Genomic DNA, 57671 nt, shown 5'->3' with positions numbered 1-57671 from the left:
GTTTCAGCGCGACAGCATTGTGAAAGTGGTGATGTCCAAATATAACCAGGCTTTGTATTTTAGCCGTGCCACGATTCCTTATGACCGTGATGGTGCCAAACAAGAAATTCAGCAATTACATCAACAGGCATACCGTCATTTAGGGCTGTATGCTTACCGTGTGAATTTGCTGCAAGAATATGTGTCTTGGGATATGGGTGTGCTGGAAAAACTGGAAAGTCTGGAACAATTGCGTGTACTGGAAAATGGTCACCGTATTGCGATTGCGGTTGCAGAAGCCAACTTGCCACCGGGTGTAGATACCCAGGCAGATCTGGACCGTTTGAATCAGATGGATGTTTCCTGCTTCGAATAAGGTGAATACCTTCATGCAAGATAATGTTGTGGCACAAGTTTACCCATGGCAGCAAACGGTTTGGGAGACCTTGACCGGACGCTTTCCCAAGCTGGGGCATGGCCTGCTTTTTTACGGCAAAAAAGGCTGTGGCAAGGAAGCTTTTGCCCAATATTTTTTGGCTTGGGTGTTATGTGCCAATCGTCATGAAAACAATGCCCCTTGTGGTGAATGCGGCAGCTGTTTGTGGTTAAAGTCTGATACCCATCCCAACTATGTCCATATCAGCACGGATGAAGACAATAAAAAGCAGAATGCCAAAATCAAGATTGAAAAAATCCGTGATTTATTGCCCTTTGTGCAGCAAACCGTCGATGGCTGGCGCGTGATCGTGATTGAACCGGCAGAAGCCTTAAATATCGCTTCTGCCAATGCCTTGCTGAAGACTTTGGAAGAGCCGGGTGAGCGGGTGGTCATCATCCTGCTGGCCGATCATTATCTAAAGCTTCCTGCGACCATTCGTAGCCGTTTGCAGCATTTTGCGCTAGACCGTATTTCTGTGACTCAAGCGGATGCATATTTAACCGAACATTTACCGGATTTAGGTCAAACCCAGAAACAACTGTTGATGAATTTATCTAATCAGATGCCATTACAGGCCATGCAGCTGGCTGAAACGGAATGGTTAAATAAGCGGCAGGAATTTTTAACGGACTGGCAAAAACTGGTCACGCAAAAAAATATGCCGATGGCGATTGCGACCAAATGGAATAAGGCGCTGAGTTTTAGTGAATTTTCACAAATGTTTGAATACTTGTTGTCCGATTTAATTTGTGTCAAGCTCAGTCAGCAGATTAAAAATTCCGATCTGGATTTGAGTGCATTATCCGAACACTATACCTTGGAATTTTTATTTACGGTTTATTCGGATTTGCAGCAAGCCAAACAATATATTGAGCAGAATGTACAAAGCAATTTAGTGCTTGATCAATTGTGTATAAAACTAATGAACATTTAAATATTTTTAAGGGGAATAACAATGCAACCACGTATGGGCGGTATTATTCATGCCAATATTTCAGATGTAGATACCTTGTATGCCAGTTATATGCCTTATGTTGTTGGTGGGGGATTGTTTATTCCGACCAAACAGCCGGTTAAGCTCGGTGAAGAAGTTTTTGTGCTGGCAACTTTACCTGAACAATCACAGAAAATTCCTTTAACAGGCAAGGTCATCTGGGTCTCTCAGAAACAAAATGGCATCAAATTACAAGGTTTTGGTATGCAATTGACCGGAGAAAAAGGCGTTTATTACAAATCAGAAGCTGAAAAGTTGCTTGCAGGTCTTAAGTCTGAAGGTCGAACTAGTTACACTATGTAGCTGTTTAAACGATTTAGGATATCGCCGTGTTTGTAGATACTCACTGCCATTTAACCATGCTGGATCTGACGCCTTATGATGGCAATCTGGATCTGGCATTAGCGCAGGCGCGTGAAGCGGGAGTGTCCAGATTTATGACGATCTCGGTTGATCTGGACGATCATATCGAGCTGGCTAAAATTGCCTCACGCCATGCTGATGTAGGTTACAGTGTGGGTGTGCATCCTTGTGAAGATCCTGCGGTCATGGCACGCGCCACGACAGATTATCTGATTGAACTGGCACAGCCTGAAAAAGTCTGGGCGATTGGTGAAACTGGCCTGGACTATTTCCATAGCACCGACTTTATTGCCGAACAAAAACAATGTTTTGCCCGTCATATCCATGCCTCTCAGGCGGTGAAAAAACCGGTGGTGGTGCATACCCGCGCTGCCAAACACGATACTGTGGATATCATCCGGGCTGAAAAATCCACGCATGGTATTTTGCACTGTTTTACTGAAGACTGGGAAACCGCTAAAGCTGTACTGGATTGTGGTTACTATGTATCATTTTCCGGAATCGTTTCTTTTAAAAATGCACAAGATTTACGCGATGTGGCCAAGCAGGTTCCGCTGGATCGGGTGCTGATTGAAACTGACAGCCCTTATCTGGCACCGATGCCATATAGAGGAAAATCTAATGAACCAAAATACGTGCCTTATGTAGCCAAAGCCCTAAGTGATGTATATGATAAGTCCGTTGAGGAAATTGCTTTCATTACAATGCAGAACTTTGAAAACCTCCTTAATTTAAAGTAAATAAATTAAATTGATATAAGCGCAGAAGAGAATTACAGAGTGAAGATGGATCGTCAGGCTCAGTTTCGAGCAAGAGAAGCGTTAATTTTTCAGGTTGCAGAGCAGCTGCTGTTAGAAAATGGCGAATCAGGGATGACACTGGATGCGTTGGCAGCAGAACTCGATTTGGCGAAGGGAACTCTCTATAAACATTTCCAGAGTAAGGATGAGCTTTACATGCTACTCATTATTCGTAATGAGAACATGTTGCTCGAGATGATTAAGGATACCGAAAAAGCCTTTCCGGAGCATCTGGCCTTCTTTATGCTGCATCATTTACATCATCCTGAGCGCACAGTACTGTTCCATCAAATTGAAGAACGTCTTTCTACCACCGGTATAGGGATCAATCTTTTATTTAGCGAACTGTATCAGGTCAGAAAACAGCGGTTGCGCATTATTATCCGTATGACTGAAAGCTATCTGGAAAGTATTCAAAGTGGCATGTCTACACGCGATTATCTGGCATCTATTTGGGCCCTAACGCATGGCGCTGCAGCTATTCTGAATTCCAGTTTTTACCAGCGCTATTTAGGTTCACGTGACACATTACGCGTAGCTTATATTGATCAGGCCTTGGCAATGCCCAAGCAGGTCAGTTCTGCGGAACAGTTTGCTTAAAGGTATGCCATGAAGCCAATCCAGCCATTATCAATTCGTGGTTTTACCCTGATCGAGTTGATGGTGGTCATTGTGATTATGGCAATCATGGCTTCTTTAATTCTGACCAATATTAACGGGGTAGACCAGCGTAAAGCCATGCAGGCACGGGAAGTGTTTATGATGGATTTACGCAGGATTAACCGTGAAGCCAATGATCAGGCCCGCATTTTTGCCCTGGATGTACACAGTGCCACTGATGTATCGCCGTTCCGTTATGGAGTGGTTGAATACATCGTTCCTTCCATTCAAGCCGTAGCTCCGCAAATTGTTGAAGAAAACAAAAAATGGCAAGAGTATACGGAATTTACTCCAAGGGCTTTGCCTGAGCATGTTTCTTTTAGCATTACTTCACTCGATCATGCTTATGAAAATGCCAATAATGAAGATTTGCTGAATTCGAATGCCCCACAGCTGCTGTGGCTGGGTAATGGCGAAGCCAAACCGGTACGGATTCAGTTTTATTTTGAGCAGCGTCCGATTGGTGAGGAAATCGAGATTGATCATCTGGGTAAAATCAATGCAAGCTAGATACTCCGAACATGGTTCGTCATCTTGCGCTCGGACGAAACGTTGTTTGCCTCATCGCTGCTCCTCAAGCATAGCTTTCGGACTTGCGGCACGATCGAGTAGTACTCGACTTAATCGTGCCTCAGGCTTTACGCTATTGGAAGTGATGGTGGCCCTGGCAATTTTCGCCACTGCTGCAATTGCCTTTACCAAAGTGGCGATGCAATACACTCAGGCAACATCCAATGCCATTTTAAGGACCAAGGCGCAATTCGTGGCCTTAAATGAAGTGGCGCTGATGGAAGTGAATCAGGAATGGCTGCAGGGAACCCAGTCCAAACAGGTCACCCAGCAAGGAGAAACCTGGCAAATTGACAAATCTGCGCAATCGACCATCAGTCCCAATGTACAACGCATAGAAGTACAGGTCAGTTTGTTTAATGCGGAAACTGGCAAGGTTGAATCAGGGGTGACCCATGTGGTTTTCTTTAACCCGAAGGCCAAAGCATGAAAAAGCAGACTGCAAAAAATAAAAAAGGTTTCACTTTGGTTGAACTTTTGGTGGCGATTGCCATCTTTAGCGTGCTTTCGGCATTAGGCTGGAAAGTCTTTGATTATATGATCAAGGTCAAGGACCGTAATGCTGAACACGAAATGCAATTGGGTCAGTTGCAGGAAGCCTATCAGCAGATTCTGCGTGATACCGTTCAGGCTGTGCCACTGAATGCCAATATCAATAACGATATTCAGCCTGCTCTGGTTTTGCAAAATGGCCGATTTAATTTTAGCAAAACCGGTGTGACTGATCCTTTGCAGCAGGGGATTTCGCCGGATGAGCGCGTGGAATATCAATATCGTGCCGATGAAAAGAAACTGTATCGGCTGAAATATCGCAATTTAAACAGTACAGGGCGGGATCAGCCTGAGTCCAGTGTGCTGTTAAATGATGTCGACCAGTTTGAAATTGTGGTATTAAATCCGAATGAGCTTAATGCGTGGCCAGAGGGGCAGGCGGATTTAAACGATGTCATACAAAAACAGGTCTTGCCGAAGGGCATTAAAATTAAACTGACCGTCAAAGATGTGGCCTATGAGTGGATTTTCAGTTTATTAAACACCGATTATTTAAAACAGCAGAATAGTACTTTGAATAACAATGCAAATAGCAATACAAATAAATCTACATCTTAAGGTGTGACTCAATTGAACATAAAGCCGCAACAGGGTGTTGCCTTAATTACGATTCTGGTCATGGTGGCATTGGCCACCATCCTGGCTGCGACCATTGCCAAAAGACAGGCCAATACAGCTGAAAACACGGCATATTTGATGCGTCAAAACCAGTCACTGTTGTATGCTAAAAGTGCTGAAGCCTTTTTTTCAGAGCTTTTGGTCGATGATGCGGAAAATGCCGGTAATATTGATTATTTGCAAGAAAACTGGGCCAAACCGATGCCGGCTTTTCCTGTAGAGGATGGTTTTATTGCGGGAACTTTAGAAGATCAATCAGGCAAATTTAATTTAAACAGCCTGGTAAATACGGATGGTACGCCCAATCCTCAGGCAAAAGCCTGGTTTGAGAAACTGCTGCTGCGTGTGGGATTGCCGGAAAAGTTAAGTGAAGCGGTCATTGACTGGCAAGATGCCGATAACGAAACCATAGGCTCGATGGGTGCAGAAGCCAGTTATTATCAGGGATTGCCACAGGGCTATTTACCGGCAAACAGCAAATTTCATCGTGTAGAAGAACTGAAACTGGTACGTGGCTTTGAAGGAAAAAAATATCTGCAAATTGCCGATTATGTGAGTGCTGCTCCAAATGCGGATACCAAGGTGAATATCAATACTGCTCCGGCAATGCTGCTGGCCAGTCTCGATCCCAAACTGGATATCAACACGGTGCAACAGCTGTTGCAACAACGCCAAGCCAATTTAGAGTATTTTTCCAGTGTGAATGAGCTTTGGGAGATTGAACCGTTTAGACAGCTTGGTGCAGAGGTGAGAAGTGAGGCTGGCAATCTGTTAGATGTAAAATCTGCGTATTTTAAAGCCAGAATTGAAGTGCAGCTCGGTGAACGTAAACGCCAGTTCAGTAGTGATCTGGTGCGAAAGGATAAGGCGGTGTATGTGGCATCTCGCAGCATGGCACCATTCTAATCAGATTCCGAGAAACGATGAAAAATGAGAAACACCTCTATTTAACTTAATGTATTTCTCCAATGCTCTTGAACAGTAAAATTAATGTTCAGAATTTCACTTTTGCTTTATAACTTTCACTTTTGCTTTATAATCAAATTTAATTCACAGATTTTTGATTGCATCAGGGCACATGTTAATTCGTAAGTTATTTAAGTTTGAAAATGCTCATATTGTGCGAAATTGCACATCGGACCGCTGTAAGCGTTCAATTCATGGTCATAGCTATAAAGTTGAATTGTTGCTCAAGGCGTCCAGGTTCGATCATGGTCAAATGGTATATGACTTCGGATTATTAAAAGGGGTGATCAAGGATATTTTTGACAGTTTTGATCATGCAATCTGCTTCTGGCAGCATGATGATGCTGAATATATTGAGGCGTGCAAAAAATTTAGTGCACGCTGGGTATCTTTACCTGTTTCACCCTCTGCAGAACAGTTCTCACGTATTTTTTTCTATCTGGCCCAGCAAGTGCTGGCTTCGACCATTACCCAAAATGGGGAAGGCGACGTGGAGGTTTATTCGGTGATTGTGCATGAAACCGATACCGGTTATGCACAAAGCTTTATCGAAGATATTGAAAATACGCAAATGGGTGTGCTCAGTCTTGACCAGATTGTGTTTTCTGAACAGGTTCAAGTGGAGTGGGCAGATCCTAAAATGTATGAAAAATTACAACAAGGCATGAAATTCCAAAATCCAACCGTAGATCTTCAAGTACACATTTGAAGACAATAAGAAAGTTTGGTCTGGTCGAAAAAATTAGGAAGCAGGTATGTCTTTAACGGAACAACAGCAAGCTAAACTCGATAAAATCCAGTTGGATGCAAGTTGGAAAAATGCATTAAGCGATTTTTTGCTGAGTGCGAAAATGGATGATTTAAAACAGTTTTTGCTGACTGAAAAACATGCAGATAAAATTATATATCCTCCTAATTCACTTATTTTTAATGCCTTAAATACAACACCTTTCAACCGTGTTAAAGTCGTTATTCTGGGGCAGGATCCATATCATGGGCCTAATCAGGCACATGGATTAAGTTTTTCTGTGCAAAGAGGGGTTGCATTACCGCCATCTTTACGTAATATTTTTCATGAATTAAACACCGACTTGGGGATTCCTGTTCCCAAGCATGGCGATTTAACCCGTTGGGCTGAACAAGGTGTGTTATTGCTCAATGCGGTATTGACTGTTGAGGCTGGACAGCCGACATCACATCAAAAACGTGGATGGGAGGACTTTACCGATCATGTGATTGATGCTTTAAATGAGCAGTGTGAGCATATTGTATTTATCCTTTGGGGAGCCTATGCACAACGTAAAGGACAACGTATCGATCAAAATAAACACCTGGTATTAAAAGCTGCACATCCTTCTCCTCTGTCAGCAAATCGTGGTGGTTTTTTTGGTTGTAAAGTATTTTCAAAAGCAAATAATTATCTGAAACAAAATGGCATTGAGCCGATCAATTGGCAGCTGGACGCATGACACAATCTCCTGAATTAAAAAATTATCATCCTGATCTCATTGTAGAAGAAGCCATCAATGGCTGGCGCATTGTTCGCCTGAACCGGCCGAAATCTCTACATGCCCTGGATGAATCTATCGTTACCGCACTTTTGGAAGTGTTCCAAGATTTTCACCATGATGATGCGGTAAAAGCGATCTGGCTGGATTCAACCACCCCGAAGGCTTTCTGTGCGGGTGGTGATGTGCGTAAACTTCGTCAGCTGGTGATTAATGATGAAGTTGCAACGGCAAATAAATTCTTTGAGCAGGAATATGCATTGGATTTATTGCTGCATAACTATGCCAAGCCGGTACTGGTGTGGGGTGAAGGTTATGTGATGGGTGGAGGTCTGGGCCTGTTTATGGCTGCACCATTCCGTCTGGTGACGCCTTATTCACGTTTGGCAATGCCTGAAATCAATATCGGCCTGTATCCGGATGTCGGTGCGACACGCTTCCTGGCAGACCGGGGTGCGATTGGCCTGTTTACCGGTTTGACCGGTTCAATTATGACCTCTGCCGGTGCCTATGGAATTGGCTGGGCAACCCATATTTGCGATGCACAGCGTGACAATGTGCTAGATAAAGTGCTGAATATTGATTGGGGACATTATCCTGCTGGGGATTTTCGTGCCATTGATGACACTTTAAACAGTATGCACCGTCCGGTGGGTCCGGGTCCCTTACAAAATTCACTCGATGTCATTCATAGTGTTTGCCGTGGGGTGAACTTTGAACATGACTATGAATCTATTATTGGCCTTAGTGATGCACGCAGTGACTGGCTCCGTCAAGCTAGTGAAAACCTGCAAAAAGGCTCGCCTACTACAGCGGCATTAACCTGGCTGCTCTGGCAGTGGGGCAAGCGCGTTCATTCCTGGAATGAAGTTTTTGAACTTGAAACGCAGATATCCAACTGGAAGATTCGCCATCCTGATTTCGTTGAGGGTGTGCGGGCGCGTCTGGTCGATAAAGACCTCTCTCCGGAATGGGTGAAAGGCAGTGATTTCTCTTTAAAAACCATCTTGTCGGATTGTCCGCCAGTGACCAATATTCAAAGCTGGAATGAGCTGTTGAAGCATTACGGGATCATCAGTTAACCCTATGACTGATGTTACACAACTGACTGATGAATACTGGATGCAGTTTGCTTATGAGCAGGCTGCAATTGCCGCTTCAAAACAGGAGATTCCTGTGGGCGCGGTGATCGTCAGTCAAAACCGGATTATTGGTGCAGGACATAATGCACCCATTTCTTTAAATGATCCGACCGCCCATGCTGAAGTTCAGGCTTTGCGCCAGGCCTGTACAAATCTGAATAACTATCGATTACCTGAAGATGCGGTGCTTTATGTGACGTTGGAGCCTTGTACCATGTGTGTTGGGGCTTTGATTCATGCACGGGTTTCCAAGGTCGTGTTCGGCGCAACTGAACCGAAAGCAGGTTCCTTAATGAGCGTGCGTCGATTATTTGAAACAGGGTATTACAATCATGTTTTCGAATATGAAGCAGGTTGTATGCAGGAACAATGTTCCCAGCAGCTCAGCAATTTTTTCAAGAAGCGCCGTGAGCAAAAGCGATTGCAGAAATTACAAGAAAAATCTCTAAATGATCAAAATCATTAATTCAAATCATGTAAACTATAATGACAATGAGTATTGTCAATAAAAATCAGGATAAGTCATGAATTCTATTCAAGTAAAAAAAGAATTTAACGCACCCGTCGATCAGGTTTTTGATCTGTTATCCAAGCATGCGACCTACAATGTGGCCTTTGCACCGATTCAGGTCGAACGGGTTAAAGATTCCAGTGATCCTGAGCGTCCGGATGGGGTGGGCTCGATACGCCGTATGGGTTTTGGTCCCATCAAGCCTTTACGGGAACAGATTACCCTGCTGGAACCGAACCAGCGTATCGAATACCAGATTGTGAAGAATCCTTTGGTGAAACACCATTTGGGCATTATCGAGTTCGAAGCCAAAGCTGCCGATAAGACCCTGGTCACCTATACCATTGAATTGCAGGCACGTGCTCCTTTTATCAGTAAATTAATCCTTGCACAGCTTAAATCTGCGATTAAACTAGGTTTTTCAAAATTAGCTAAAACTGTATAGCGTAAAGTGGAAAATTAATGACAGTTCAAATTATTACCATAGATGGGCCGAGTGGTTCTGGAAAAGGCACACTTGCGGCTAAACTGGCAGCACATTATCAATTTCATTTGCTTGATTCAGGTGCTCTGTATCGTCTGCTCGGGCTGTCATTACATCAACAGGATTTACTTGATTGCCTGGATTCCGAACTGGAGCAGTGCGTTAAAATTGCAACAAATTTAGACATAAAATTTGTGACAACTGAATCGGGTACCCGAGTCGAACTTGATGGTGAAGATGTGACTCAAACCATCCGTACAGAACGGGTGGGAGAGTTTGCTTCAAAAGTTGCGATAGTTCCAGAACTTAGAGCAGCGCTATTGGAGCGTCAGCGTGCATTTGCACAAGCTCCAGGACTGGTTGCAGATGGCAGGGATATGGCAACCGCCATTTTTCCGGAAGCTCAAGCCAAGATTTACCTGACGGCATCGGCTGAATCCCGAGCGGAGCGACGAGTAAAGCAGTTGCAGGCTATGGGGCTAGATGTTAAAATAAACGACATTTTAGCTAATATACAAGCTCGAGACAAACGTGATATGGAGCGCACCGTCGCACCACTCAAGCCAGCAGCAGATGCTTATATTATCGATAGTTCTACATTGGGCATTGATGAAGTATTCAAGTTGATGACCACCTTTGTTGACCAGCAATTAGCCAATTAAAGAATTTTCAGCTAAAGCATAGCTTGATCAGTTTATTACGGACTATGTGGAAGCTTAATTAAACCGGCCTTGTCTGATCCAAGACCGCTGACTTTATCAGGTATATCATGACCGAATCTTTTGCAGCCCTCTTTGAAGAAAGCGAATTAAACCTCAACGTTGAAAAGGGTGCAGTCATCCAAGGCGTTGTAGTAAACATCGACTCTGACTGGGTAACAGTTGACACTGGCCTTAAATCAGAAGGTATCGTTGACCGCGCTGAATTCTTAAACGACCAACGTGAACTTGAAGTTCAAGTTGGCGATACTGTTGACGTTGTTGTTGAAGCTCTTGACAACGGTATGGGTCAAACAGTTTTATCACGTGAAAAAGCTAAACGTGCTGAAACTTGGACTAAACTTGAAAAAATCTTTGAAGACGGCGAAATCGTTACTGGTGTTATCTCTGGTAAAGTTAAAGGCGGTTTCACTGTTGACATCGGTCCAGTTCGTGCGTTCTTGCCAGGTTCATTGGTAGACACTCGTCCTATCCGTGACACAACTCACCTTGAAGGCAAAGAGTTAGAATTCAAAGTAATCAAACTTGATGCTAAACGTAACAACGTTGTTGTATCTCGTCGTGCTGTTATGGAAGCTGAATCTTCAGCTGACCGTGAAGCTCTTCTTGCTCAGCTTGAAGAAGGTCAAACAGTCACAGGTACAATCAAGAACCTTACTGATTACGGCGCATTCGTTGACCTTGGCGGTATTGACGGTCTTCTTCATATCACTGACATGGCTTGGAAACGCATCAAGCACCCTTCAGAAGTTGTTGAAGTTGGACAAGAAGTTACTGTTAAAGTACTTAAATTCGACCGCGAACGTAACCGCGTATCTTTAGGCCTTAAACAATTAGGCGAAGATCCATGGTTAGCGATCATGAACCGTTACCCTAAAGGTTCAATCGTTAAAGCGCGCGTAACTAACCTGACTGACTACGGTTGCTTCGCTGAAATCGCTGAAGGCGTTGAAGGTTTAGTACACGTTTCAGAAATGGACCACACTAACAAAAACATCCACCCATCTAAAGTTGTTCAGATTGGTGACGAAGTTGATGTTATGGTTCTTGAAGTGGACGAAGAACGTCGTCGTATTTCTTTGGGTATCAAACAAACTCGTGCTAACCCATGGGAAGAGTTTGCTAAAGACCACGACAAAGGCGAAAAAGTTTCAGGTACAATCAAGTCAATCACTGACTTCGGTATCTTCATCGGTTTACCAGGTGGTATCGACGGTCTAGTTCACTTGTCTGACATCTCTTGGAACGAACAAGGCGAAGAAGCGATCCGTCGTTACAAGAAAGGTGACACTGTTGAAGCGGTTATCCTGTCTGTAGATGCTGAAGGCAACCGTATCAGCCTTGGTATCAAACAAATGAACAGTGATCCGTTCAACGATTTCTTGGCTGCTAACGAACGCGGTGCGCTTGTTAAAGGTACTGTAACTGCAGTTGACGCTCGTGGCGCGACTGTTAAGTTAGCTGACGAAGTTGAAGCGACTCTTAAAGCATCTGAAATCAACCGCGACCGCGTTGAAGATGCAACTAAGTTCCTTGAAGTTGGTCAAGAAGTTGAAGCTAAAATCATCAATGTAGACCGTAAATCTCGCTCTATCAACTTGTCTATCAAAGCGAAAGACGAAGCTGAAGAGAAAGAAGCGGTTGCTAACTTGAAAACAGCTGCAGCTGGTCAAGACAATGGTCCTAAGACTATTGGTGATTTGATCAAAGCTCAAATGGGCAACTAAGTAGAGCTGTAAATGTATTGTTAATGTAAATTAACTAATACTTTTTACACAAATACTGTAAACGGTAGCGTAGTATTAACTTATTACGCTACCGTTTTGTATTTAAACAGGTTATTATCGTTTCATCTACAAAGTAGCTTGATAATTAAAGAGGTCGCAGATGACTACGGAAGCACTGAATAAGTCTGACTTAATAGAGCGAATTTCACTAAAAAATCCACACTTAGCAGAGCCTTTGGTTGAAGAAGCTGTTAAGATTATGATTGATCAAATGATAGCTGCATTATCGTCTGATAATCGTATTGAAATTCGTGGTTTTGGCAGTTTCGCTTTGCATCACCGTGATCCACGTGTGGGGCGTAATCCTAAAACAGGTCGATCTGTTGAAGTAGCTGCAAAAGCGGTTCCGCATTTTAAACCTGGTAAAGCATTGCGTGATGCAGTAAACGAATCTGCACAGTAATAAAAAATTTATGGGGTGTTTATGCGTTACGTTTTAGTCGCATTACTCATTGTACTTTTTGGCTATTCATTAGCACTTGTACTACAAAACGGTACTGAACTTTCGGTAGACCTGCTGTTTACGCAGGTACCTGCAATGCGTTTAGGTTTATTGCTGTTATTAACCTTGGCATTAGGTTTGGTATTGGGTTTGTTGTTAGGGGTTCAAATTTTCCGGGTATTTCAAAATCATTGGGAAATTAAGCGTCTACGTAAGGACATTGAGCATCTTCGAAAAGAACAAATACAGGCTGCACAGTTGGCGGCAGCTGAGGCAGCAGCCCATAGCAGACATGAAAAAACAGTTTTAGACATTCATCCGAATGATCGTTCGTCTAATCCCTTGTAATTCTGTATGTTGGCGATAATTTTTAGGTTTTAGCCAGTCAGCTTGAAACCGAAAGATTGAATCAATTTTAAAACACCCTAAGGTAAATGCTTCAGGGTGTTTTTTTATCTATATACGTTAATCTCATCATGAAAATTCAAAGCAATAATTTCGATTAACTAATTTTTTATCACTTTGTTAAAGCTTAGAATACCTTTTATAATAGGCTTTCTTTTTTGTCTGAGCGAAGGTAAGTCTCTTGAGTATCATTGTTGCACTGGATGCTAAAAGCCAATATGACGCATTAACGATTGCAGAGCAGTTAGACCCTGCATTATGTCGGGTGAAAGTTGGTAAAGAGTTATTTACGCATGAAGGCCCAAGTGTAGTGAAAGCATTGCATGACAAGGGTTTTGAAGTTTTCTTGGACTTGAAGTTTCATGATATTCCCAATACTACAGCTCAGGCGGTATGTGCTGCAGCAGACTTGGGCGTTTGGATGGTGAATGTACATGCATCTGGTGGTCGCAAGATGATGGAAACCTGTGTAGAGCGCTTGCAAGCGGGTAATTATAATACCCAGTTGATTGCAGTGACTGTGCTGACTTCAATGGAGCGTGAAGATTTAAAAGATATTGGTTTAGATGTTGAGCCATTTGAGCAAGTAAAACGTCTTGCAAAACTCACTCAGGAAAGTGGCCTGGATGGCGTGGTCTGTTCTGCTCAGGAAGCCAAAATGCTGCGTGAAACTTTGGGACAGCAATTTGCTTTAGTGACCCCGGGAATTCGTCCAGAAGGTTCTGAGGCAGATGACCAAAAACGTATCGTAACACCGAAACAGGCTATGCTGGATGGTTCTACGCACTTAGTGATTGGCCGTCCAATTACCAAGTCGGAAAATCCGCGTCAAATGCTGAAAGATATTTTGGCAACTTTGTAAATTTTACACCCTCTCCCTTGCGGAGCAGTGCTCCTCATCTCCCAATGGGAGAGAGAACGTCCCACTATTATAAAAATGGACAAGCCTTCTCCTCTTGCGAAAGGACTTAGATGAGTAATGCCAGTCAGTTAAGAAATTGACTGGCTTTTTCTTTTTAAATTCATGACTGTATTTGATATGCGGAAAAGTCATCCGCAACTGTTTGAGGTGGGGCTACATAAAAATGATTGTTTCTGCGATAAATTTGCGAGTTGATAGTGGCTGATGAGTTTTGCGGTGAGGAGCATTGCTCCGCAAGATGCCTTTGGTCTTACGAAGCAATGCTTCTCAGGGCGAAACCAAAGTAAAAAATGAGCTGCAAGGAATTGATTTAAAACGGTAAGACTCCGCCATGAATTACTAAAAAATTAAAGAGTTTATTTCTCAACTCCTTAACTGATTAGCATTACTTAGATGAGGGATAAATATGAAAAATTAAATCGCCGCCAATATACTCACCACTACAGGTGCCAAGACTGACAAAATAAAGCCGCTGACCATGGCGTGTGGAATAAAATCATTGCCACAGGCCTGTTTGACCATGGGCAAGGTGACATCCATTGCTGTCGCACCTGCAGAAGAAATTGCAGAACGTGGATAACGCCAACCAATCATATACATCAACACAATCGCCAGAATTTCTCGGAACAGGTCATTCATCAGTGCAATACTGCCAAGATGGGTATTTTTGAGTTCAGTGACCACAATGCCGGTCATGGAATAAAAGCCATAACCTTGGGACAGCATGATGAGATCTTTTAAGCTGATGTTGGGAATCAGTGTGGCTGTAACGCAAGCCCCAAGTAGTGAACCGACTATACAGCCCAGCGGTACCAGTAAAATTTTCCAGCTCAACCAGGAGTGGTCTAAGGGGGAATAGGCGAGATCCAGGCCAATCAAGAACATGAATACCAGCAATAAATTCCAGGTACTGATCTGTAAGGTGTAGCCCATGCTGGTTACAGATTCAGACAGTGCATAACCGAAGCCCAGGGCAATAAAAGCATAGCTGATATTGATGAGGGATTTGCTGACCAGGTTTATGGATACTTTGCCGTGACTGGGTTGATACCCTAAGAGCTTGAATAGTACATAACAGCAGAGGAATGCGCCGATGCTGGTAAGTAGGGCTAAAACAGCAGCATAATTTAGAATTTGCCAAGGCTGAGCAATCGTATGCAATGTTTGCGTAAACTCAATGGCAATCGCAATCAACAGAATATAAGTAAAATAGGACAGCGTCTTAAAGGCAAGATGTTCTAGCCACGAAGGTAAATGTTTTGCCAAAACAAATCCGAGTGCTAAACAAATGAGTAACTGGAAAATCAACCAAAAGGATTGCATAAAGAATTAAGCAGCTAATAAATACCTGCTTATTATGATCTTTAAATATTCAGGCTGCACGACTTCCAGCCGTTTTATTTAGCAGACGGTAATCTGCAGGATTAAGTTTTTTGGTCTGTAGCCAATATTTCCATGTGTAGGTAGGCCATAGGGCAAAGTTTTTCCCGCCATCTTGCTGGTACCAGCTCACACAACCAGATTGCCAGACTGTACCATCCAGCAGTTTTTGTACACGCTGGTTGAACTGGTCCTGTGCCTGATCTTTGACCACAATGGCATGACTCTGCGTGTTTTTGAGCAGTTCAATCATTTGCAGAATATAATTGACCTGAGATTCAATCATAAAGATCACGGAGTTGTGTGCCAAAACAGTATTGGGTCCCAGCAACTGAAATAAATTCGGAAAGCCTTTGGTGCTGATGCCATAGTAACTTTCTGCACCGTCTTTCCAGGTATCTTTAAGTTCCTGCCCATGTTCGCCAGTACAACGAAAGGATTTTAAATAAATCCGTGGATCGGTAATAAAGCCGGTTCCATAAATTAAGCAATCAATCTCGCGCGCTTTGCCATCCTTGGTAATGATGCTGCTTTCGGTTAATTCCTGAATAGCCTCGGTCACCAGTTCAACATTGCCTCGGTTAAAAGCGGGGTAGTACTTGTTGGATACTAAAATACGTTTGCATCCCATAATGTAATCGGGTGTCAGTTTTTGAACCAGATTTTTGTCTTTGACCTGAAACTTGATAAATGCTTCTGCCAGTTTTTGGGTGTATTTCATCACTGCAGGTTGAACTATGGGAACCACACGAGATTCGTTTGACCAATATAGGCGTGCCCGATGCAGCTTTCTGAACCAGTCTAGTTTTTTGAATAATTTCTTTTCAATATTGAAATAGCGGCGTTCATCTCTGGGAATGACCCAAGCCGCAGTACGCTGCAACACATAAAGTTGCTTAACTTGAGCTGCAATTTCTGGAATGTATTGAATTGCACTGCCACCTGTGCCAATGGAAGCAACATTTTTGCCTGTCAAGTCGTATTGATGATCCCATTGTGAGGAATGAAAAACTTTACCCTGAAACTTTTCAATGCCCTTGATATGAGGAATATGGGGTACATGTAAAGGGCCGGATGCAAAAACCACGAATTGAGCAATCAAAGTCTGCTCATTATTCAGGCTAAGTTTCCAGTCGCAACTTTGTTCATTGTATTGAGCAGCCAAAACTTCACAATTGAACTGGCAGTACTTTTCTAAATCATAATCGGTCATTAAATCTTGTATATATTTAAAGATTTCAGGTGCTTCAGCATAACGTTTTGACCAGTCGCTTTTGGGTGCAAAAGAAAGGGAATACATATGGGACTGGACGTCGCAGGCAGCACCGGGATATTGGTTTTCGCGCCAGGTTCCGCCTGCATCAACAGCTTTTTCCAGGATCACAAAATCATGCATATTGCTTTGTAGCAGACGTATAGCCATTGCCAAACCGCCAAAACCTGCACCAATAATGGCAATCTTTGTTTGTACTGGCATAGGCTGGGGCTGGGCTTGAGCATACATATTTTTATTGGCCTTATGATTTCTATTTTTTTATAGGTTATAGCAAGGCTGAGATCACTGACATGATAGCCATGACAAAAAAATTGATAGTTTCGGCAATTTGCAAGCATGAAAAATTATAGTAAAAATTGAGAGGTTATTTTGATGTGATCCTGCTATGAAACGTTCAATTCTCGGCTTGATGTATTTAATTCAAGGCATGCGTAAAGCTGGGATTGATGTTGATCCGAAACTTCAAAGTATTGGATTGCGCGCGGATGCATTGGATCCGAGCTCAATTATTCATCCAGGTCTGGAATGGGATGTGCTGAAAGTCATTGGGCAGGATGTGGCACCAGAAAAAGGTTTGTTCATTGGCCAGCATTATGCACTTGCCGGCTATGGTCCTTTACTGATGTTGCTGGTTAGCAGTGAAAATATCCGTACTGCTTTAAAGCAGGGGATTCGCTATCAGGCATTAACCCATTTAACAGGCGTATTAAGCCTAAAATATAAAGCACAAAAGGTGGCTTTGTGTTACGCACCTGAGGATTTAAACAGTAAACTTGGACTGTTGCGAGCACAATGTGAAATTTCAGGAACTTATAAATTTATTCAGGATCTGTACAAAATGATGGGCTTAAGTATTCCCCGAATGCATATAGAGCTGCCATTTGCACAGCCTGAAAATCAGCAGGCTTTAGATATTTATCAGGAGTACTATGGTGCTGAATTGCAGTTTGCTGCCGAGTCTGCGGAATTCTGGTTTGATGATGCCGTGTTAGATGTGGAGATCCCTTCAGCAGACAAAATGACCTTTAATCTTTATGAAAGCAAATGTATTGCTGAGTTGGAGCGGTTGAAGGGAGATGAGTCCGTACCTGCTCTGGTGCAGCGTGTACAGGATTATCTGGAACTACAAGAAGGGGGAATGCCTAGCATGGCGGAAACAGCACAAGCCCTGCAAATTCCGGAGCGCACATTGCGGCATCAATTGCAACAGGTGCAAAGCAGTTATAAACAGATACGTGAACAATTGATTAAAGACAAGGCATTAAGATTAATGGAATATAAAGAATATTCCATTGAAATGATTGCAGAATTACTGGGTTATTCGGAGCCTGCAGCTTTCAATCATGCCTTTAAGCGCTGGTTTGGACACAGTCCACGGCAGTACTTTAAGTAGTTTAGTAAATAGCCTAAGTGTGTTAATGCCAAAGTGTTATATATTCCATCTCAATCTTCGCTATACTTTCAATAGCCTAAAATAGTATTCAATCATATGTCAGATTTAAATTCTAAGCACAGTACAGCCTTTATCCCTTTGTCACCTGCGGAGCGCTATGCACAGGCCATCGCATCTGGCCAGTTCATGCCGGATGATGCACAGGCGCAGGCTGTACATGAATTGGATCGTGTTTGGCAAGAATTGATTCAGCGTTTTAAAGCTTCAAAAAAAGCGTTTCGCCGTTTCCGTCGCCAAACTTCACCAAAAGGCGTATACATGTGGGGTGGAGTTGGGCGAGGTAAAACCTGGTTAATGGACCAGTTTTTTGAATCGATTCCGTTTCGCCGTAAAATGCGCATGCATTTTCATCATTTCATGCAGCATGTGCATCGTGAGCTGAATAAGTTGTCAGGGCAACGTAATCCGCTGGATCAGGTTGCAGACCAGATTTACCAGCAAGCGGTAGTGATCTGTTTTGATGAATTTTTTGTCTCTAATGTCACGGATGCCATGATTCTGAGTGAGTTATTCCAGAAACTGTTTAGCCGTGGCATTACTTTGGTAGCGACCTCAAATATTGCGCCAGATGGTTTATATAAGAATGGAATCCATCGTGACCGCTTTATCCCGACCATCGAAATGGTGAAAAAACATTGCGTGGTTCTTAATGTTGATGCTGGCGTTGATTATCGTTTGCGTGTGCTCAAGCAGGCACAATTGTTTAAACATCCATTAACGCATGATCACAAGCTCTGGATTGCCCAGCGTTTTAGCGCTTTAACCCAGACCCAGACTCAGTCACAAGAACCGATTATCATTAATAACCGTATTGTGGAAACCATTGGTCATACGGAAGATGTGTTGTGGTGTGAATATTCGGAGCTGTGTTTAAAACCGCGTAGCCCGGCTGACTTCATTGAAATCGCCAATATTTATAATACGGTACTGGTCAGTAATGTGCCGCATTTGACCGATTACCTGTCGGAAGGCACACGCCGTTTTATTTATCTGGTAGATGAGTTTTACGATCGTGGCGTCAAACTCCTGCTGACCTCGGAAGACAGTATTATTGATATTTACCAGGGCGAGAAACTTGCTTTTGAAATTGAACGCACGCGTTCACGTTTACTGGAAATGCAGTCCGATGAATATCTGAATTCTGAACATCGACAAATACAGGGGTCGGCCTCGGAAGCCAGCTAAAGATCAAGCGCCTAAACAGGCGCTTTTTTTACATAAATTGTTTGAGTATTTTATCGACATTTTGTTCTATTCATGGCTTAATCTTTGCTCGACAGCGATGAGAAATACAGCTTTTGGGTGGTTTTAAAGCAAAATTCTGCACTTAAGTCTAATTTCGACATTTTTAAAACTTTATAAACTATAAAAAGGTATTCAGGCAAATAATAATGTTGCATTGGTGATCTTCATTTTTTTGAATGATGTATATATTCATTTACTAGAAAATGATCATTATTTAGGAATGTGATAGTACTATTCAGCTAGGTATAAATCGGTATACTAGAATCTCTTGTTATAAAAAGTAGCAATATCAGGAAAGACAATGACTGCACGTATTCAAAAAGGCAAGTTAGCGATTGCTAAAGAACTTTACGATTTCATCGAAAATGAAGCACTACCAGGTTCTGGTTTGGACAGTGAAACATACTGGAAAAACTTTGAACAAGTCGTTGTCGATCTTAGCCCAAAGAACAAAGCACTATTGGCTAAGCGTGACGACCTTCAAGCTAAAATTGATGAATGGCACCGCAACAACAAATTTGAACTCGAAGCTTACAAAGCTTTCCTTACAGAAATTGGCTACTTATTACCAGAAGTAGAAGATTTCCAAATCAGCACAGAAAATGTAGATGAAGAAATCGCATTATTGGCTGGTGCGCAATTGGTGGTTCCTGTGCGTAATGCACGTTACTGCTTGAATGCTGCGAACGCTCGTTGGGGCTCTTTATACGATGCGCTTTACGGTTTCGACGTGATCTCTGAAGAAGGTGGCGCGGAAAAAGGTAAGGGCTATAACCCGGTTCGTGGTGCAAAAGTTATTGCATTTGCTAAAAACTTCTTAAATGAAACCTTCCCATTGGCAAATGGCTCACATGCCGATGCAACCAAATATGCGGTTGAAGGTAAAAAATTGGTTGTGACGCTAAAAGATGGCTCAACCACTACCTTAGCGAAAGAAGCTCAATTTGTAGGTTTCAATGGTGATGAAGCTGCACCAACTGAAATCGTACTTTTAAACAATGGCTTGCACGTTATTGTTGAAATTGATGCAACCAGCCCGATTGGTCAGACTGACGCTGCTGGCGTAAAAGACCTCGTGCTTGAAGCTGCTGTAACAACCATTCAGGATTTGGAAGACTCTATTGCAGCGGTAGACGCTGAAGAGAAAGTTGAAGGCTACCGTAACTGGTTAGGCTTAATGAAAGGTACACTGTCTGAATCAATCGAGAAAAATGGTAAAACCGTGAATCGTACATTGAACCAGGACCGTACCCACAAAAACCTGATTGGTGGTGAAACGACGCTTCACGGCCGTTCACTCATGCTGCTTCGTAACGTGGGTCATTTAATGACAAACCCTGCGATCCTGGTAGATGGTCAAGAGATCTACGAAGGCATCATGGATGCGTTAATCACTCCATTGCTGACTTTTGCAGACATCAAAGGTGAAAACACGATCAAGAACTCGCGTAAAGGTTCGATGTATATCGTGAAGCCAAAAATGCACGGCCCAGAAGAAGTTGCATTTGCAGTTGAGCTATTTGAACGTGCTGAACAGGCGCTTGGCTTACCAGCTAAAACGTTAAAAATTGGGATCATGGATGAAGAACGCCGTACATCTGTGAACCTGAAAAACTGTATCGCTCAGGCGAAAGACCGCACCATTTTCATTAACACGGGCTTCATGGACCGTACAGGCGATGAAATCCATACCTTCATGGAAGCTGGTCCATTCGTTCGTAAAGGTGAAGTGAAGTCACAAATCTGGTTCCCGGCATATGAAAACCGTAACGTGATGATCGGTCTTCAAGCGGGTCTACGTGGTAAAGCACAGATTGGTAAAGGCATGTGGCCTAAACCAGATATGCTTGCCGACATGTACAAAACCAAGATTGAGCATCCGGAAGCGGGCGCAAGCTGTGCATGGGTACCGTCTCCATCTGGTGCGGTGATTCACGCGATCCATTACCATCAATGCAACGTGTCTGAGCGTCAAAAAGAATTGTTGAACACTCAGCCGTTATCATTAGATGACTTGTTAACACCGCCTTTGGCAACAGATACCAACTGGTCTGAAGAAGAGAAAACCAAAGAACTTGAAAATAACCTTCAAGGTATCTTGGGTTATGTGGTTCGTTGGGTTGACTTGGGTGTGGGTTGTTCTAAAGTTCCCGATATCAACGATGTGGGCTTGATGGAAGACCGTGCAACATTACGTATTTCTTCTCAACACGTTGCAAACTGGTTACGTCACGGTATCGTAACCAAAGAGCAAGTTGAAGAAGTATTCAAGCGTATGGCGAAAATTGTGGACGAGCAAAATGCAAACGATCCGCTTTATACGCCAATGGCTCCAGCATTCAATGGCTATGCTTACCAGGCAGCTTATGACCTGGTATTCAAAGGTGGTGAACAGCCTTCTGGTTATACCGAACCGCTACTTCATGCAGCACGTTTGAAGTTAAAAGGTTATACAGGTGACTAATCCTGTGTAGTAAAAAAGCCTCTTCGGAGGCTTTTTTATTGTCTAAAAGTTACGAAATTCTTTTTACACTGGCACTTTGGGGTATTAGGTTTTACATTAAATATAAAACCAGAATGATAAAAAGGATGAGGTATGCAAGCTTATCAATTTTCCGATCAGCAATTTATTGCTGGTCATTGGCTGAAAGGAACTTCAACGCATACGCTGAATAATATCAATCCTTATACTCAAGCACTTATTTTGAAATTGCAGGCTGCAAGCCTTGTCGATGTGGATAGTGCTTATTCAGCAGCGGAAGGGAGTTTTACTACATGGTCGCAAACGTCAGCGTCCGAGCGTAAAAGCTTCATCCTCCGGGTTCTGGATATAATCAAAAATAGACGTGAAGAAATCATCCACTGGCTCATTCAGGAATCCGGCAGTACACGTTTCAAAGCCAATATTGAAGTAGATGCAGCATTGGGCATTATCAATGAAGCCATGACATTTCCTGAAAGAATGAACACCCAGGAATTGCAATCGACCGATCCTGATCGCAAAAGTTATGTAATCCGGAAACCTTTGGGTGTCATTGCGGTAATTAGTCCCTGGAACTTTCCCTTTCACCTCAGTATGCGTTCTGTGATTACAGCTATTGCGATAGGAAATTGCGTGGTGTTAAAGCCCGCAAGTGATACGCCTATTACAGGGGGATTGTTGCTGGCCAAGATTTTTGAAGAAGCAGGTCTCCCTCAAGGTGTATTCAGCATAGTTGCGGGTTTAGGCAGTGAAATAGGGGATTACTTTGTTGAGCACGATACACCGAAACTGATTTCATTTACAGGTTCAACTTTGGTAGGAAAACGCGTCGGGCAACTGGCTATTGCTGGCAATCATCTCAAACGTATTGCGCTGGAATTGGGCGGTAATGCACCTTTAGTGGTGCTTGATGATGCTGATCTGGATCTGGCGGTGGAGCTGGCTGTGATAGGGCGTTTTTTGCATCAGGGACAAATTTGCATGAGTACCAATCGGGTGATTGTCGATGCTAAAATTTATGATGCTTTTGTTGAAAAACTAGTGATTCGGGCTAAGAATATTGCCTATGGTGATCCCCAGCAAGAGGATACCCTGATTGGCCCAATGATTAATGTCGCGCAAGTTGAAAAAATCAAACAGATTATTGCTCAGGCACTACAAGAGGGAACCAAACTCATTGTGCGGGGAGAAATTCAAGGCAATATTATTCCACCTCATATTTTTATTGATGTAAATCCAGAGGCTTGCTTAGCCCAAGAAGAAAGTTTTGGTCCCGTCTTGCCGATCATTAAGGCTCAAGATGAAGCTGAGGCTTTGCGTTTGGTCAATGACACGGTTTATGGGTTATCTAGCGCAGTATGTACTTCTGCTTTAGAACGCGGAACCCGTTTTGCAATGCAGATTGATGCAGGGATGACGCATATCAATGCCATTACCGTGGCAGATCAACCAAATGCACCCTTTGGCGGGGAGAAAAATTCAGGCGTGGGGCGCTTTAATGGACAGTGGATATTGGAGGAGTTTAGCCGTACACATTGGTTAACGCTACCGCATAGTACAGCAAAGTAAAAATTATCTAATACAAGCTATAATAGAGTAAGTTTCAATTTATATCTGGTTTTATGTGCGCTAATTTTAAACCGCTTAATTTAAAGCAGCTGCGCGATTTGAATCTTCCTGATATTCCATTTGACTATCCGGATGAGGTCTATCCAAATTATGAGTTGCCCTTGCTGTTTAAATCAGCCCAAGGTTTGGAGTGGCGTAAGGTTAGGTTTGGTATGATACCCAAATGGGCTGAAGACAAAAGCATTGCCCTGAAAACATATAATGCTCGAAATGAAACATTGCTCCAAAAACCGACTTTTATCAATGCTGCTTCAAAATGCAAATTTGGCGTGATTCCAGTGAGTGAATTTTATGAGTCGAAATATATTGAGAACAAGCCGCAACGCTGGGGAGTACGGCGAAAGGATGGACAGGCTTTTTATATTGCAGCGCTCTATGAGATTTGCCGAATCGGAGAGGAAATTATTCGTTCAGCAACCATGATTACGATGGATGCGATTGATCACCCCATGATGAAAGATTTTCATGAACCTGGAAATGTGAAACGCTCGGTGATTATTATTCCTCATGAGCGTTTAGATGAATGGCTAAGCTGGAACTCCCCAGATATTCGTTGTTTTGTAGAAGGGTTTCCAGAGGTTGAGTTTGAATGCTCACATGTTCCAAAAGCAAAAATTGAAAAAATGAGCCCCCAGCTGAATTTTTTCGATTAAGCCTCGATTATTACGATAGATTTTTAAAAATCTGTTTAAGGGTTTCCATCATTTTTTCAATTTGTAAAGGAGTTAGACCCTCGTAGGATTGTTCCAGAATAATATTACTCAGATCCTTAATTTTCAGGGTCATTTGTTGTCCTTTATCTGTTAAGACTACTCGGGTAATACGGGCATCATTTTCACATGAATACGTTTCAACCAGCCCTTCATCTTTTAGGCGATAGACGATTTTGGTGGTGGTCGACATTTTGGACACCACCATTTCGGAGAGATCTGATACGCTGGCATGCGGCTTGGATTTTAGAGACAGTAAAATACGGCGACGCGAATTGTCCAGGCCATATTTTTTCAGGGCATGGTCTAGTTTTTTTACACCTTGCGCATGAACTTGAGTAATCCAGTAGTAGGGAAATTCTTCTAAATCAAAATTTTCACTGGATAAAAGTAAAAATTTACTATATTTCTTGGTCATTTTCTTATTTTCCCCGTTGTTTTAAATTCAACTTTTAATTTATTAACGTAATATTTTCGTTAAAAAATAGAATAAAATGTATTAATTTTGTATTTTTTCGAAGTCTACAATAGAAAAAGTCAGTATTTAACTGAAATTTAAAATTAAACTATCGTGATAAATTTTTAAAAATATGTTGCAGACTTTCCATCATTTTTTCAATTTGTAAAGGAGTTAAACCGTCAAAGGACTGTTCCAGAACCACATTGGTCAGGTCATTAATTTTCTGCGTCATTTGATCACCTTTATCGGTTAACACTACGCGGGTTATGCGTGCATCATCTTCACAAGAATAAGTATCAACTAAACCTTCATCTTTTAAACGATAGACGATTTTGGTGGTAGTCGACATTTTGGACACCACCATTTCGGAGAGATCTGACACGCTGGCATGCGGTCTAAATTTTAAAGCGAGTAAAATACGACGACGTGAATTGTCCAGACCATATTTTTTTAGTGCATGATCGACATTTTGTACGTATTGAGCATGGACTTGGCTTACCCAGTAATAAGGGAAATTTTCCAAATCGAAATTATCTGCAGATGGTAAAAATTTACTGTATTTTTTTGTCATCTGTATTTTCTCCCCAGAAATTGTTGTAATTGTATTTTATTATTGTAACTTATTTTTAATGAATTTAAAGAGAAAACAATATATTTTACAATATTGTAAAGTAAAACTAAAAAATAATTTTGTTGATTTGTGAATTCAACCCAACTTAATGGGCTAAATTTCTAAAAATATATTTTAAACTTTCCATCATCTTTTCAATTTGCAGGGGAGTGAGGCCTTCAAAAGATTGTTCCAAAACCACATTGGTCAGGTCATTAATCTTATTGGTCATTTGTTGCCCTTTATCCGTTAAAACCACTCGGGTAATACGGGCGTCATCTTCACATGAATACGTATCCACCAGTCCTTCATCTTTTAAGCGATAGACGATTTTGGTGGTGGTCGACATTTTGGAAATGACCATTTCTGAGAGGTCTGACACGCTGGCATGCGGTTTGGATTTTAGCGACAGTAAAATACGGCGACGTGAATTGTCCAGACCATATTTTTTCAAAGCGTGATCTACATTTTGTATGTATTGAGCATGCACTTGAGTGACCCAATAATAAGGAAAATTTTCCAAAGAGAAATCTTCAGCAATGGAAGGTAGGAATTTGCTGTACTTTTTAGTCATGGAGAAAAGCCTCCCTAAGATTGTTGTAATTTTAATTTGTTGAAAAGCGTCTTATTTAAATCGAATTTTGCCAAACAACACACATTTTTTATTGATATTAATATATATCAAGTTTTTTATATTGCAATAAGCAAACTTATTAATATAAGTTTCCTTACAAAAAATAAAATTAAGCCGGATCATTGAGTCCGGATATGCTGCAGGAAGCTTTGTCTGGATGAAATCCGGCAATACCCTGTAATATACTGAGTTGAGCAAAATTTACACTTCTACCCCAACCTGAGGATTTGGATAAGTGCTGAAAATAGCCTTGCTGTAAGGATGCCGTATTGGAAGTGAGCAGTCAGGACATTTCAAACTTTTGGCAATTACGAACGCTCATCAACCGCACCTGACATGAATTGAATAAGAAATCTAAATTAAGCTACCCAACGTCATTACTGGTATGAGGGCACATTTTGAAAATTCTCTATACGGTCAATATGTTTCATTGGTTAGAGTAACTCGTGCTGTAAATGTGTTGCCTGGAGTGGAAGCCTGTTGGGTTAAATTTAGCTCTCATTGATTCAATTCAATCATCCTGGTGCTCTTTTATTCGGGTGAAAAAAGCTTCCGAGGCTGCTCTTGCTAATAAGAGAAACTGATATTTTCTCAATTCAAAAATCAGATAAAGAGATGAAGTAAAAGCGTCAAAATAGGCTGAATTGTATATCTGGCTAAGATTAAAGCGCTAACCATACAAAAATTTAATTACAAATTTAACAGATTGTGCATAATAAATTTATCTATTGTTGAAAAGGTCACTTATATGGATCCCTCGCCGTGCCGGTTTAAATTTGTTTTTAACCCAATTCGTGAAAACGGAGATATGAACTAATGGAGTTTTTGTTAGATCCGGGAATTTGGGTGGGTTTATTAACCCTTATTATTTTAGAAATTGTTTTAGGTATTGATAACCTTGTATTTATTGCCATTTTGGCAGAAAAACTTCCTCCTGAACAACGTGATAAAGCACGTATTATTGGCCTTTCTCTCGCATTAATTATGCGTTTGGGGCTTCTGTCCGTTATTTCTTGGCTAGTGACACTCACAAAACCCATTATTGAAATTGCAGGTCTGTCCTTCTCGGGTCGGGATTTGATTTTACTCTTTGGTGGATTATTCTTGGTCTATAAAGCCGTGACCGAACTGCATGAAAAAATGGAAGGCAAGATTGAAGTTCAATCGACATCTTCGGTTGTTTATGCCGGTTTTTGGGCGGTAGTAGCGCAAATTATAGTCTTGGATGCGGTCTTCTCCCTGGATTCTGTCATTACCGCAGTGGGGATGGTGGATAATATTTACGTGATGATGGCCGCTGTGACCATTGCCGTGATTGTCATGTTGATTGCCTCTAAGCCATTGACTGCATTCGTCAACCGCCATCCGACTGTCGTCATCCTGTGTTTAAGCTTCCTGTTACTGATCGGGATCAGCCTGATTGCCGAAGGTTTTGGTTTCCACATTCCTAAAGGTTATATCTATTCAGGTATTGGCGTGGCTATTCTTATTGAAGCCTTTAACCAGTTTTCAAGACGCAATGCTACAAAGCATGAATCAAAAATTCCATTACGGCATCGTACCGCAGATTCCATCCTGAAATTGATGGGTGGTAAAGTGGAAACCATGGCTGATAGTGCACAACACTTTGAAGCACAAGAAACCTTTGCTGATGAAGAGCGTTACATGATTGGGGGAGTATTAACCCTAGCAGAAAGATCAGTTGCCTCGATTATGACACCTCGAAGCCAGATTTCCTGGGTGAATCTGGATGACAGCGCTGAACAGATTCGTGAACAGGTACTTGCTGTACCGCATAGCCTGTTTCCAGTATGCCGGGGCAACCTGGATAAGGTTCTGAGCGTGGTTCGGGCTAAAGAGCTCCTTGACGTACTGGAAGATCCAGAACAGCTCAAGGCTTTAATCAAACGCCATCGTCCAATTTATATTTTTGAAAAAATGAAAGTCATCGATGCCATTAATACCTTGCGTAGCTCGAAAGGTTCATTGGTATTGGTGAGTGACGAATTTGGTAATGTGCAAGGCCTGATTTCTCCTCTGGATGTATTTGAGGCGATTGCTGGCGAGTTTCCGGATGCCGATGAGCAGCTTGATCTGGTGAAAATTGATGACCATACCTGGAAAGCTTCTGGCATGCTTGATGTGTATCAGCTGGAACTGGAGCTGGGTATGCTGGATTTGGTTGAAGAAGAGGCAGGTTATATCAGCCTTGCCGGTCTGATTCTGGAAAAAACTCACGGTAAAGTCAGTCTGGGAGCTAAACTGGAATATCGTGGCATTTACTTTGAAGTGACTGAACTGGAAGAGAACCGGATTAAGTCCGTGCTTATTAGCTATCCTTAGATAGTATGAGTAAATCGCGTTGAATAAAGTGGATGATTTAAGATTTAAACCAGAGATTGATATCTTTTAATCCACTCTTTTGACCTATCGGAAAAGCCTGACAGACTCGATCTGTTGGGCTTTTTTATTGTGCTTTACTGTTATATCTAAGGAGGGTGCAGTCATGCGGCAACCGAGTGAAAAAATGGATGAATTGGGTTTAAATCACCATTTCTAGTGATATTTAAGTCAGCTGAAATCAGTAATAATTCATAAATATCAAAAAATTGGATCAATTTGATGGGTATTACAGAAACGATTGTCGATTTTGCAAAACTTGCATCTGAAGAAAAGCATCGTTTTTTTAAAGTGATCTGTGAATTTGATCGGCAAATTTTTCCGGATTCGTGCGAGGAAGAAATTTACAATTTTGTCTATGATCAGGATGCCGTTTCTGTTCTGGTGGTTCATTATTATCATAAAGATACACGGGTGGGGCAAAATATTATTCCTGTGCTTAAGCTTTCTCTGGAGGGACAGCCTATCTTTGTGGTGAGTTACCGGGCGAGTATTTTACCGGCTTATCGTAAAGGCAATATAACCCTTAAAACAGCAATCCGGGTTGCAATCAATCACCGGATTCGACATCCCGCCATTCCATTATGGTTTGTGCCGACCATCATACAGCCTAAAATTTATACTTATTTTGCCTCCCGCTCACAACATTTCTTTCCGCGTACAGGCAAAGAAACTCCTCAACAATATTTAACAGTTCTGCAAAAGATTCAGCAGCGTAAATCTGAAGTGCAAAAACGTCGAGAAGATATTTTTGTCTATCCTCATGTCATGCCCCAAACGACACCCGAACATATTCAACGTCTCAGAAATAAGGCCACCCCGCATAGCAATTTTTTTATGCAGCATGTCCCTGACTATTTTGATGGCATGGGTTTGCTCTGTATCTGCAAATTGGATTTGCAAACGATTTTGGAAACTCTATTTAATTTATTTATAGACCGGAAAGTCTATTAAATTTCCGTCATCATTCACATTTTATACCGATATTGCATGGATATAAGCTTAGACTCGGTCATTACAATCTGAGCCAGGTCAACCTTAGTAACAGGAACGAAGACTCAACTTAAAGTGCAAGAATTTTAAGATCCGCATATTGCCGGATGAAGTCCGGATTTAAACTGTGGATGTGATCCATAAAGGCCACATTAAAATGTCCGATCGTTTGAGCTTGATCGAATGCCAATTTTCCGGCAATGGCAAAATGGGTATGGGCTGCAATCGTCGCAATCATTGGAGAAGTGACAGCGCAATAAGCCGCAATTAAAGCACCCAGGGCACAACCTGTCGCGGTGACTTTGGGCTGCAAATAAGAACCGCCATTGACCTGAATTACGGCATTTAACTCTTTAGTCAAAATAAAATCAGATTCACCTGAAATGGCAATACAGTCCGCATGTGCTAATAACACTTTGGCCTGATGATAGACATCGGCACTGTCTAAAGTGCTATCCACACCTTTGGATTCTACCTGGTTGCCTGCAAGAGTACTGATTTCGGAAGCATTGCCGCGAATGACCGTGGGATGGTATTGCAGTAATTCATCCACCATGTCCGAGCGCCATTTTAGAATGGGTCCATAACCGACTGGGTCGAGCACCCACGGAGTATGGGTACGTTGCGCCGTTTGTGCAGAAATTTGCATGGCCTGCATCTGTTCCTGAGTTGGGGTGCCCAAATTAATGCTCAGTGCAGCGGCAATTGTGGTAAAGCTTTCGGCTTCGAACGGATTGTCAATCATGGCTGGCGAGGCACCTGCAGCCAGCAATACATTGGCTGCATAATTCGCTGCAACACTGTTGGTCATGCATTGCACCAAAGGCTGCTGGCTTTGCAGTTGTGTCCAGGCTTCAACAATCTGCTCGACCAATGTTGAAGTTTGATCCATGGGATTATTCCTTAAATTGTACAGGGTGGAGTCGGAAAAACTGGACATATCGTTCACCATCTAGTGGGTGAAATTCTATTGGGTAAAATAGTGGTCTTGATGCTTACAGGTTCGACAGCAGAGTGTTACATAATTTTCAGCATCATAATCCACGCTAAGTTCATTAGAACCACAATACATACAGCGTTTTTGTGAATAAAAACTTAATCGCGGTTCAATTTTTTTCCATAACTTCCAGATGGGCTGGAAAAAAATACTTTCATCATAGCCCAGAAAGCGGAACAACAGGATTTCGCTCATCTTGCTGAAAGGAATATTGTGTGGACGAGGCAGGGTGGAGGTTTCCCATTTTTCAGTCACGGAACGTTCACGATATTGCTGTAAGGTTTTTTTTAACAGATTGGTGTTAATAAAGTTTTCATTGCGTGGCTGCAAGGCTTTTTGCTGATGCAAATATTCTAAAGCGGTTTGTACCAGATAGTAGATTTGACCCACCGCCAGAGAATCCATCAGGCGATAGCAGAACGTTTGAAAGCTATTATTTCCAGCAATCTGGATGCCCCAGGTACGACAGTAAAACTGGGCGAACTGAATAATTTCCTGATACAGCAGCAGATAGAGCGCATTTTTGACTTCATCGGCATTCTTGAAGGGTACGCCCAAGCTTAGATTTTCATAAAACCAGTTTCTGAGTTGCTGGGTAATGCTAAACAGACTCGGTTCTGAATACCCGTCCAAACGCACATTGACATAGTACTGACTGGCTTCGGAGGCGAAATCTTTGGCAATCAGGATCTGTTCTTTCACCAGTTGCTTGATCAAATAATTCTGGAACAGGTAATTCGGTGTAAGGGAATGATATTTAATGTTTTCCCAGTCTATATATTCATGATGTGCAGTATATTCCTGAACCTGATTATCCAGAATACTGAGCAAAAACAATTTATTTAAAAAACTGATTTGATCCAGACGGTATTCAACAGCATTTTTTTCTTTGGACTTCAGCTTACGCTGTTCTTGCAGCCGTGTTTCGGCCAGCATTTTTTTACGCTTGGCCAGACAGGTGTCGCAGTGGCAGTTGCCGCGACCGTCCTGAAACAGGCGATGATGACAGTGGCTGCATTCATGAAAATTCATTGCCTGATCGTACTGCTCAGCTTCTATCCAGAACATGGATGCCTGACATACAGGGCATGATGTACTTTCATCGAGCTGTTTTTGCAGAATTTGAAGAAGCATGGAAGGAATCGATCACAAGTCGGGTTAATCATTGCACCGATTATACACCTGTCTTTTGCCGTGACGTGATGGAATAGTGCTGAATGGAAAATAATTCGCTAGGCACGGTGAGCCACACAGTATGGAGCTGAAAAAATAGCCTAAGTTTTACAATGCATTGAGAAATGTGGAGATGAAGACCAGATCTTTCATCTCCACCATGACACAATAAAGATAGGGTTGAGTCAGAAGGATGGGGGTTGAATCAGTAGGTCATTTTCCGGTTAATAAGAGGCGGGACAAGGCAGTGACTCATCCTCCTCTCCTAGCTGCTTTGCATTGATCAAGGCCTGAACTTTTTTGGACGGAATTTTTCTGCTTCCTAGGGCATCGTAATTGTTTAAAATTGCGCAAATGTCCGCCGATTGCATCGGAATACCTTCACAGCTCAGAAACATGGCAATTACTTTGTGATCAATTCCGGCAGCATCAAGGTTTTGCATGGTTTTGATATTTTCGACGCGAACAATATGGTCTTTTAAATACATAATACACCTCTTCTGGTTTTGCTTTAATTTTATAGTGCGCTTTACACAGATGAATACAAGCAAAAAACGTGCTCAAAATGTAGTCATCTTGAAAATGAGTGTCAATTTGGGTTAAGTCTTTTTATCTAATCTGAAAAAGTTAAAGTTATACAAATATATATGCAAAAAGCACTATCTCGACCTTCGAAGGTATAGCTGGAAAGTAAGGGCATACACAATGTTGATGTGTAGCATGTGCTTCATTTATGCACCTTAAGTCATCAATAAGGACATTAATCGTACCAATGTGCGCAATTTGAATTGAAAACTGAAAGGAACATGCCCATATATGACTTAAATCAATGGCACAGACAGATTGCGAAAGTTGTCGTATGATCGAAGCATTTCACAACAACAAAGTCTTGGCTTAAGAACGACAGGATTAGGACATTATATGAATATCGCGGCAAACCCGGTGGTTGAAGCAGACCAAACAGTTTATTTAAAAGACTATCAAAAACCTTCTTTTTTGGTGGATTCAATCAATCTGGATATTCAGGTATATAGCGATCATACCCAGGTCAATGCAAACCTGGTGATGCAGCGCCAGACTGCCGGAGATTTGGTGTTGCTGGGCCGTGATCTGGAATTAAAATCCATTAGCTTAAACGGCAAGCTGCTGACTGCAGCGGATTACAGCCTCGATTCAGAACAACTGGTGATTGCCAATGCACCAGATCAAGTCATTCTGGAAACGGAAGTCGTTATTCACCCGGAAAGCAATACCCAGCTGGAAGGTCTGTATCAGGCAGGTGACGACTTGTTTGTAACGCAAAACGAGCCTGAAGGCTTCCGTAAAATTACCTTCTATCCAGACCGTCCGGATGTGCTGTCTGTATTTACCACACGTGTCGAAGCTGATAAAAAATTTCCGGTACTGTTAGCCAACGGTAACCTGATGGAAGCGGGCGAGGCTGGTGAAGGCCGCCACTATACCATCTGGCAGGATCCGACCAAAAAACCAAGCTATCTGTTTGCCTGCGTGATTGGTGATTTGGCGGTACTGAAAGATTCCTATGTGACCTCTGAAGGCCGCAATGTTTCGCTGGAAATTTATGCCGAAGAAAAAGACATTCCAAAATGTCACATTGCTATGGAAGCACTGAAACATTCCATGCAATGGGATGAGGAACATTATGGTCGTCCCTATGACCTGGACAATTACATGATTGTGGCAACCAGTGCATTTAACATGGGTGCCATGGAAAATAAAGGTCTGAATATCTTCAATACTTCATGCGTGCTTGCCGATGAGGAATACACGACTGATGCAGCAATTATGCGGGTACAGTCGGTGATTGCGCATGAATATTTCCACAACTGGACCGGTAACCGGATTACTTGCCGTGACTGGTTCCAGCTATGCCTGAAAGAAGGTTTAACCGTATTCCGTGACCAGTCTTTCTCGGAAGATTTACAGTCCGCGGCAGTACAACGTATTGATGACGTTGCTGTACTCAAAGCCCACCAGTTCCCTGAAGATTCCGGTCCGTTATCGCATCCGCCACGTCCAGATCACTTTGTAGAAATTAACAACTTCTATACCGCAACTGTGTACGAAAAAGGTGCGGAAATTAACCGCATGATGTCGACGCTACTTGGCAAGGAAAAATTCCGTCAAGGCACAGACGAATACTTCCGCCGTCATGACGGCCAGGCGGTAACGGTTGAAGACTGGGTGTCTGCATTGACAGTCGGTTCAGGTGTCGATTTATCTGCATTCCTGATCTGGTATAACCAGCCGGGTACACCAAAACTGCAAGCCACAGGCGAGTACGATGCTGCAACTCAAACCTATCGCTTAAGCTTTAAACAAAGTTTAAAAGCGAATGCAAAATATCCAAACCTGAAAGCGGTTCCTATCCCGGTCGCTTTAGCACTGTTTAATGCGGAAACAGGTGAGCAATATACGCTGCAATCTGAAGCGCTGTTTGAAAATGGCGTAAAAGATGGCGTGTATTTATTTGATCAAAATGAGGCAACCATTGAATTTAGCGGCCTAACGGCAAAACCCGTGGTTTCATTGCTGCGTAATTTCTCGGCACCGGTCAATCTTGAATTCAACTATTCAGACGAAGAACTGGCTTTCTTGATGCAATATGAAACCAATGGTTTCAACCAGTGGCAGGCCACTCAAACCCTGCTGGAACGTATTTTGCTGGAAGGTCATGATGCTGGCATTTATATTCAGGCCATGAAAAATACTTTGCCTGAAGTCATTGAGAAAGATCCATTATTGGCTTCACGTTTGCTAGATGTCCCGACTGAAGGCTATTTGGGTAGCCGTATTGATGCCGATTATCAACCTGCCAAAATTCAGGAACAGCGTAATGCTTTGCTGGACAAATTGGCACGTGAATTGGGTACATTCTGCAAAGAGACTTATCTGGACCTAGACCCAGATAATCAACGTGAATTCTCTCAGGCAATGGGTGTACGTGCACTCAGAAATATCATGCTGGGTATGATGGCGCGTCAGGGCGATGCCTATGCCTTTGACCTCGCTTATGAGCAGTATCATACTGGTAACATGTCGGAACGTTTGGGCGCGCTTAAAGTTCTGGTCTGGAATGATGCGCCACAAGCCGAGGAAGTCTTGGCAGACTTCTATAGCCGATTTGAAGATGAGGCCTTGTCGCTAGATCAATGGTTTATGGTTCAGGCAGCGCATCCAAAAGCAAATGCAGAAACCATCAAATACCTGACTTCACATCCGGACTACGATTTGGGCAATCCTAACCGTATTCGTTCGGTCAGTGGCGGCTTAAATGTCAATCCGGTCAATACCTGGAGTTTTGGTGTTCAGCACTATATTGATCTGGCCAAATATCTGGATGAGAAAAACCCGATTGTCGGTTCACGTTTATTACAAGTGCTTTCTCGCTGGTATACCTTGGCTGAACCACAGCGCAGTGAAGTCAAAACAGCACTTGAGGCCTTAAAACCACAAGTGAAATCGAAAAACGTTTCTGAAACTTTAAACAGTATGTTGAGTATCTAACTGAGCATTGATTGAATGATAAAAAGCCTTTTCTTGGTGCAAACTGGGAAAAGGCTTTTTTGTTGATATTTCAAACATTGTAAGGGCTGAAAATGCTGCTTATGTTTAGATTGACTTAATTCAATCCTGTCAGAGTAAGACATAATTCATATTGTATAATTACTTTAAAAGTGTCGAATAAATCACTGTTATGGCTTAAAATAGCTAGGTCAAAGCTCATCTTCAGGTGAGCTTTTATCATTTAACAGACTGTGATTGCATTAGCCTGTCATTTTACTAAATAGACTGGAGATTGGTTTTGTTAGTTAAAATTGAAGATGGTTTTTACCTAAATTCTCAGCATATCATTGCAATTCGGGTTTCAAAAAATGCGGCTGACGGAAACTTTGTGGTGCTGATTGAATATACACCGAACAATATTCAGGCAATGGGGAGTTATCAAAAAAACTTTACCAGCAAACTTGAAGCAGAAATTTATCTGCAAAACTTGCATCAGCATATTTCCAAAACATAAATTTTGTTGTGGCTATATTTAATGTTGATTCAAGATCACTTCTTTGGCAAATATGACCCAGACCGTTCACCCGCTTGAGATCAAGTGCATGGATGTCAGCAGAAGCCAATGATAGACATGCCTATATAAAAAGTCCCTGATTACAGGGACTTTTTTATGGTTCAGACTTTCATAATCAGTACGGGAATTGGAGACTGGGTCAAGACTTCTTGAGCCACACTTCCCAGCACTAATTTTTTAAATCCGGTACGACCATGTGAGCCCATAATAATGAGATCTGCACCCACTTCATCGGCAACCTGCATAATACCTTCAGCAGGTGATACACCTCGAACGATTTTAGTATCGACTGCAATGCCATCGCGAATGAAAGATTGCTTGATTTCTGCCAGGTTTAACTGTGCATTTTTTTCAGCTTCGATAAAGTAATCGGTAATTGCCGGTGCGACCTTATAAAAATCAACGCCCACAAAAGGATCAACAGCAATCACGCTGGTAATGGTGACCTGGCAATTTAAAGGCTTGGCTAAAGCCAGTGCCTGTTCAACAGCTGCATAAGAAATAGGGGATTCATCTACTGGAACCAAAATATGTTTATAAGTCATGAAATTTCCTTATGAATATAGCTGAATAGATAAAAGTACGAATGATTTATAGCCAGTTTGGATAATCATGTCATGAAAACAGGAAATCAAAATGAGCCCTGGATTTTTTTAAGGGCTCATTTTTAAACTTATTCTTTTACCACTAAAACAGGAAGCTTGGTGGTTTTTAAAACATCCTGAGCAAAGCTGCCCATGAGGAATTTTTGAAAACCTTTACGCCCATGAGAACCCATCACAATCAGGTCGGTTTTCAATTTTTCAGCCGTTTCAAGAATGCCTTCTTCCGAGATGTTGCCTTTAATGATTTGAGGGGTTGCAATCACGCCATACTCAGCGGCAATCGCTTTGGCTTTTTCCAATGCTTTTTCGGCATTGGCATAAGCCTGAACAAAATATTCTTTCATGATAGGAGATGGATAATAGAAATCTGCTTCAGAAAATGGGTCTTCAGTAACCAGGCTGATCAGTGTTAATTGACTGGAAAACGCTTTGGCAATTTGAGCTGCATTTTTAACCGCAGAGAAAGAAATCTCAGAACCATCAACAGGAACTAAAATATTTTGATAAGACATAAGAATGATTCCTTAGAGTTTATTATGTAGCTATTATTTATAGATAGCATATTGTGTCGGATTGATCAATTTACTCTGTGAAAAATGTTTTAAAATTCATTAAATTATATAAAAATCATAAATATAAGTGTGTTCTGCTTTGCATTTAAAACCGACTCAAAAACTCGATATTAAAACCAGTATTTTCAAATGTTTAAACAATCTTTAAAATGCTTGAAAATATAATGATTCCTTTTAGATTCTGAGGGGAAGTTGATAGGGCAAACTGTGTATTCCAAATCCTTTAGTCTAAGTTTATGTTTCATTGCTGCACTCTCCAGTAGTGCTTGCCAGAATATACAAAGCAATAGCAAGGTCATTGCCAGTGTGTTTAATGCATCGACCAATGTGCAAAAAAAGTTTATTGACCGGCATGCTCCTGAAGTGTTGGTGCAAACCAACATTGCCTATCTGCAAAATCCGGCACTGCATCTGGATATTTACCAACCGCATGATATTGCAGCGTTGGGAATTCGGCCTACAGTGGTGTGGATTCATGGCGGTGGCTGGATTTCAGGCTCTAAAGAACATGCTCGAGGCTATTTTAAACGATTGGCTGACCAAGGTTATAACGTGGTTTCAGTCGAATACCAATTTGCGCCGCAAATGATTTATCCTGAGCAGCTCTTGCAAATTAATCAGGCATTAAAATTTATTAGCGAGCATGCCAAGATTTACCATATTGATGCCCGGCGCATGTATTTGGCGGGCGATTCGGCAGGCGCCAATTTAGCCAGCCATTATGCCGCTTTAATCAGTAATCCAGATTTTTCCCGGCAGTCTGCCATTACACCGTTTATTCAACGGGAGCAAATTAAAGGCTTGATCCTGCATTGTGGTATTTATGATCTGAATGCCTTCATTAATACTGCTCCGGATAAAGTGAAACTCATCGAATGGGGCATCGTTAATCTGGTCCAGGCTTATACGGGCAATAAAAAGGATGATGCGGATTTTTTAAAAAGTATTTCTCCCATTCAATATTTAACCGTGAATTATCCTCCGGTATTCATTAGTGGAGGAAATAAAGACTTTTTGACCCAGACCCAGTCGGTACCTTTTGTAAATGCTTTGCTTCGCCAGAAAATACCGGTAACCGAGGTTTTTTATCCGGAATCTAAAGAGTTTCTAGTGCATGAGTATCAGTTTATGATGGGTAAAAAGGCCAGTCAGCAGACCTTTCAGCAAACAATCCAGTTTATACAAAAATATAGTGCTTCTGCTTTATTGTCTAATTTCTAGATCATTCAATATTTCAAAGACTGGAAAAGACTTAATCTAGGTAAGATAGCCTTATAAAGACAGATTGAGGAAGAGATGAGATGAATGCTATTTTATAGGCTTATATCTTATTGGGTTTGGCTATTCCTTCAGAAGTAACCGGTGCAACTTTTCTGGTCCAGCCCGAAGGCTTTGGCAAACTGGGACCGGATCTGCTGGTATTTGTGTTTGATGTCATTTCATTCTATTTATTATTGCAAGTACTTAAAACCATTCCTTTAGGAATTGCCTATGCCATCAGGCATAGCTTAAGCAGAAATATTAAAAAAATCAATATCCTGCATAACCCTGTACTGGATTATGAATGGTCCAGAAGATGGTTATTTTTCAGGATTTGGCGACTTTAAACTTGAATATGATGGATACGGCAATACCAAAAATTAACCCCCAGAATGCTGAACTTATACCAAAAAACTGGATTCCAGAAGCGCTGAATAAAAAAGTTAATAATGCAGCTTCGCGTTCAGCAGGCTGATGAAAAGCAAGTGCAATGTTGTGTCCAATGGTCCCGAATAAAGCAATACCTGCTAGTGCGGTGATAAACACGCTAGGGAATGACATTAAAAGACTGGTCAGCGTTGCCGCAAACAAACCCATCAGGATATAAAAAAAGCCGCAGCTTATTCCGGCAATGTAGCGCTTTTTCGTGTCGGGGTGTGCCTGATCATCCAGGCTGATTGCAGCACTGATTGCGGCAATATTTACGGAAAAACATCCGAACGGTGCCAAAACACTTTGCGCCGTACCTGTCCATCCAATCAGCTGGTTGATATTTGGTTCATAGCCATAACTCTTGATCATGGCCAGACCTGGTAAATATTGGGATGCCATATTAATGACGAATAAAGGCAGGGCTAAACCCAAAGTGGCCGACCAGCTAAATTCAGGCGTTGTCCATACCGGCTGGGCTAAACTAAATTGAATGTTTGCTGGATGGAACTGCATGAATATGGGGCACAGCAGCAGTCCGGCAATCACCGTAATGACGATGCTATAACGCGGTGACAGGCATTTAGACAGAATATAGACGGTTAATAATGAAAGGATGAATCCCCAATCATTTTGCATGCTGGCAAAAAGCGCAATGCCGAATTTGAGCAGTACCCCCGCTAACATGGCACTGGTTAAGCTCTGGGGAATATAGGATAACACGCGCTGAAAAATACCAGAAAAACCTAATATGGCACTGAGCAAACCGCAAACCAGAAATGCACCGATGGCTTCCTGCAAGCTATAACCACTGCCGGTGGCTAAAATAAGCGCCAGTCCAGCAGTAGACCATGAGGTGGCAACCGGATATTTAAATTTCCAGGAGAGAATCAAACCTGACAGCCCAATTCCTAAGCCCAATGCCCAGAACCAAGATGTGATTTGTTCAGTAGATGCGCCCAGTAATTGGGCCGATTGAATCACCAATACCGATGAAACACTGATCCCAACCAGAAAAGTAATAAAACCTGCAAATACCGCAGGGACGGAAAAGTCTTCTAGAAATTTTTGCATAAATCCTTTGCTGTGATCATCTTATAATGATGAAAAGTGTACTAATCATACGCCTTTCATTTTTAGCCGAAAAGCCATCATCGCCATAATTTATAGGCTGTTGATAAGTTTAATTTGCTTTGATGCGCCTAAAAATTACAAGGTTGAGGTGGCAAGCTTAATACCAAAACCACAAAATAACAGCCCCACAGCTGCTACACATGAGGCTGTCACTTTATAACGGGAAGTAAAATAAGACGCCAGTTTTACACCAGAAAAAATCAGAATGGTTAAATAGCTCATGCTAATGATCTGCAAGATCACTGCTAGTGCAGTAAAGGTAACTGCCGGATAAGCATAAGCCGGATCGACAAACTGCACAAAAAAAGACAAATAAAAGAGAATGGCTTTGGGGTTTAAAATACTGATGGTCAGCGCAGTTTTAAAGGGTTGCAGCTGTTCAATATTTTCTTTTACTGTTGCTATCTGGGCATTTGAAGGCAGTGCATTCCAGCTGTGATAGGCAGCAATCAGTAATTTTATGCCTAAATAACTTAAATAAATTGCACCAATAATCTTCAGTAAGGTAAATACCCAGGGGAAAGCATGTAGTAATGAGGCTGCACCCAATGCCGTCAGTAGAATTAAAATCAGGTCGCCGGTATAGACACCGAAAGCACTTTTATAGCCGGCTTTTATTCCGAAACGCGAAGCGATGGACATCACATACAGTGAATTTGGGCCGGGTAGCAATACAATTAGGGTGGTGCCAATAATATAGGTGCTAAGATCGGTTATGCCGAACAAAATAAACTCTCAAATCATAAAAAAAGCCGACCTGTTCACTATAACAAAATCGGCTTTTTTTAGGGGAAGATATGAATCAATTAAGCTTTAATTTCAGCATCCAGGCCAAAAGACTGGCGCAATAAAGTACTTAACTGCTCACGTGCCTTAATAAATCCGTCAATGCCGCTTTGTAAGAGTTGTGACGACATTAAGTCTTTTTCAATCTGGGCTTTAAAGCTTTCTTTGCTTAAAGGCTCAACCTGATGCTGGCAATGCGCCTGAGCATGATCGCTGGAAAGCTGGGCCACCACTTCACGCTGATCTTGTTCCAGTTCTGCCAAAAGGTTTGGAGAAACGGTAAGCAGGTCACAACCCGCCAATCCCAGTACCTGATCGATACTGCGGAAACTTGCACCCATCACTTCTGTTTTAATGCAATGCTGTTTATAGAAATGATAAATCTGTTTGACTGAAAGTACACCCGGGTCTTTCTCAATCGGATAATGATCGACATTTTCTGCTTTTTTGTACCAGTCCAGAATACGGCCAACAAAAGGGGAAATAAGGGTGACGTTGGCATCCGCACAGGCTTGGGCCTGATGCAAGCCGAATAACAGCGTCAAGTTGCAATGAATTCCTTCAGCCTCGAGGGCTTTTGCTGCCTGAATGCCTTCCCAGGTAGAAGCAATTTTAATCAGGATACGGTTCTGATCGATACCGTAGGTTTTATATAATTCCAGCAGCTCTTTGGCTTTGGCAATGGTGGCTTCAGTATCGTAAGACAGGGCTGCATCCACTTCAGTAGAAACACGTCCTTGAATCAGTTTTAGAATTTCCACACCAAACTTGACCGTCAGGATATCGATGGTACGCTCGACCAGAAGATCGCCGTTATAACCTTCAGATTTCGCCTGTTCATAGGCAGCTTCAATCAGTTCCTTATTTTCGGGCTGATTTGCCGCAGCTGTAATCAGCGAAGGATTGGTGGTTGCATCAAGCGGGCGAAATTTTTCGATCGCGGAAAAATCGCTACTGTCGGCAACAATGGTGGTGAGGTTTTTTAATTGATCTAAAGCTGATTGAGTCATTGTCGTGTGGTTCTTAAAGTTATTTCCCGTTTATTTGTTATATCACAATCTACTGTTATCCAAAGTAAAAAGCGCGTATAAGGCCTGTCTATTTTATGTTTTTTCTTGAATTTCGGATGTGATTAATCAAAAAATGAGCAGCTGCGCCGAGCTGGCTTTCGCGACTCCAGACCAGGTCGACAAAATATTCAAATTTCGGAGTGAAATCCAGAAAATTAAGAATTTTAAGTTGCTGTTGAATATGTGGATTTTGATTTAACATTTCTAAAGGTAAAACACCCCATCCCAGACCTTGCTGAATCATGGCACAAGCAGATAAATGGTTATCTGTACGCCAGTAGCTTTTTGAAAATAACAGTTCCGGTTTGATGCTGCGGTCGCGACTTGCCACCACAATTTGCCGGCTTTGCAAAATTTGCTCATAGCTCAGCTGTTCAAATCTGGCTAATGGAGAGTTGATCGCTGCAACAGGCACCAAGGCCTCACGTTTGAGTTCGACAAACTGTTCACGCGCTTCCAGCTGTTCACGTTCAAACATGAGTGCCAATTGCGCAGTCTGGTTGAGCAGCATTTTTAATGCATCTTCCTGTGGCGCGGAAAAAATGTTGATTTGCAGTTCAGGAAACTGTTTTTCCAGCAGTGAAATATAGTCAATCCATTGTGTATGCAGCAGTTCAGAAACCACCACAATATTTAAGGCAGATTCCAGACCTTGACTCAGGGCAAAAGCCTGCTGTTTCCACTGGTTAATTTCAATCAAGAGTTGTTCGGTTTTTTCATATAAGGTCAGGGCTTGGGGTGTGGGAACTGGCTCACGACCAATACGTGTAAAAAGCAATAAATTGATGTCAATTTCCAGATTGGCAATCGACATGCTGACCGCCGAAGGAACTTTGCCGAGCTTTCTGGCCGCGGCAGAAAATGAGCCGCTTTCAATCACGGTCTTAAAAATGATCAGCTGTTCCTGATTAATATTCATTTATCAAAACTTTTGAAAGAATCTAATTCGATTGATCAATATTATCAAAATAAAATGCTTTCATCTAAATGAACGAGTTTTAAAATGTTGATGTCCAAAAGAAGGATAATTCATGCACTGAGTTATGAAATGATCCTGCTGGTGATCATTGCGATTGCGTTGAGCTTTATTTTTGATATGCCTATGGAAGTGACCGGTACGCTAGGCATTGCAATGGCCGTGACTTCAGTAATTTGGAATATGGTTTTCAATCATTTTTTTGAAAAGTTTGAAGCCAAACGTCAACTGAAAAGAACAGTCGGGGTGCGTATTCTACATGCCATTGGTTTTGAAGGTGGCTTGATGCTGGTGACCATTCCCATGGTAGCTTATGCCTTGGAGATGTCAATTTGGCAAGCGATTTTGACGGATTTCAGCATGACCTTGTGTATTTTGATATACACCTTTATTTTCCAATGGTGTTATGACGCTATAGAAAATCATTTAGAGATAAATCGTACCTATCAAGCATGAGTTAAAAATCAATTAATATTTTGATTTCTTTTTTAAGAAAAGATTTTTATCTTTCAACGTACATTCCTTAACCTAAAACTGACAGTTTACTGCAATTACTACGGCTTGATCTCCTTTATATTAAAATCTGCACTGCTTAAATATGTGAAAAGTGCATAATTTTTTACCCGCTGTTTTAAACCTGATTTTAAAAGCATGATAAAAGGATAAGACCAATATGAAGGATAATTTTGATCGTGACGTTGTAAAAAACCTTCCTAAAGATGCTCGAGATGATTTAAATGCAGATCCAATTACAGGTGAACCTGGCGCACATCCGGTTGGAACAGGTGAAGGTGCAGTAGGTGGTGCAACAGCAGGGGCAGCGGTTGGAGCAATCGGTGGTCCATTTGGAGCCTTGGTGGGTGGTGCGCTAGGTGCTGTAGTCGGTGGTTTGGCAGGTAAAGGTGCTGCTGAAGCAGTGAACCCGACAGAAGAAGAAGCCTATTGGAGAGAGACTGCTCATACCACACCTTATTATGCAGAAACGCTGACGACTTATTCGGACCTGGATTATGAGCGAGACTATGAAAATGCCTATCGAATTGGGTATGAAAACCGTCCTCACTATGATGCAAGTACCCGTTTTGAAGATGTAGAAAATGATCTAAAGGTTAAATGGGATCATGAAAAAGGTTTGTCGCGCTTAACCTGGAGTGAAGCGCGAATTGCAGTTAAAGAAGCTTGGGATCGTGCTACGCGATAAAGTTCATTAAGCTGTTGAATCAAAAAAGCCCTCAGAAAAGTCTAACTTTCGAGGGCTTTTTATTTAACAAGTGAAAACAGGGAGATTATTTTTCAATAATCGCTGTTACACCTTGACCACCTGCAGCACAGATCGAAACCAGAATACGACCTGAACCTTTCTGGTTAAGCAACTTGGCAGCAGTTGCGATGATACGGCCGCCAGTAGCTGCAAATGGGTGACCTGCTGCCAAAGATGACCCTTTAACGTTTAATTTGCTACGGTCAATTGAACCGAGTGGAGCATCCAACCCTAAACGTTCTTTACAGAATTTTGGATCTTCCCAGGCTTTCAATGTAGAAAGCACTTGAGAAGCAAATGCTTCATGGATTTCATAGTAGTCAAAATCTTGAAGAGTAATACCAGCACGTTCAAGCATACGTGGAACGGCATAAGCAGGGGCCATTAACAAGCCTTCTTTTTTCTCGACAAAATCAACTGCGGCAGTTTCCTGGAAAGTCAGGTAAGCAAGAACTTCATGACCATTGGCTTTAGCCCATTCTTCAGACGCTAAAAGTACACAAGAGGCACCATCAGTCAGCGGAGTTGAGTTACCCGCAGTCATGGTACGTGCATCGCCTTTACCAAATGCCGGTTTAAGTTTTGCAAGTTTTTCTACAGAAGAATCTGCGCGTAGGTTGTTGTCACGTTCTAGACCGAGGAATGGCGTGATTAAATCATCGAAGAAACCTTCTTCATATGCAGCCGCCATTTTTTGATGTGAAGATGCAGCCAGCTCATCTTGAGCTTCACGAGAAATGCCCCACTCAAGTGTCGTAATTGCCTGATGGTCACCCATAGAAAGACCGGTACGTGGCTCACCATTTTTTGGTGCATCCATCAAGTCTTTTACATTAATTTTGGTTAATGCCTTTAAACGGTCTTTCGCAGTTTTTGCGATGTTCAGTTCAAGTAAGGCTTTTCGTAAGCCGTCACCGAAAGCGATAGGTGCATCAGAAGTCGTATCTACACCACCAGCAATACCGACTTCAATTTGACCCAGTGCAATTTTGTTTGCCACAAGGAAGGCTGCTTGCAAACCTGTACCACATGCTTGCTGAATATCGTAAGCGGGTGTTTCGGGAGCAAGTTCAGTATTTAACACACACTCACGCGTCATGTTAAAGTCACGGCTGTGTTTTAAAACTGCGCCAGCAACAACTTCGCCTAAACGTTGGCCTTGTAAATTGAAACGCTCAACTAGGCCATTTAATGCTGCAGTAAACATGTCGCTGTTAGACGCAGTAAAGTAAGCACCGTTTGAACGGGCAAAAGGAATACGGTTACCACCGATAATAGCAACGCGGCGAACTGTGTTTTGGCTCATGGTTTTATCCTGTTGAACAGACGTTGGTGTTGGAGATTTATCTGTTTGGGTAGTTGATGCAGTAGTTTTACTACGTGGTGAAGTCGAACGAGTGCGGGTCGTTTTAGTCGTATTGTTTGCTGGCTTGGCTGTTGTGCCAGAAGTTTTATTTGTACGCGCAGTACTTTTTGATGGTTTTGACACGGTTTCCGTAGCAGAATTTTCGACTGCCGGATTTTCTTGAGTTGTTTTGCTCATCAGGCTTTTCCAAGCATTTTACAGTATTCTTGGGGTGTACATTACCACAATCTAAAAACAGCTGAATTGACTAAAATGACATTAGGCAAAGCATTCAGGTCAAGACATCCATGGTTTAACTCAAGTATGATTCTATGGAAACTGATGGATGTATTGAAATATAAGTGCCTGACATCATATTGAAGTTAAAAGGATATGTTCAAAACCATCAAAAATTAATTTGTAAGAGAGATAATAAACATGACTGATCAATACCAAATCTTTGCAAAATCTCCTATTGGTAAATTTGTCATCAAAAATTTAGGTTTGCCGTCCCCAACTCCTTTAGAGCGTTTCGAGTCAGCTTCACCCGTAGTAAAAGGTGCGGTGTTATTTGGTGCTGCATCATCCAGTACATTATCGGGTGCAATTGCACAAGTTCTGGCCAATATTCATGCCAATGGCTATGCGGGTAACAATTCAGAATTGCAACAGGCTGCAGCAAAAGCAGGTTTAAACCTGGGTGCATTTAATGAAGGTGACAAAGAGTCAAAATTTAAAGCGGTGATTTTTGATGCGTCCGGCATTCAAGACTCTGAACAACTGAAAGAACTTTATAACTTCTTTAACCCAATTGCGCGTCAAATTCAGGCTTCAGGCCGTGTTGTGGTAGTAGGTATTAGCCCTGAAACTGCAAAAACAGTAAAACAGGCCATTGCACAGCGTGCGCTTGAAGGTTTTGTAAAATCCGTAGGTAAAGAATTCAAGAAAGGGATTGCAGCACAACTGGTTTATGTCGATGAAGGTGCAGAAGCAAACCTTGAATCTACATTACGTTTCGCACTTTCTCCACGTTCTGCTTATGTGTCTGGTCAAGTCATTCGTGTTTCCAAGGCAGAGGTTGTCGATGTAGACTGGGCCAAACCACTGGCGGGTAAAACTGCTGTAGTCACCGGTGCCAGCCGTGGTATTGGTGAAGCGATTGCACATGTACTGTCACGTGATGGCGCACATGTCATTTGCCTGGACGTTCCACAACAGCAGGCAGATCTGGACCGTGTTGCCGGTGAAATTGGCGGTTCTACGCTTGCGATTGATATCACTGCTGCGGATGCGGGTGAAAAAATCAAGGCGGCTGCAGCGGCGCAGGGCGGTCTGGATATTATCGTGCACAACGCCGGAATTACCCGTGACAAAACTTTGGCCAATATGAAGCCCGAGCTTTGGGATCTGGTGATCAACATTAATCTGTCTGCAATAGAACGAGTAAATGATTACTTGCTGGAAAATGATGGCTTCAATGCGAATGGCCGCATTGTGTGTGTCTCTTCAATTTCAGGTATTGCAGGCAATTTGGGACAAACCAACTATGCGGCGTCTAAAGCAGGCGTGATTGGTGTAGTGAAATTCACGGCACCGATTTTGAAAAATGGCGTGACCATTAATGCGGTTGCACCGGGCTTCATTGAAACTCAAATGACCGCAGCGATTCCATTTGCAATTCGTGAAGCAGGCCGCCGTATGAATTCAATGAGTCAAGGTGGTTTACCTGTCGATGTTGCTGAAACGATTGCATTATTTGCATCTTCAGCGTCTACAGGTTTAAATGGCAACGTGGTTCGTGTGTGTGGTCAAAGCTTGCTAGGGGCTTAACACATTAAAGTCCTCTCCCTTGGGGAGAGGATTTAGGAGAGGGAGATAAGGGGATATATTATTAACCCTCTCTCTAGCTCTCTCCCAAAGGGAGAGAGAACTCCATTAAATAAATTAGAAAAACTTCTCAAAGGTTCTGTATGAATACTCGCCATTTTAGCCAACTTCCAAAACCTTATTTAGCCTATCCTAAAGTGATTCAAGGCTTGATTTTTAAAAAGCCTAAAGGTGAAAAAGTGCTGCCGCAAGTGGAATATGTGGTGGATTCATTCAAGGTTGATCAAAAGCATCTTAAAGCTTATAACGAAGTCTGTGGCTTCAAGAATAATGGTTATATTCCTGCCATTTATCTGGCGGTGCTATCGCAAAGCCTGCAAATGCATATGATGACGACGGAAGCTTTCCCGTTTGCAATTTTAGGTCTGGTACATATTCGCAACCAGATTAAACAAAGCCGCAAAGTGGGGACCAATGAGCCATTAACCTTGTCCTGCAAGTTTGGTGAGTTGCAACCGCATGACAAGGGCGTGCAATTTGATTTCATTACCACGGCGAAAGTGGGCAATGAAGTGGTAATGGAAGGGACAACTACCTATTTGGCCCGTCAAAAAACCAGTGTCAAGGCTGCGCCTAAACTGGTCGACAATAAAACGCCAGCCTATGAATTGAATGCAGAATGGAATGTCTCTGAAAATACCGGGCGTCGTTATGCTTTAACGTCTGGTGACTTTAACCTGATTCATATCCATGCCATCACGGCAAAAGCCTTCGGTTTTAAACAGGCGATTGCCCATGGGATGTGGAGCAAGGCTAAAGCATTGGCCAGCTTAACTTTGCCAGATGCTTATACCGCTGACGTGTGGTTTAAACTGCCGATGTATCTCCCTTCAAAAGTGGAGTTCTTGACTGCTCAGGAAGGAAAGGATACCGAGTTTGTCATCCGGAACAGTAAAAATAAAAAGCCACATGTTACGGGAAGTGTGAAAGCACTTTAAGACCAAAGCCTAAGTCACTGTAGATTTAGGCTTTTTTGTTTTAAGTTCGATAGAATGTCTTACTGGTCTATGGAAAGCACAGTTGAATGAAAGAAATCAAAGCATATCTCTTCGCCAATACAGCAAATTATCAAGGTCATGTCGATGAACGATTTATGGACCTTGCTACACAATTCAGCCGGATGCAGGATGCGCGGACGAATTTAGGTGGGGCTGCTCTGGTGGTTTATTTTCAGGGACGCAAAGTTGTTGATATCTGGACCGGGAAAAAGTCTGAAACTGAAAGCTGGCAAACGGATACCTTGTCGCTATGCTATTCCACCGGTAAAGGGGTTTTATCTACCTTGGCGCATATTTTGGTCAGTGAAGGTTTTCTTGACTATGACATTCCAGTAGCACGGTACTGGCCTGAATTTGCCCAACAGGGTAAAGATAAAATTAGTTTAAGGCATATTCTGAGTCACCAAAGCGGTTTATATGATATTCGCCATCTTGTTGCTGATGCTTCGGAAATGGCGGATTGGCCGCACATGCTGGATGTCTTGGCCCAGGCCAAACCCCGTTTTGAAGTCGCGACAGATGCCGCATATCAGCCCTTAACTTTTGGCTGGCAAGTGGGCGGGGTATTGGAAAATGCTACAGGGAAGACATTAGCAGAACTGATGCAACACTATCTGATTGATTCATTGCAATTAGATGCTGCCTATTTTGGCGTGCCGAAGGAGAAACTGGCTAACGTTGCCCGGATTATGCCTCAGCAAAAATTTTCAACAGATAAACCGCAAAATGCCAAGGCTAAAGTCAAACCTCAACAGGCACGCAAAGCATCTCCCTTAGATAAACTGTTAGAACTTTCTGGTCAAAACCCTCAAGACTTTCAGGATGCGATGATTCCTAAAGGGATGAAAAATTTCAGCTTCTTTAGCGATGCAGGACTACAGGCCATTATTCCTGCGGCAACGGGTGTGTTTAGCGCCAACAGCCTGGCACGTATTTACGCAATGCTTGCCAATGCTGGGGAGTGGCAAGGGCAGCAGTTGATTCAGCCTGAAGTCTTTCAGCAATTAAGTCAAATACAATATACCCGGCGTGACCGGATCATGCCATTACCGATGCATTGGCGTTTGGGTTATCACCGGGTTTTAACCTTAGGAAAATCATCCTCAGGATTTGGTCATATGGGCTTTAATGGCTCTGGTGCGTGGTGCGATCCGGAGCGTGGTTTAAGTTTTGCCTATACCCATAATTTCCCTGTCGCCTCGATTACAGGAGATTACCGATTATGGGGCTTAACGCAGGAAGCATTGCGCTGTACAGATCGGATTTTATATGGTCGTAAAGGCTGGTTTTAATTTGCAATATGTTGCTTGAGCAAAGAGCAGAAAAATATGCTATTTTGCCTGCGATTCTAGCTGCTGTTGATATTTTATGAAAAATGTCGTGTTGATTCCTTTGCTGACAAGTGCTGCATTACTGGGATGTCAGGATGCTAACCAATCGGATACGCAAGCCAAGGCATCGATAGAATCGCAAAAGCAACAGGCAGCATGGGCAGGAAAATATGAAGGGACAACGCCATGCATGGGCTGTTTATCGCGCTGTGAAGATTGTCCGGGAATGGCGGTTGCTTTAGAGCTGCATGAAGACAAAACTTACACTTTAACCCGTGAAAGTTTGAGTGGCCATAACGAATTGGAAACCCTGACTGGTCAGCTGCGTTTCGATGCCAAAGATGAGAACAAAATTGAGCTGATCAATGTGCCTACACGTAATTTGCTTTATGTGGATTTGGATGAAAAAGTCCTCGAAATTCGTGTAGACAAGACGGCAAAACCTTATCAGATGCAAAGTGATTTTCTTTTAGGTAAGTTGGCTTAATTCGCTTATTCAGACAATTTTAAATCCTGTACTTAAGCCGGATAAATACAGGATTTTTATTGCGCAAATGCTGCCATTTATTTCACTATTTTATAAAAAAACAGTATGCTTAGACCTGTAAAAAGGAGCATACATGTATCAAGTACTTGCACGAAAATACCGTCCACGTAATTTTAAGGAATTGGTGGGGCAAAACCATGTGTCACGCGCATTAACGAGTGCCTTGGAACGTGGTCGGTTACATCATGCGTATTTGTTTACCGGGACTCGCGGAGTAGGTAAAACCACCATTGCCCGTATTTTGGCAAAATGTCTGAACTGTGAAACTGGTGTGACCTCAACACCGTGTGAAGTATGTGCCACCTGTACGGCGGTGAATGAAGGCCGTTTTATCGACCTGATCGAAATTGATGCGGCATCACGTACAAAAGTAGAAGATACACGTGAATTATTGGATAACGTTCCGTATGCACCTACTCAAGGTCGTTTCAAGGTTTACCTGGTAGATGAAGTGCATATGCTGTCTACGCATTCCTTCAATGCCTTACTGAAAACCTTGGAAGAACCACCTGAACACGTCAAATTTCTTTTTGCAACCACTGATCCGCAAAAGTTACCGATTACCGTCATTTCGCGCTGCTTGCAATTCACTTTACGTCCACTTGCAGTCGATGAAATTACTGCACATCTGAGCGATATTTTAAATAAAGAAAATATACCAGCAGAACAGGATGCGGTCTGGCAAATTGCCGAATCTGCCCAGGGTTCATTGCGTGATGCCTTGTCTTTAACCGATCAGGCGATTGCCTATGGTCAGGGCGCAATCCAGCATCAAGATGTCAAAGACATGTTGGGCTTGATTGACCGCACCATCATTTATGATTTGATTTTGGCTATTCATCAAAACCAGCAAACACGTGTCAGTCAATTGCTCATGCAATTTAGGCAGCAGGCTCTGGATGTGTCACTGGTTTTGGATCAGTTGATTTCGACCTTGCATGAACTGGCATTATTGCAATATCTGCCTGAGCTGAGCTTGAAATATAGTGCTGAAATCAATCAAAAGATTATGCAGCTTTCTCAACTCATTTCAGCACAAGATTTACAGTTGTATTATCAGGTAGCTTGTAAAGGTCGTGCCGATCTGCAACTTGCTGTAACGCAAGAGCAGGGCTTTGAAATGTGCGTATTACGATTACTGGCGTTCCGTCCATTACAGCCCAATGAAGTTCCTGTATCACACGCACAAGTCGTTACACAGCACGTTGAGCCAGTGCTTGAACAGCCGGTTGATTCAGAGATTACAGAGCAGCAATCATCGCAGAAGGTAGCTGTAGAGCCAGTCACATCTGTTGAATCAGCAGCAGTATATGATGATTTTGATGAGTCTCAGTATGATGAAGATCCATTTAATGAAGTTGCAGCTCAATCTTCTATAGATGAACCCAGTTCGGATGATTTCCTGGAACAGGATACGGTAGAAGATGAAGTTCTATCTCCGGCATCAAATACGCCATTGAATCCGGCTCAAGCACAGTCGGAAAAAATTGTCTTTGATCCCTCCAGTGACGATGCATTATTTGGCTTTGACGATGAGCCTGAAGCAATAAGCACTACAGCTGATGAAGGCAGCAGCGATGATTTCCTGTTTGATGAAATAGCACCTTTAGCAACAGGTGAAACCACACCGACCGAATCTCAAGCTGAAGTTCCGGTGCAAGCTCAGCAAGCTGTAGAGGAAACAGCCCAAGATTCATTATTTGATTTGGCACCTGAACCGGCTGTTTCGGCACATCGAGAGGTACAAGACAATCTGACAGATACCTCATCGAAACTGATGCCACAAGATATTCTGAAATTAAAGCCTCAGGTGCTTGAAGGCGAGTGGACGGTAGATAAATGGGAGTACTGGTTCCGTAACAGTCATCTGTCACCGGCAGTTCAAGAATTGGCACAACAGGGTGTAATGACGGGGCAAATCAATGGTGAAACGATTTTCCATATTCCAAAGCAATATGAAGCATTGTTGACTCAGTTGCAGCATGCCCTGGAACAGGCGTTAAAAACCGAATGGTCGAGTACGCATTTTCAGGTTCATTATGCCGAATTAACAACCACGACGCCGTATAGCATGCAAAGTGAGCGTAAAGAAAAAGCTTATGCGCGTGCGGCAGAGCTACTGCATGCAGAGCCTGCGGTCAAAGAGCTGCTACAAAACTTTGAAGGTGAAATACAGAATATCCAGCTGAAATAAGCTTATTCATTCACACTATATGGGTATAGAGCATCCCGCATTTGAATTGGAATCGGGGTGCTTTTTCGTGTCTGGCGGTCGACAAATACATGCACGAAATGGCCTTGTGCTGAGGCTACATTATGACCCTGTTTAAAAATGGCCAAATCATATTGGACAGATGAATTTCCTAGTTTCGAAATAGTCACGCCGACATCAATGATTTCAGGATAAGACAGTTCCTGGAAAAAACTACAGGCAGAATCCACCACTAATCCAATCACGGGCGAATAGCGAATGTCAAAATCTGCCTTTTCAATGAGCAGGGAATTGGCAGCAGTATCAAAATAACTGTAATAGGTGACATTATTGACGTGACCATAGATATCATTATCAGACCAGCGGGTTTGAATGGGTAAGAAGTAAGAAAAATCGGCACGATGTTTGGGAATCTGTTTCATTGCTATAGTCACTTTAATGATTTCATTTTTTTCTGGGAAGCCTAGGAAAATACAAGTTAAAAATAGCTCATCTCAATAAAACTGGATGACCTGTAATAACTGTAAAAGCAATTTAGATATTCTTAAATCTTTATTTTTATCAGCAGCATAAGTTTGATTTATGCATAAATAGCTTGATAAATTTCCCGTGCGTCATGTTGGCTGAGAGCACGCGGATTATTTTGCAACAGCCGGGTTTGTAGCATCGCATCATTGGCCAGTTGTTCCAGCATATTTTCAGGCACATTCAAATCTTTCAACCTTAAAATCAGGCCGCTTTTGTCCAGATGATTCTGCATGTGGTCAATAAATAAATCACATAGACCGTCTGTACTGCCGTTGCTTTTCGGGTCAAGCCAGCACATCAGCTCGGCATAGTACTGTTTGGCATTCGGGGCGTTGAACTTTAACACTTCGGTCAACACCAGAGCATTGCTATGCCCATGTGAAATATGAAAATGTCCGCCTAAGGGATAAGCCAGCGCATGGACTGCTGCCACTGGAGCATTGGCAAAGGCCTGTCCGGCGAGCATGGAGCCAACCAGCATATTTTGCCGTGCTTCAAAATTCTGCCCATCTGCCAGGACCAAACTTAGATTTTTATTGAGTAATCTTAACGCCTGTTTGGCTAACATGTCGGCATAGGGATTCTTTTTGATTTTTGAAGTATAGGCTTCAATCGCATGTACCATCGCATCGATGCCGGTTGCCGCTGTAATAGGCGCAGGCAGGTTCTGGGTAAAGGTTGCATCTAAAATGGCGACATCGGCAAATAAAACTGGAGCAACAATACCGGTTTTGCTGGTTTCACCTGTAGTGACAATCGAGATGGGGGTAACTTCGGAACCTGTACCTGCCGTGGTGGGAACCAGAAACAGCGGTAATCTAGGGTGTTTGGCATTATTGATGCCATATAAATCCTGCAAGCGCTGTTGTTGCTGCGGATGGGCCAGAACTGCAATTACTTTGGCAACATCCAGTGAACTGCCACCACCGAACCCCAATATGATATCCGCTTGTTCATTTTTGGCGAAGTGTACGGCATCCAATACAATCTGCTCAGGAGGATCGGCCTGAACGTTGGAATAAATCGCATAGGGCAGTCGAATGGTTTCTAAAATTTCTATAATCGGCACATGCAGTTGCTGCTGAATGATGCCGGCATCGGTGACCAGCAGCAGTTTTTTATAAGCGTGTTGTTGTAATAATGGCTTTAACTCATAGATCGAGCCCAGTCCAGAAATAATATTCGAGACGGTTTGAAATTGAAAATGGCTCATCTATTGCTTCCTTTTTGATATCAAATTCAAGATTATTGTTTTAGTGTTCTATAGGATTCATCCTCTAAATAACTTAACATAAGACACCTGAAAATAAAGCAGTAATTGAGGTTGTTATGTCATCCAAAACGCCCTATAAGGTGTTATGTGTATGTTTAGGAAATATTTGCCGCTCTCCCACGGCAGAAGTTGTTCTTAGGCATTTTTGTGATAAACAGCAACTGAATATTATGATCGACTCCGCAGGAACCAGTAATTACCATCCTGGAAAAGCACCAGATGAGCGTAGCCAGAAACATGCCTTAAAGCGCGGTTATGATTTATCATCGTTACGGGCGCGCCAGTTAAAAGCGCAAGATTTTCTTGAATTTGATCTTATTCTGGCGATGGATCATGAAAATTTATTCAATATTCAAGCGCTTCTACAACAGGCTGAAACGGCCTATGCTGCCAGTCAAATTCGGGCAAAAATTGCATTGATGAGTGAATACGATCAGAATTATCCCAAACAGGCCTTGCCGGATCCATATTATGGCGGGGCAGATGGCTTTGAGCGTGTACTCGATCAGTGTGAATCGAGCAGCTTGGCGTGGGTGGCTATTTTTGAACAGCAGTTCAAACAACAGATTGATGTGAAATAAAGGTTTAAGCACATGAATATTCAAACTCAAATTCAACTTAAGCCTTTTAATACCTTGAGTCTTGATGCAACTGCATCGCATTACTGTAAAGTGCAATCTACCGCTGAATTGGTGGATGCCTTAAATTATGCCAAGCAACAGCAGTTAAATGTTTTGATTTTGTCGGGTGGCAGCAACATGCTATTGCCTGAAAAAATCCATGCGCTTGTGATGCATATGGACATTCAGGGTATTGAAGATATTGCCGAAGATGATGACAGCAAAACCATTCGTGTGGGAGCTGGGCAAGTCTGGCATGATTTTGTGTTATGGACCACAGAAAATCATTTATATGGCCTGCAAAATCTGGCACTTATTCCAGGTCTGGTGGGTGCGTCTCCGGTACAGAATATTGGTGCTTATGGGGTGGAAGCGGGCGAGTTCATCGAGTCGGTTCAGGTCTATGACCGCCAGATGCAACAATTCAGCACCATTCTGGCTCAAGATTGTCATTTTTCCTATCGACACAGTATTTTTAAAGACGATCCAAATCGATTTGTGATTACTCATGTGACTTTTAAGTTGCTTAAGCAAGCTCATTTAATGTTGAATTATGGCGACCTCAAGCAGGCGGTAGGTGAAGAACAGACCGCTGCCAACCTGCAAAAACAAGTGATTCAGATTCGTCAAAGTAAATTGCCCGATCCAAAAGAATATCCGAATGTGGGAAGTTTCTTTAAAAATCCGATAATTTCAGAACAGCTTTTTGACCATTTAGCACAGACTTTTCCGCAATTGCCCCATTATCCTCAAGCCAATGGTGGGGTTAAAATTGCTGCAGGCTGGCTGATCGATCAATCTGGCTGGAAAGGTAAAAAACTGGGCATGGTGGGCATGTTTCATAAGCAAGCCCTGGTGCTGGTGAATTATGATCAGGCCAATCTGGCAGATGTTCAAGCCACCTACCAGGCTGTACAGCATGATGTGCAGCAAAAATTTGATATTTTGTTAGAGCCTGAACCGGTGCTGTTTGATGAAACCGGTTTAATTCGTTCACACATGGAATAAAAATGATGGCGAAATCGCATTGGATGGTACGACTGGTACAAATAGCTTCAGTGCTATTTGTACTGTTCGGCTGTTTCATGGTTTTGCTTTATTCACCCTTTTATTCTGGTTGGGTCGTGAGTGCGCTGAACAGTTTTGTGCCTGTAGAAGTGAATCAGGTGGCAGCAAAAAGCCAGCAAATGGCAGCCTTGAGTGAACATGAAAATCTGGAGCCAGGTTCCAGAGTCTGGATTGCCCGTCAAGCCTACCTGAAATTGATGGAAGAGGCGATCCAGTCGCAAAATTCACAGGATTTAATTCTGATTCAGGCGCGTTACAAGGCCTTGCAGCAAACCATTGAAGATGCCCAGATTCAGGAAGAACAACAACAGGACAAACCGCAGGTTCCGCTGCTGGCAAAGCCGGTCGAGGCTGCATCTGAAGCAGAAGATCCAGCTCAAACGGTTAAAGACTTGCTGGATTTAAACAGTACTGAAAATCAGGCCTTAATGGAAAAATATCTGGATTTTCTGCGCACGCATGAAATAGAAAAGGAAAAGGTGGCCAGCGAAGCTGTCGATGAAACCATCTATCAGGATATTGCCCTGATTCAGGAGCAAAATGAACAATCACAGCCACAAAGTTCTAAACCCTATGCGATTGTGGTTCTGGGTGGCGGGCTAACACTGGATAAAAACAGAAAGGATATAGTAGTAAACAAATATACCCGTCTGCGCCTGGAAAAAACCTTAGCCATAGAACAGCAGTATCGCTTACCGATTGTGCTGAGTGGTGTAGAAGCACCTTATATGCAGCGCTGGTTAAAGGCATATAATGTCGATGCGAAACTGCTGGAAGACCGCAGTATGAATACCTGTGAAAATTCGCGTTTTAGCTCATTATTATTGCAGAAAAAAGGTGGAGCTCCACGGGTGATTTTGATTACTGACCGTTATCATATGCCGCGTACCCGTCGTTTATTTGCCTTGAATGGTATTGAAACTGTACCCGTAGAAGCACCCATGCCGACTCAATTGACCAAGTGGCGTCCAAGTGAACAGAATTATGACCATAGTCGCCGTGCCAATTATGAAATGTTAGCCACTATTCGTGATATCTGGTTTGGTTCCAGTGATTGCCGAGAGGTACCTTAATGCCCGATATTCCATTCTTAAATCCTGCCATTTTAAAACAGCTGGATTTACCCGTTCCAAGCCGTGAAACCACACCTCAGTTACTTGAAGCATTAAATCTGAACAAGCCTTATCAGCCTTCAGTCGAAATTCAGGCTTATCGTCAGTTATATGGTTTGCATCTGCTGGATTGTGAGCATTGGCAAGGCTATGTACAAATGCCTTTGTTTAAATTGCATGTACAGGTGTTTCAACCACATCTGGAAAAAATTGCCTTGCCGAAAATACGCGGTACGGTATTTTTACTGCATGGCTATCTGGAACATAGCGGAATTTACCAGCCGATTATTCGTGAATTGCTGGAACAGGGGTTTAGTGTCATTACTTATGATTTGCCCGGTCATGGCCTCAGTGATGGTTCTCCGGCAAACATCAAGAATTTTGACCATTACCAGCAGGTATTGCATGCGGTTTATCACTACATTAAAAATGCTGAACAATTGCCGAAACCTTGGTTAGGCATCGGGCAGAGTACGGGTGGTGCCATCTGGATGCATCATTTGCTGGAATTTGCCCAACGTCGTGAAAATCCCTATGTAGACCGTGTTTTATTGCTTTCACCCCTGATTCGACCGGCCAAGACGGCGTGGTGGCATAATTCGGTCGGTCTGGGGATTATCCGGCGTATTAAGCGTCAGGTACCACGGCATTTTAGACGCAATAACCACAATCCTGAATTTCTGCGTTTTGTTCGTTTAAAAGATCCGTTACAGCCCCGTATGATGGGAATGGACTGGATTCTGGCCATGTCAAAATGGATGCAGGAAATGGAAGCGCGTCCTGCTTGCCGCATTCCTGTCTGGCTGGCACAGGGAGCGCAGGATCAGACTGTGGACTGGCGTTATAATATCGAGTTTATTCGTCGCAAGTTCCGTTTGCAGACCTTATTGATGCTGGAAGAAGGGTCACACCAGTTGATTAACGAACGTGCCGATATTCGTGCAGCCTTAACTGGTTTGATTCCAGCTTTTTTACATGCCCAAAGCTCGTCTGGTTATTATTGATATTCTCTATTGTATCCACACTTAAAAGAGGCCACATGGCCACTGCTGTCCCATAGTTTACTTTAAATAAAAAAACCTGAGTCCGAATAGTTAAAATATAAGTGCGAACAAACACTTTAACGATCAAGGACTCAGGTTTTGTCACATCAGAATACCGTATTTCATCAGCTGATTAAACCTGTCGTGCGACAGGATTTTGAACACCTTGTGAAAAAATATCATGTTGGACAGAAATTTAGATCGGCTTC

At 42.4% G+C, this 57671-nt stretch carries 59 protein-coding genes (1 of these 59 running past the window's edge); 42 read left to right on the top strand and 17 right to left on the bottom strand.

What is annotated here, in order from left to right; translation table 11 throughout:
• The 19 genes from kdsB to pyrF form a co-directional block, all read left to right on the top strand.
• Positions 1–355, top strand: partial view of a 3-deoxy-manno-octulosonate cytidylyltransferase gene (kdsB, locus tag E0H88_RS13710; RefSeq protein WP_131274588.1) — the end only. The gene continues 407 nt to the left of window position 1, outside the view; the window shows 355 of its 762 coding nt (coding positions 408–762); the start codon falls outside the window, past its left edge; it ends in the stop codon at positions 353–355.
• 13 nt (positions 356–368) lie between these two features.
• Positions 369–1352, top strand: coding sequence for a DNA polymerase III delta subunit-related protein (locus tag E0H88_RS13705; protein ID WP_131274587.1), 984 nt, complete (start codon positions 369–371; stop codon positions 1350–1352).
• 21 nt (positions 1353–1373) lie between these two features.
• Positions 1374–1715: a PilZ domain-containing protein gene (locus E0H88_RS13700; RefSeq protein ID WP_131274586.1), complete on the top strand. Its 342-nt coding sequence runs from the start codon at positions 1374–1376 to the stop codon at positions 1713–1715.
• 26 nt (positions 1716–1741) lie between these two features.
• The gene (locus E0H88_RS13695) at positions 1742–2515 is read left to right on the top strand and encodes a TatD family hydrolase (RefSeq protein WP_131274585.1); all 774 of its coding nucleotides are present in this window, start codon (positions 1742–1744) and stop codon (positions 2513–2515) included.
• 45 nt (positions 2516–2560) lie between these two features.
• Positions 2561–3175, top strand: coding sequence for a TetR/AcrR family transcriptional regulator (locus E0H88_RS13690; protein WP_131274584.1), 615 nt, complete (start codon positions 2561–2563; stop codon positions 3173–3175).
• 9 nt (positions 3176–3184) lie between these two features.
• Entirely contained in the window at positions 3185–3745 is a 561-nt protein-coding gene (locus tag E0H88_RS13685) for a type II secretion system protein (RefSeq protein WP_131274583.1), read from the top strand.
• Positions 3735–4235, top strand: a complete 501-nt coding sequence (gspI, locus tag E0H88_RS13680) for a type II secretion system minor pseudopilin GspI (protein ID WP_131274582.1) — start codon at positions 3735–3737, stop codon at positions 4233–4235. Before E0H88_RS13685 ends, gspI begins: the two co-directional genes overlap by 11 nt.
• Positions 4232–4915: a type II secretion system minor pseudopilin GspJ gene (gene gspJ, locus E0H88_RS13675; protein WP_092818356.1), complete on the top strand. Its 684-nt coding sequence runs from the start codon at positions 4232–4234 to the stop codon at positions 4913–4915. Before gspI ends, gspJ begins: the two co-directional genes overlap by 4 nt.
• Before the next feature lie 18 nt (positions 4916–4933).
• Positions 4934–5881, top strand: coding sequence for a type II secretion system minor pseudopilin GspK (gene gspK, locus E0H88_RS13670; protein WP_165493326.1), 948 nt, complete (start codon positions 4934–4936; stop codon positions 5879–5881).
• 172 nt (positions 5882–6053) lie between these two features.
• The gene (locus E0H88_RS13665) at positions 6054–6650 is read left to right on the top strand and encodes a 6-pyruvoyl trahydropterin synthase family protein (protein WP_131274581.1); all 597 of its coding nucleotides are present in this window, start codon (positions 6054–6056) and stop codon (positions 6648–6650) included.
• Between the two features lie 46 nt (positions 6651–6696).
• Entirely contained in the window at positions 6697–7410 is a 714-nt protein-coding gene (gene ung / locus E0H88_RS13660) for a uracil-DNA glycosylase (RefSeq protein ID WP_086195473.1), read from the top strand.
• A complete protein-coding gene (locus E0H88_RS13655; RefSeq protein ID WP_131274580.1) occupies positions 7407–8531 on the top strand; it encodes an enoyl-CoA hydratase/isomerase family protein in 1125 nt (374 codons plus the stop codon). The genes ung and E0H88_RS13655 overlap by 4 nt, the downstream gene beginning before the upstream one ends.
• 4 nt (positions 8532–8535) lie before the next feature.
• Positions 8536–9057 carry a tRNA adenosine(34) deaminase TadA gene (gene tadA / locus E0H88_RS13650; protein WP_092818352.1) on the top strand — a complete coding sequence of 174 codons (522 nt, stop codon included), beginning with the start codon at positions 8536–8538 and terminating at the stop codon, positions 9055–9057.
• A 58-nt stretch (positions 9058–9115) separates the two neighbouring features.
• Positions 9116–9547 carry an SRPBCC family protein gene (locus E0H88_RS13645; protein ID WP_092818351.1) on the top strand — a complete coding sequence of 144 codons (432 nt, stop codon included), beginning with the start codon at positions 9116–9118 and terminating at the stop codon, positions 9545–9547.
• A 17-nt stretch (positions 9548–9564) separates the two neighbouring features.
• Positions 9565–10248 (top strand): (d)CMP kinase, encoded by a 684-nt coding sequence (cmk, locus tag E0H88_RS13640; protein WP_131274579.1) that lies wholly within the window; start codon positions 9565–9567, stop codon positions 10246–10248.
• A 107-nt stretch (positions 10249–10355) separates the two neighbouring features.
• Positions 10356–12032: a 30S ribosomal protein S1 gene (gene rpsA, locus E0H88_RS13635; RefSeq protein WP_086195468.1), complete on the top strand. Its 1677-nt coding sequence runs from the start codon at positions 10356–10358 to the stop codon at positions 12030–12032.
• 160 nt (positions 12033–12192) lie between these two features.
• Positions 12193–12495 (top strand): integration host factor subunit beta, encoded by a 303-nt coding sequence (locus E0H88_RS13630; protein WP_086174991.1) that lies wholly within the window; start codon positions 12193–12195, stop codon positions 12493–12495.
• 21 nt (positions 12496–12516) lie between these two features.
• Positions 12517–12882: a lipopolysaccharide assembly protein LapA domain-containing protein gene (locus E0H88_RS13625; protein WP_131274578.1), complete on the top strand. Its 366-nt coding sequence runs from the start codon at positions 12517–12519 to the stop codon at positions 12880–12882.
• Between the two features lie 238 nt (positions 12883–13120).
• Complete coding sequence (pyrF, locus tag E0H88_RS13620) at positions 13121–13801, top strand: orotidine-5'-phosphate decarboxylase (protein ID WP_131274577.1); 681 nt, start codon at positions 13121–13123, stop codon at positions 13799–13801.
• A gap of 474 nt (positions 13802–14275) precedes the next feature.
• On the opposite strand, the gene E0H88_RS13615 is transcribed toward pyrF, so the two are convergent.
• Both E0H88_RS13615 and E0H88_RS13610 read right to left on the bottom strand, forming a co-directional pair.
• The gene (locus tag E0H88_RS13615) at positions 14276–15184 is read right to left on the bottom strand and encodes a LysO family transporter (protein ID WP_131274576.1); all 909 of its coding nucleotides are present in this window, start codon (positions 15182–15184) and stop codon (positions 14276–14278) included.
• A gap of 49 nt (positions 15185–15233) precedes the next feature.
• A complete protein-coding gene (locus E0H88_RS13610) occupies positions 15234–16745 on the bottom strand; it encodes a flavin-containing monooxygenase (protein ID WP_131274575.1) in 1512 nt (503 codons plus the stop codon).
• A gap of 157 nt (positions 16746–16902) precedes the next feature.
• Between E0H88_RS13610 and E0H88_RS13605 the strand changes: the two genes are divergently transcribed.
• The 5 genes from E0H88_RS13605 to E0H88_RS13585 all read left to right on the top strand — a co-directional run bounded on the left by E0H88_RS13605 (position 16903) and on the right by E0H88_RS13585 (position 23979).
• Positions 16903–17910 carry an AraC family transcriptional regulator gene (locus E0H88_RS13605; protein ID WP_131274574.1) on the top strand — a complete coding sequence of 336 codons (1008 nt, stop codon included), beginning with the start codon at positions 16903–16905 and terminating at the stop codon, positions 17908–17910.
• 96 nt (positions 17911–18006) lie between these two features.
• Positions 18007–19155, top strand: coding sequence for a cell division protein ZapE (gene zapE, locus E0H88_RS13600; protein ID WP_131274573.1), 1149 nt, complete (start codon positions 18007–18009; stop codon positions 19153–19155).
• A 361-nt stretch (positions 19156–19516) separates the two neighbouring features.
• Positions 19517–21679 (top strand): malate synthase G, encoded by a 2163-nt coding sequence (locus E0H88_RS13595; protein WP_131274572.1) that lies wholly within the window; start codon positions 19517–19519, stop codon positions 21677–21679.
• Between the two features lie 132 nt (positions 21680–21811).
• A complete protein-coding gene (locus E0H88_RS13590) occupies positions 21812–23266 on the top strand; it encodes an aldehyde dehydrogenase family protein (RefSeq protein WP_131274571.1) in 1455 nt (484 codons plus the stop codon).
• A 53-nt stretch (positions 23267–23319) separates the two neighbouring features.
• Complete coding sequence (locus E0H88_RS13585; protein WP_131274570.1) at positions 23320–23979, top strand: SOS response-associated peptidase family protein; 660 nt, start codon at positions 23320–23322, stop codon at positions 23977–23979.
• A 10-nt stretch (positions 23980–23989) separates the two neighbouring features.
• Here E0H88_RS13585 and E0H88_RS13580 read toward each other — a convergent pair whose 3' ends face one another.
• The 3 genes from E0H88_RS13580 to E0H88_RS13570 form a co-directional block, all read right to left on the bottom strand.
• A complete protein-coding gene (locus tag E0H88_RS13580; RefSeq protein WP_092818340.1) occupies positions 23990–24454 on the bottom strand; it encodes a MarR family winged helix-turn-helix transcriptional regulator in 465 nt (154 codons plus the stop codon).
• A gap of 148 nt (positions 24455–24602) precedes the next feature.
• Complete coding sequence (locus E0H88_RS13575) at positions 24603–25067, bottom strand: MarR family winged helix-turn-helix transcriptional regulator (protein WP_131274569.1); 465 nt, start codon at positions 25065–25067, stop codon at positions 24603–24605.
• A gap of 145 nt (positions 25068–25212) precedes the next feature.
• Positions 25213–25680, bottom strand: coding sequence for a MarR family winged helix-turn-helix transcriptional regulator (locus E0H88_RS13570; protein ID WP_131274568.1), 468 nt, complete (start codon positions 25678–25680; stop codon positions 25213–25215).
• Positions 25681–26556: 876 nt separating this feature from the next.
• Between E0H88_RS13570 and E0H88_RS13565 the strand changes: the two genes are divergently transcribed.
• Complete coding sequence (locus tag E0H88_RS13565; RefSeq protein ID WP_131274567.1) at positions 26557–28083, top strand: TerC family protein; 1527 nt, start codon at positions 26557–26559, stop codon at positions 28081–28083.
• Positions 28084–28362: 279 nt separating this feature from the next.
• On the top strand, positions 28363–29094 hold the full coding sequence (locus tag E0H88_RS13560) for a hypothetical protein (protein WP_131274566.1): 732 nt from the start codon (positions 28363–28365) through the stop codon (positions 29092–29094).
• Positions 29095–29203: 109 nt separating this feature from the next.
• On the opposite strand, the gene thiM is transcribed toward E0H88_RS13560, so the two are convergent.
• The 3 genes from thiM to E0H88_RS13545 form a co-directional block, all read right to left on the bottom strand.
• Positions 29204–30025, bottom strand: a complete 822-nt coding sequence (gene thiM, locus E0H88_RS13555) for a hydroxyethylthiazole kinase (protein ID WP_131274565.1) — start codon at positions 30023–30025, stop codon at positions 29204–29206.
• 75 nt (positions 30026–30100) lie between these two features.
• Positions 30101–31264, bottom strand: a complete 1164-nt coding sequence (locus E0H88_RS13550) for a hypothetical protein (RefSeq protein ID WP_131274564.1) — start codon at positions 31262–31264, stop codon at positions 30101–30103.
• 263 nt (positions 31265–31527) lie between these two features.
• Positions 31528–31791, bottom strand: coding sequence for a hypothetical protein (locus E0H88_RS13545; protein ID WP_092818333.1), 264 nt, complete (start codon positions 31789–31791; stop codon positions 31528–31530).
• A 433-nt stretch (positions 31792–32224) separates the two neighbouring features.
• Between E0H88_RS13545 and pepN the strand changes: the two genes are divergently transcribed.
• Together pepN and E0H88_RS13535 are read left to right on the top strand one after the other, a co-directional pair.
• The gene (gene pepN / locus E0H88_RS13540; RefSeq protein ID WP_131274563.1) at positions 32225–34831 is read left to right on the top strand and encodes an aminopeptidase N; all 2607 of its coding nucleotides are present in this window, start codon (positions 32225–32227) and stop codon (positions 34829–34831) included.
• 298 nt (positions 34832–35129) lie between these two features.
• Positions 35130–35345, top strand: a complete 216-nt coding sequence (locus E0H88_RS13535; protein ID WP_131274562.1) for a hypothetical protein — start codon at positions 35130–35132, stop codon at positions 35343–35345.
• A 161-nt stretch (positions 35346–35506) separates the two neighbouring features.
• On the opposite strand, the gene E0H88_RS13530 is transcribed toward E0H88_RS13535, so the two are convergent.
• Both E0H88_RS13530 and E0H88_RS13525 read right to left on the bottom strand, forming a co-directional pair.
• Positions 35507–35950 (bottom strand): universal stress protein, encoded by a 444-nt coding sequence (locus E0H88_RS13530; RefSeq protein WP_131274561.1) that lies wholly within the window; start codon positions 35948–35950, stop codon positions 35507–35509.
• Between the two features lie 128 nt (positions 35951–36078).
• Positions 36079–36522: a universal stress protein gene (locus E0H88_RS13525; RefSeq protein WP_092818329.1), complete on the bottom strand. Its 444-nt coding sequence runs from the start codon at positions 36520–36522 to the stop codon at positions 36079–36081.
• Between the two features lie 267 nt (positions 36523–36789).
• Here E0H88_RS13525 and E0H88_RS13520 point away from each other — a divergent pair, with 267 nt between their 5' ends.
• Positions 36790–37803, top strand: coding sequence for an alpha/beta hydrolase (locus tag E0H88_RS13520; RefSeq protein ID WP_131274560.1), 1014 nt, complete (start codon positions 36790–36792; stop codon positions 37801–37803).
• Between the two features lie 110 nt (positions 37804–37913).
• Positions 37914–38189 (top strand): DMT family transporter, encoded by a 276-nt coding sequence (locus E0H88_RS16340; protein ID WP_502699744.1) that lies wholly within the window; start codon positions 37914–37916, stop codon positions 38187–38189.
• On the opposite strand, the gene E0H88_RS13510 is transcribed toward E0H88_RS16340, so the two are convergent.
• The 4 genes from E0H88_RS13510 to aceR form a co-directional block, all read right to left on the bottom strand.
• The gene (locus E0H88_RS13510) at positions 38170–39345 is read right to left on the bottom strand and encodes a benzoate/H(+) symporter BenE family transporter (protein WP_131274559.1); all 1176 of its coding nucleotides are present in this window, start codon (positions 39343–39345) and stop codon (positions 38170–38172) included. The two genes, E0H88_RS16340 and E0H88_RS13510, sit on opposite strands and share 20 nt — an antisense overlap.
• 135 nt (positions 39346–39480) lie before the next feature.
• Positions 39481–40131, bottom strand: a complete 651-nt coding sequence (gene leuE / locus E0H88_RS13505; protein ID WP_092818326.1) for a leucine efflux protein LeuE — start codon at positions 40129–40131, stop codon at positions 39481–39483.
• Between the two features lie 80 nt (positions 40132–40211).
• Positions 40212–41201: a transaldolase gene (gene tal / locus E0H88_RS13500; RefSeq protein ID WP_131274558.1), complete on the bottom strand. Its 990-nt coding sequence runs from the start codon at positions 41199–41201 to the stop codon at positions 40212–40214.
• Between the two features lie 88 nt (positions 41202–41289).
• Positions 41290–42180 carry an HTH-type transcriptional regulator AceR gene (aceR, locus tag E0H88_RS13495; RefSeq protein ID WP_131274557.1) on the bottom strand — a complete coding sequence of 297 codons (891 nt, stop codon included), beginning with the start codon at positions 42178–42180 and terminating at the stop codon, positions 41290–41292.
• A gap of 84 nt (positions 42181–42264) precedes the next feature.
• Between aceR and aceI the strand changes: the two genes are divergently transcribed.
• Both aceI and E0H88_RS13485 read left to right on the top strand, forming a co-directional pair.
• Positions 42265–42693 carry a chlorhexidine efflux PACE transporter AceI gene (gene aceI, locus E0H88_RS13490; protein ID WP_131274556.1) on the top strand — a complete coding sequence of 143 codons (429 nt, stop codon included), beginning with the start codon at positions 42265–42267 and terminating at the stop codon, positions 42691–42693.
• Positions 42694–42910: 217 nt separating this feature from the next.
• Entirely contained in the window at positions 42911–43438 is a 528-nt protein-coding gene (locus E0H88_RS13485; protein ID WP_131274555.1) for a hypothetical protein, read from the top strand.
• Between the two features lie 85 nt (positions 43439–43523).
• Here E0H88_RS13485 and E0H88_RS13480 read toward each other — a convergent pair whose 3' ends face one another.
• Positions 43524–45041 carry an acetyl-CoA C-acetyltransferase gene (locus E0H88_RS13480; RefSeq protein WP_131274554.1) on the bottom strand — a complete coding sequence of 506 codons (1518 nt, stop codon included), beginning with the start codon at positions 45039–45041 and terminating at the stop codon, positions 43524–43526.
• Positions 45042–45281: 240 nt separating this feature from the next.
• On the opposite strand from E0H88_RS13480, the gene E0H88_RS13475 reads away from it, so the two are divergent.
• From E0H88_RS13475 to dnaX, 5 genes are all read left to right on the top strand, one after another.
• Positions 45282–46673 (top strand): 3-oxoacyl-ACP reductase, encoded by a 1392-nt coding sequence (locus tag E0H88_RS13475; RefSeq protein ID WP_131274553.1) that lies wholly within the window; start codon positions 45282–45284, stop codon positions 46671–46673.
• A 140-nt stretch (positions 46674–46813) separates the two neighbouring features.
• Positions 46814–47668 (top strand): MaoC family dehydratase, encoded by an 855-nt coding sequence (locus tag E0H88_RS13470; protein WP_131274552.1) that lies wholly within the window; start codon positions 46814–46816, stop codon positions 47666–47668.
• Between the two features lie 86 nt (positions 47669–47754).
• Positions 47755–49020 (top strand): serine hydrolase domain-containing protein, encoded by a 1266-nt coding sequence (locus E0H88_RS13465; protein WP_131274551.1) that lies wholly within the window; start codon positions 47755–47757, stop codon positions 49018–49020.
• 76 nt (positions 49021–49096) lie between these two features.
• On the top strand, positions 49097–49546 hold the full coding sequence (locus tag E0H88_RS13460) for a copper resistance protein NlpE N-terminal domain-containing protein (RefSeq protein WP_131274550.1): 450 nt from the start codon (positions 49097–49099) through the stop codon (positions 49544–49546).
• A 133-nt stretch (positions 49547–49679) separates the two neighbouring features.
• Complete coding sequence (dnaX, locus tag E0H88_RS13455; RefSeq protein ID WP_131274549.1) at positions 49680–51800, top strand: DNA polymerase III subunit gamma/tau; 2121 nt, start codon at positions 49680–49682, stop codon at positions 51798–51800.
• Positions 51801–51802: 2 nt separating this feature from the next.
• On the opposite strand, the gene E0H88_RS13450 is transcribed toward dnaX, so the two are convergent.
• A complete protein-coding gene (locus E0H88_RS13450; protein ID WP_131274548.1) occupies positions 51803–52240 on the bottom strand; it encodes an acyl-CoA thioesterase in 438 nt (145 codons plus the stop codon).
• 158 nt (positions 52241–52398) lie between these two features.
• Complete coding sequence (locus E0H88_RS13445; RefSeq protein WP_131274547.1) at positions 52399–53559, bottom strand: iron-containing alcohol dehydrogenase; 1161 nt, start codon at positions 53557–53559, stop codon at positions 52399–52401.
• 116 nt (positions 53560–53675) lie between these two features.
• Here E0H88_RS13445 and E0H88_RS13440 point away from each other — a divergent pair, with 116 nt between their 5' ends.
• The 5 genes from E0H88_RS13440 to E0H88_RS13420 all read left to right on the top strand — a co-directional run.
• The gene (locus E0H88_RS13440; protein WP_131274546.1) at positions 53676–54200 is read left to right on the top strand and encodes a low molecular weight protein-tyrosine-phosphatase; all 525 of its coding nucleotides are present in this window, start codon (positions 53676–53678) and stop codon (positions 54198–54200) included.
• A gap of 12 nt (positions 54201–54212) precedes the next feature.
• Complete coding sequence (murB, locus tag E0H88_RS13435) at positions 54213–55247, top strand: UDP-N-acetylmuramate dehydrogenase (protein ID WP_131274545.1); 1035 nt, start codon at positions 54213–54215, stop codon at positions 55245–55247.
• Between the two features lie 5 nt (positions 55248–55252).
• Complete coding sequence (locus E0H88_RS13430) at positions 55253–56380, top strand: YdcF family protein (protein WP_131274544.1); 1128 nt, start codon at positions 55253–55255, stop codon at positions 56378–56380.
• Positions 56380–57423, top strand: coding sequence for an alpha/beta hydrolase (locus tag E0H88_RS13425; RefSeq protein ID WP_131274543.1), 1044 nt, complete (start codon positions 56380–56382; stop codon positions 57421–57423). Before E0H88_RS13430 ends, E0H88_RS13425 begins: the two co-directional genes overlap by 1 nt.
• Before the next feature lie 138 nt (positions 57424–57561).
• Positions 57562–57671: DUF4372 domain-containing protein (locus tag E0H88_RS13420; protein WP_131274542.1), on the top strand; the 110-nt coding region annotated here is incomplete at its 3' end.

The organism is Acinetobacter sp. ANC 4216, from assembly GCF_004331195.1.
Classification (GTDB): domain Bacteria; phylum Pseudomonadota; class Gammaproteobacteria; order Pseudomonadales; family Moraxellaceae; genus Acinetobacter; species Acinetobacter kookii.
The sequence above is the reverse complement of the archived record's forward strand: the minus strand, read 5'-3'. Positions and strand labels throughout refer to the sequence as shown.

What these genes read in the sequence shown, in the direction of transcription:
- E0H88_RS13705 (WP_131274587.1), top strand. Translation starts at nt 369, where the DNA reads ATGCAAGATAATGTTGTGGCACAAGTTTACCCATGGCAGCAAACGGTT.
- E0H88_RS13700 (WP_131274586.1), top strand. Translation starts at nt 1,374, where the DNA reads ATGCAACCACGTATGGGCGGTATTATTCATGCCAATATTTCAGATGTA.
- E0H88_RS13690 (WP_131274584.1), top strand. Translation starts at nt 2,561, where the DNA reads ATGGATCGTCAGGCTCAGTTTCGAGCAAGAGAAGCGTTAATTTTTCAG.
- E0H88_RS13685 (WP_131274583.1), top strand. Translation starts at nt 3,185, where the DNA reads ATGAAGCCAATCCAGCCATTATCAATTCGTGGTTTTACCCTGATCGAG.
- gspI (WP_131274582.1), top strand. Translation starts at nt 3,735, where the DNA reads ATGCAAGCTAGATACTCCGAACATGGTTCGTCATCTTGCGCTCGGACG.
- gspJ (WP_092818356.1), top strand. Translation starts at nt 4,232, where the DNA reads ATGAAAAAGCAGACTGCAAAAAATAAAAAAGGTTTCACTTTGGTTGAA.
- E0H88_RS13665 (WP_131274581.1), top strand. Translation starts at nt 6,054, where the DNA reads ATGTTAATTCGTAAGTTATTTAAGTTTGAAAATGCTCATATTGTGCGA.
- ung (WP_086195473.1), top strand. Translation starts at nt 6,697, where the DNA reads ATGTCTTTAACGGAACAACAGCAAGCTAAACTCGATAAAATCCAGTTG.
- E0H88_RS13655 (WP_131274580.1), top strand. Translation starts at nt 7,407, where the DNA reads ATGACACAATCTCCTGAATTAAAAAATTATCATCCTGATCTCATTGTA.
- tadA (WP_092818352.1), top strand. Translation starts at nt 8,536, where the DNA reads ATGACTGATGTTACACAACTGACTGATGAATACTGGATGCAGTTTGCT.
- E0H88_RS13645 (WP_092818351.1), top strand. Translation starts at nt 9,116, where the DNA reads ATGAATTCTATTCAAGTAAAAAAAGAATTTAACGCACCCGTCGATCAG.
- cmk (WP_131274579.1), top strand. Translation starts at nt 9,565, where the DNA reads ATGACAGTTCAAATTATTACCATAGATGGGCCGAGTGGTTCTGGAAAA.
- rpsA (WP_086195468.1), top strand. Translation starts at nt 10,356, where the DNA reads ATGACCGAATCTTTTGCAGCCCTCTTTGAAGAAAGCGAATTAAACCTC.
- E0H88_RS13630 (WP_086174991.1), top strand. Translation starts at nt 12,193, where the DNA reads ATGACTACGGAAGCACTGAATAAGTCTGACTTAATAGAGCGAATTTCA.
- E0H88_RS13625 (WP_131274578.1), top strand. Translation starts at nt 12,517, where the DNA reads ATGCGTTACGTTTTAGTCGCATTACTCATTGTACTTTTTGGCTATTCA.
- E0H88_RS13615 (WP_131274576.1), bottom strand. Translation starts at nt 15,184, where the DNA reads ATGCAATCCTTTTGGTTGATTTTCCAGTTACTCATTTGTTTAGCACTC.
- E0H88_RS13610 (WP_131274575.1), bottom strand. Translation starts at nt 16,745, where the DNA reads ATGTATGCTCAAGCCCAGCCCCAGCCTATGCCAGTACAAACAAAGATT.
- E0H88_RS13605 (WP_131274574.1), top strand. Translation starts at nt 16,903, where the DNA reads ATGAAACGTTCAATTCTCGGCTTGATGTATTTAATTCAAGGCATGCGT.
- zapE (WP_131274573.1), top strand. Translation starts at nt 18,007, where the DNA reads ATGTCAGATTTAAATTCTAAGCACAGTACAGCCTTTATCCCTTTGTCA.
- E0H88_RS13595 (WP_131274572.1), top strand. Translation starts at nt 19,517, where the DNA reads ATGACTGCACGTATTCAAAAAGGCAAGTTAGCGATTGCTAAAGAACTT.
- E0H88_RS13590 (WP_131274571.1), top strand. Translation starts at nt 21,812, where the DNA reads ATGCAAGCTTATCAATTTTCCGATCAGCAATTTATTGCTGGTCATTGG.
- E0H88_RS13585 (WP_131274570.1), top strand. Translation starts at nt 23,320, where the DNA reads ATGTGCGCTAATTTTAAACCGCTTAATTTAAAGCAGCTGCGCGATTTG.
- E0H88_RS13580 (WP_092818340.1), bottom strand. Translation starts at nt 24,454, where the DNA reads ATGACCAAGAAATATAGTAAATTTTTACTTTTATCCAGTGAAAATTTT.
- E0H88_RS13575 (WP_131274569.1), bottom strand. Translation starts at nt 25,067, where the DNA reads ATGACAAAAAAATACAGTAAATTTTTACCATCTGCAGATAATTTCGAT.
- E0H88_RS13570 (WP_131274568.1), bottom strand. Translation starts at nt 25,680, where the DNA reads ATGACTAAAAAGTACAGCAAATTCCTACCTTCCATTGCTGAAGATTTC.
- E0H88_RS13565 (WP_131274567.1), top strand. Translation starts at nt 26,557, where the DNA reads ATGGAGTTTTTGTTAGATCCGGGAATTTGGGTGGGTTTATTAACCCTT.
- E0H88_RS13560 (WP_131274566.1), top strand. Translation starts at nt 28,363, where the DNA reads ATGGGTATTACAGAAACGATTGTCGATTTTGCAAAACTTGCATCTGAA.
- thiM (WP_131274565.1), bottom strand. Translation starts at nt 30,025, where the DNA reads ATGGATCAAACTTCAACATTGGTCGAGCAGATTGTTGAAGCCTGGACA.
- E0H88_RS13550 (WP_131274564.1), bottom strand. Translation starts at nt 31,264, where the DNA reads ATGCTTCTTCAAATTCTGCAAAAACAGCTCGATGAAAGTACATCATGC.
- E0H88_RS13545 (WP_092818333.1), bottom strand. Translation starts at nt 31,791, where the DNA reads ATGTATTTAAAAGACCATATTGTTCGCGTCGAAAATATCAAAACCATG.
- pepN (WP_131274563.1), top strand. Translation starts at nt 32,225, where the DNA reads ATGAATATCGCGGCAAACCCGGTGGTTGAAGCAGACCAAACAGTTTAT.
- E0H88_RS13530 (WP_131274561.1), bottom strand. Translation starts at nt 35,950, where the DNA reads ATGACTTATAAACATATTTTGGTTCCAGTAGATGAATCCCCTATTTCT.
- E0H88_RS13525 (WP_092818329.1), bottom strand. Translation starts at nt 36,522, where the DNA reads ATGTCTTATCAAAATATTTTAGTTCCTGTTGATGGTTCTGAGATTTCT.
- E0H88_RS13510 (WP_131274559.1), bottom strand. Translation starts at nt 39,345, where the DNA reads ATGCAAAAATTTCTAGAAGACTTTTCCGTCCCTGCGGTATTTGCAGGT.
- tal (WP_131274558.1), bottom strand. Translation starts at nt 41,201, where the DNA reads ATGACTCAATCAGCTTTAGATCAATTAAAAAACCTCACCACCATTGTT.
- aceR (WP_131274557.1), bottom strand. Translation starts at nt 42,180, where the DNA reads ATGAATATTAATCAGGAACAGCTGATCATTTTTAAGACCGTGATTGAA.
- aceI (WP_131274556.1), top strand. Translation starts at nt 42,265, where the DNA reads ATGTTGATGTCCAAAAGAAGGATAATTCATGCACTGAGTTATGAAATG.
- E0H88_RS13485 (WP_131274555.1), top strand. Translation starts at nt 42,911, where the DNA reads ATGAAGGATAATTTTGATCGTGACGTTGTAAAAAACCTTCCTAAAGAT.
- E0H88_RS13480 (WP_131274554.1), bottom strand. Translation starts at nt 45,041, where the DNA reads ATGAGCAAAACAACTCAAGAAAATCCGGCAGTCGAAAATTCTGCTACG.
- E0H88_RS13475 (WP_131274553.1), top strand. Translation starts at nt 45,282, where the DNA reads ATGACTGATCAATACCAAATCTTTGCAAAATCTCCTATTGGTAAATTT.
- E0H88_RS13470 (WP_131274552.1), top strand. Translation starts at nt 46,814, where the DNA reads ATGAATACTCGCCATTTTAGCCAACTTCCAAAACCTTATTTAGCCTAT.
- E0H88_RS13465 (WP_131274551.1), top strand. Translation starts at nt 47,755, where the DNA reads ATGAAAGAAATCAAAGCATATCTCTTCGCCAATACAGCAAATTATCAA.
- E0H88_RS13460 (WP_131274550.1), top strand. Translation starts at nt 49,097, where the DNA reads ATGAAAAATGTCGTGTTGATTCCTTTGCTGACAAGTGCTGCATTACTG.
- dnaX (WP_131274549.1), top strand. Translation starts at nt 49,680, where the DNA reads ATGTATCAAGTACTTGCACGAAAATACCGTCCACGTAATTTTAAGGAA.
- E0H88_RS13450 (WP_131274548.1), bottom strand. Translation starts at nt 52,240, where the DNA reads ATGAAACAGATTCCCAAACATCGTGCCGATTTTTCTTACTTCTTACCC.
- E0H88_RS13445 (WP_131274547.1), bottom strand. Translation starts at nt 53,559, where the DNA reads ATGAGCCATTTTCAATTTCAAACCGTCTCGAATATTATTTCTGGACTG.
- E0H88_RS13440 (WP_131274546.1), top strand. Translation starts at nt 53,676, where the DNA reads ATGTCATCCAAAACGCCCTATAAGGTGTTATGTGTATGTTTAGGAAAT.
- murB (WP_131274545.1), top strand. Translation starts at nt 54,213, where the DNA reads ATGAATATTCAAACTCAAATTCAACTTAAGCCTTTTAATACCTTGAGT.
- E0H88_RS13430 (WP_131274544.1), top strand. Translation starts at nt 55,253, where the DNA reads ATGGCGAAATCGCATTGGATGGTACGACTGGTACAAATAGCTTCAGTG.
- E0H88_RS13425 (WP_131274543.1), top strand. Translation starts at nt 56,380, where the DNA reads ATGCCCGATATTCCATTCTTAAATCCTGCCATTTTAAAACAGCTGGAT.